The sequence below is a fragment of the Sphingomonas echinoides genome (assembly GCF_029623395.1).
In the GTDB taxonomy this organism is placed as follows: domain Bacteria; phylum Pseudomonadota; class Alphaproteobacteria; order Sphingomonadales; family Sphingomonadaceae; genus Sphingomonas; species Sphingomonas echinoides_A.
In genome coordinates, this window is sequence record NZ_JAPYKK010000012.1 from 57,508 (window position 1) to 109,547 (window position 52,040).

The following is a 52,040-nucleotide window of genomic DNA, read 5'->3' on the forward strand; positions in this document are numbered from 1 at the left end:
TGACGGGGGTGATGGGCAGCCTCGCCGCGCTCGAGACGCTGCGCAGCATCGTGGGCTTCGGGGAGGACAGCGCGGGCAAGCTGTTGCTGGTCGACGCGCTTGCGTTCCGCTTCCGGACGCTCACACTCCCCAAGGACCCGGGATGTTCGTGCTGCGGTTAGCCTGACTTTAAGCGATGGAGGATTAGGGGCGGAGCATGATCGAACCCGCTCCCCTCCGCCGCCCGCGCAAAGTCCTCGTCATTTTCGGCACCCGCCCCGAAGCGATCAAGTTGTTCCCCGTCGTTGCCGCGCTGTCGGCGACGCCGGGGTTAGTGGTGCGGACCTGCGTGACGGCGCAACATCGCGAGTTGCTCGACCAGGTCCTGTCGATCGCAGGCCTTGTGCCCGATGTGGATCTCGACCTGATGGAACCCGGCCAGTCGCTCGACCGGCTGACCGCACGGCTGCTGACGGCGCTTGGCGACGTGATGGATGCCGAGCAGCCCGATCGCGTGATCGTCCAGGGCGATACCGCGACCGCGATGGTCGGGGCGCTCGCGGCCTATTATCGCAAGGTGCCGGTCGCGCATGTCGAGGCGGGGCTGCGCTCGGGCGACATCTACCATCCGTGGCCGGAGGAAGTGAACCGCCGGATCGTCGCCCCGATTGCGGACCAGCATTACGCCCCGACCGAAACCGCCGCCGCCGCGCTCCGCCGCGAGAACATCGACCCGGCGACGATTCACGTGACCGGCAACACCGTGATCGACGCGCTGCACGCGACCTGCGCCAAGCTCGCCGCCGATCCGTCGCTTGCTGCCGGCCTCGACGCGATCGCCACGCGCTTTGCTGGCAAGCGGATCATCCTCGTCACCACGCATCGCCGCGAAAATTTCGGCGGCGGGATGGAGAATATCGCGCGCGCGCTCGCCCGGATCGCGCAGCGGGACGACACCGCGATCCTCTTCCCGGTCCACCCCAACCCCAATGTCGTCGCGGTGATGGACGCTATGCTCGGCGACCGGCCCAATATCGCGCGGATCGATCCGCTCGATTACCCGCACTTCATCCGCGCGCTCGATCTCGCGCATATCGTGCTGACCGATTCGGGCGGCGTGCAGGAGGAAGCGCCCGCGCTCGCCAAGCCGGTGCTGGTCATGCGCGAGACCACCGAGCGCCCCGAAGGCGTCGAAGCGGGCACCGCGCGGCTGATCGGGACTGATTCCGACCGCATCGTTTCCGAAATATCAACGCTCCTCGACGACAAGCAGGCGTATCAGGCCATGGCCCGCGCCCACAATCCGTTCGGCGACGGCCATGCGTCCGCAAGGATCGCAAAGGGTGTCGCCAATGGTTTCGGATTCTGAACTCAAGGTCGTCGTCGTTGGCCTCGGGTATATCGGCCTCCCCACCGCCGCGGTGATCGCCCGGACCGGCGCCAAGGTGCTGGGGCTCGACGTTTCCGCGCATGTCGTCGAGACGGTCAATTCGGGGAAGGTCCATATCGAGGAAGTCGACCTCGATGGGCTGGTCTCGGGCGTCGTCGCGCGCGGATACCTGCGCGCCTCGACCGAGATCGAACCGGCGGACGTGTTCGTCATCGCGGTGCCGACGCCGTTCGCGGACGATCATGCCCCCAACATCGGCTATGTCCTGCGCGCGGCGACGACGATCGCGACGGTGCTCAAGGCGGGCGACGTGGTGATCCTAGAATCGACCTCGCCCGTCGGCACGACCGAGAAGGTCCGCGACCTGCTCGCGCAGCTGCGCCCCGATCTCAAGGTGCCCGGCCGGACCGGCGAAAGCGCCGACGTCGCGATCGCTTATTGCCCCGAGCGCGTCCTGCCGGGGCGGATTCTGGTCGAGCTGATCGACAACGACCGCGTCATCGGCGGCATCACCCCGCGCTGTGCACGCAAGGCGCTGCAATTCTACCGCCGCTTCGTCCGTGGCGCGTGCGTCACCACGACCAGCCGCGCGGCCGAGATGACCAAGCTGACCGAAAACGCGTTCCGCGACGTCAACATCGCCTTCGCCAACGAACTCAGCCGCGTGGCGGACACGATGGACGTCGACGTGTGGGAAGTGATCCGCCTCGCCAACCGCCATCCACGCGTCAACATCCTGTCGCCGGGCCCGGGCGTCGGCGGGCATTGCATCGCGGTCGACCCGTGGTTCCTGGTCCATGCCGACCCCGCCAACACGCCGCTGATCCGCACCGCGCGCGAAGTAAACGACGCGAAGATCGACTATGTGGTCGATCGTGCCGAGGCGATGGTCGCAGCCAATCCAGGCTTGCGGGTCGCGTGCCTCGGGCTCGCGTTCAAGGCGAACATCGACGATTTTCGCGAAAGCCCCGCGCTCAAGGTGGCGACCGCGCTGGCGCAGCGCTTCGGAGATCGGCTGTGCGTGGTCGAGCCCTATACCAACGCCCTCCCCGCCGCCTTTGACGGGACGGGCGCGCGGCTGGCCGATATCGATACCGCGATCGAGACGTGCGGGATCATGATCGTGCTGGTCGACCACGACGTGTTCAAGTCGGTGCCGGTCGATGAGCGCGGCGACAAGATCGTCTACGACACGCGCGGAATCTGGCCGGACCAGCCGCGGAGCATCCCCCGCGAACCGATGCGCCTGGCAGGGTAACCGTGACACGTCCCTCCGGTTGAGGGAGTGTCAAACCCTAGTCGGTCAGCCTGAAACCGCGAACGTCTCCGCGGCAACGTAGGCGCTTTCGGTTTCCTCGATCCAGCCGCCGCCGATCACCCGGTCACCGCCATACAGCACGGTCGCCTGTCCCGGCGCGACGCCATATTCGGGCGCGTCGAACACCACCCAATCGCCGTCGCGGCGTGCGGGGACCGGCTTGGCGAGCGAGCGGACTTTGGCGGTCAGTGGACCGTCATAGTCCCCGCCCAGCCAGTTGATCCCGCTCAGGCGCGCCGCGCGTACCGCGAGCGCTGCACGCGGGCCGACGACGACGCGGCGAGCCTCAGCCTCCAGCCGGATAACGTAGAGCGGCTCGGGCGTACCGCCGATCTCGAGCCCGCGGCGCTGGCCGACGGTGAAGTGGATCAACCCCTTGTGCCGCCCAAGCACCCGGCCCGCGGCATCGACGATCTCGCCCGCGGTATCCGCCTCAGGGCGAAGCTTCTTGACCAGTCCGGCATAATTCCCGTCAGGCACGAAGCAGATGTCCTGGCTGTCGGGCTTGCCAGCAACGCCGAGGCCGAGTTCGGCCGCGATCTCGCGCACGCGCGGCTTGGGCAATCCGCCGAGCGGGAAGCGGAGATAATCCAGCTGTGTCTGCGTCGTCGCGAACAGGAAGTAGCTCTGGTCGCGCGCCGGATCGAACGCCCGGTGCAACTCGGCGCCCGCCTTTCCCTCGACGCGGCGGACGTAATGCCCCGTCGCAAGGCAATCCGCGCCGAGATCACGCGCGGCGGTGAGCAGATCGGTGAACTTCGGCCCCATGTTGCACTGGATGCACGGGATCGGGGTGCGACCGGCAAGATAATCGTCGGCGAACCGGTCGATCACCTGGTCGCGGAAGCGCGTTTCGTGATCGAACACGTAATGCGCGATCCCCAAACGGTCGCACACCGCGCGCGCGTCGCGGATATCGCGCCCCGCACAGCACGATCCGGCCCGCCCGACTGCTTCGCCGTGATCGTAGAGTTGCAGTGTGATCCCGATCACTTCCGCCCCCGTCCGCACCGCCAGCGCGGCGACGACCGAGCTGTCCACGCCGCCCGACATTGCGACAACGATGCGCTTGCCCGCGCCATCGGGGCCCAACTGAAAATCTGCGTCTGTCATGATGCGGGGGAGATAGGCCTTTCCCGCGCAACTTGCAAAACCGGTCCGAATTCTAACGGCAGCTTTACGCGCCCTTTAGAACCTGTGGCGTAAACACCCGCATCGCCCCTCGTGGAAGTATGTGTGGACCTCAGCTTTTCCAGATTTGAATCGGACGTGCATGTCGTGGCCTTGTCGCCCGAGCTTGCCGTTCTGATGGTCGGGGTGGCGGCACGACAAGCCGCGAGCCCGACCGCGCTGGCACAGGCCCGGTTGCCCCGCATTCACCGCAGCGATCCGTTCACACCGACGCACGGCGCGTTCAACCTCGCGGCCTGGGATATGGTCGCCGCGCGAGACGAGCGGAGGAAAGCGTGAACCCGCTGTTTACCGAGACGCTTTAGCCAGCGTTCAAGTCCAGTGCCTTATGACCGTAACAACTTCGCTGATAGGGGCCACCGCCCCGAGACAAGGTCTTGTAAGAATGATCGAGAACCAAAAGATCCGCCCCGCAAGAGTGATCGGTCCGCTCGGTGAACCCCTGACGCTCGAATCCCTGCCCCCGCCCGAGACGACCCGCTGGGTCGTGCGGCGCAAGGCGGAGGTCGTGGCGGCGGTGAACGGCGGGCTGCTGTCGGTCGACGAGGTTTGCGAACGCTACGGTCTGACGGTCGAGGAGTTCGCCGGATGGCAGCGCGCGATCGACCGTTCGGGGATGCCGGGCCTCCGCGTGACGCGGATCCAGCACTATAAATCATTGTACGAACGTCAGCAAAAATACTGATTTACGTTTCAGCGCGGCTTTGCTCGATCCGGGGCCGGAACAAAAATCAGGGTTTGTGAGTCTTGTCTCCGTCATCCCGGACATAACCGGGCAACGGAGGGTAAAATGGTTGGACTTATTGTTTGGCTCGTCGTCGGTGGCGTGTGCGGTTGGCTTGCCAGCATGATCATGCGTACCGATGGCCAGCAGGGGATTATCCTCAACGTCATCGTCGGCATCATCGGTTCGGTGATTGCATCGTTCCTGTTCGGCGCTGGGATCAACCAGGCGATCACGATCAACACGTTCATCTATTCGCTGATCGGTGCAGTCATTCTGCTCGCGATCGTGAACCTGGTGCGTCGCGGTACGGTTCGTTAAGACGACAGTCCAACCGGATGATCGGGCCGCTGGGGAAACCCAGCGGCCCTTTTCATGTCCGGCGTTCGCGGGCGCCGGTTACTTCAGCAGAAAGCGCACCGAGACGGTAACGCTGACTTGCGTTTCACCCGCGGCGATTGGCGTCGAATCGCTTGCCTTCATCGCGCGCGCCATGGCGAAGACCGGCGGCTGTGGGTTCGACCCGTCGTTCGTTCCATTTTCGCTGATCGTGACGATCCGCACCACGCTCATGCCGGCGGCCTTGGCGTAGAGCTCGGCGCGCGTCCGCGCGATTTTCACCGCATCGGCGCGTGCTTCGTCCAATGCGGCTTCGGGCTTGTCGAGCGACAGCGTGGGGCCGTCGATCTGGTTGGAGCCCTGCGCCACGAGTGCATCGAGGATCGCACCCGACTTGGCGACGTCGCGGAAGCGGATCGAGACGCTGTTGCTTGCTTGATAGCCGGTCACCGCGGGGGGCTGGCCCTCGGTGTAGCGATATTGCGGATTGAGCGCGACGCTTGCGGTTCGGATGTCGCGCTGTGCGACGCCCGCCTGCTTGAGCGCGGCGAGAACGCGCGTCATGCGCGTCGCATTCTCGGACAGCGCGGCGGCGGCGGTCTGGCCCTGCGTCACGACGCCCGCGCGGATCGTCGCCACGTCGGGAACGCGCTCGGTACGCCCTTCGGCGGACACGTCGAGCAGCGCACCGTCGGGCAGGATCGTCGGTGCGACCTGCGCCATCGCAGGGGTGGCCATGGCCAGAACCGCCGGAACCAGCAGCATCATCTTCGAACGCATCGTCTTCTCCCAGAATAACGGGCGCAGGCGCCCGGTCGGGACCCTGTTGCCAGCTTTGGATGAAACGAGCGATGAACAATCGTTACGCACGGCGCGCGAAACGGTCAGCGATCCCCGAGGATTGCGGTGATCGCCTCGGCCACCCCGTCGTCATCGTTGCTGGCGACGACATGGGTCGCCTTGGCGCGAACCGCTTCCGGCCCCTGCCCCATCGCGAAGGACACCGCAGCACGCGCGAACATCGGCAAATCGTTCGCCTGATCCCCGAACACCGCGATCTGGTCGAGCGGAACCGCAATGGCATCGGACAGCGCGGACAGCCCGTCGCCCTTGTTGCCGGTGCGCGGCGTCACATCCAGATAATAGGTCTGCGACTGCACGATCGTGGCGCTATCCGCGAAACCGTCCATCCGCTTGCGCAGGTCGATCAGCAGCTCGGGATCGTCGCTGACGAAGGTGACCTTGTCCGCGCGGTCGAACAGGTCGGAGAAGTCGGACGTCACGATCGGGTCCTGGTTGGACGCGCGCTTTTCGCTGTCGACATGACCGCCGACAGCGGTGCTGGCGTACCACAGGTCGTCCGCGAACACCCAGGTGTCGACCGCGGCATCCTTCGCTGCGGCAAAGATCCCCTCGACCACGGCGCGGTTGATCCGGTCGGCCTGCAGCACGGTGCCATCGCGGCGGAAGACGGTGCCACCGTTAAACGCCCCCATCGGCCAGTCGATTTCCAGCGCCTCGGCGATCGGCATCATCCCCGATCGTGGTCGTGCGCTGATGATGCTGAAGCCGATCCCGGCGGCGCGCAGGCGCGCGACCGCGTCGCGCACCCCCGCCGTGACCGCCTTGCTGCTGTCGACCAGCGTGCCGTCGACGTCGGACACGACCAGCTTGATCGCGGGGGCCGTGCTCATTGCGGCATCTCGACATGCCCGCCGAAGCCGAAGCGCATCGCGGACAGCAGCTTGTCCCCGAACGTGTGGTCGACCCGGCTGCGATACCGCGCGAACAGCGCCGCGGACAGGACGTTGACCGGAACCGCTTCCTCCATCGCCGCCTGGACGGTCCAATGGCCCTCGCCGGAATCCGCGACAGAACCCGAGAAATGCTCGAGCATCTGGTCCTTGGCGAGCGCCGAGGCCGACAGATCGAGCAACCACGACGAGATCACCGACCCGCGCCGCCACACTTCGGCGATATCGGTCAGGTTGAGGTCGAACCGCTCATCCTCGGGAAGCTTGTCCGACGACTTGCCCTTGAGCACGTCAAAGCCCTCGGCATAGGCCTGCATCAGCCCGTATTCGATGCCGTTGTGGACCATCTTGACGAAGTGCCCGGACCCGGCTGGTCCGGCATGGATATAGCCCTGCTCGGCGCGCGGGTCGGCCGTCGCCACGTCGCGTTCGGGGGTGCGGGGAATCGTTCCCATACCGGGCGCGAGCGCGGAGAGGATCGGGTCGATATGGTCGACCGCTTCCTTGTCGCCGCCGATCATCATGCAATAGCCGCGCTCCAGCCCCCACACGCCGCCGGACGTGCCCACGTCCACATAGCGGATGCCCTTTTCGGCGAGCATCTTCGCGCGGCGGATGTCGTCCTTGTAGAAACTGTTGCCACCGTCGATCACGATATCGCCCGACTCGGCAAAACCGCCGATCGTGGCGACGGTCTGTTCGGTCGGCTCGCCGGCGGGGAGCATGACCCAGTAGATTGCCGGGCTGTCGAGCTTACTCCGCATGTCGTCGAGCGACGTCGCCCCGGCGGCGCCATCGCCGACGAGCTTCTGGACCGCGGCCTCATCCCGGTCGAACACGACGGCCTGATGCCCCGCGCGCATGATCCGGCGCGCGATGTTGCCGCCCATACGGCCAAGGCCGATGATACCGATTTTCATGATGCGCGCACTCCAGGATGGGATCAGATATGAGAACGTCCGCCCCGGGGGCTCCCCGGGACGGACGCGTAAACGCCTAAGGACGTGTTAGGCTGCAACCGGATGCTTGGCAGCGATCGCGCCGAGCAGATCGTCGAACGCTTTGGAGAAGGAGGCCACTCCCTCGTCCACCAGTTCGTCGGTCACGCCGTCGAGATCGAGCCCGAGCCGTTCGGCTTCGGACAGGACATGACGCGCACCGGCGATATCCTGCGTCAGCGTTTCAGCCGCCGTACCGCGGAGGCGATAGGCGTCGAGCGTCTTGGGCGGGATCGTGTTGACCGTGTCCTTGCCGATCAGCGTGTCGAGATACAGCGTGTCGGGATAATCGGGATTCTTGGTCCCGGTCGATGCCCACAACAGCCGCTGAACCTGCGCACCCTTGGCGGCGAGCGCCTGCCAGCGCGACGAGGCGATGAACTCTTCATACCATGCGTACGCCAGCTTCGCGTTGGCGATCGCAACCTTGCCCTTGAGCGGCTTGGCTTCGTCGCCACCCACTCCCGCGTCGATCTTGTCGTCGATCTTCGCATCGATCCGGCTGACGAAGAAGCTCGCGACGCTGGCGATCTTGTCGATCGGCTCACCGCGGGCGGCGCGCTTCTCTAGACCCTCGACATAGGCTTCCGCCACCGCCTGATAGGCACTCTGCGAGAACAGCAGCGTGACGTTGACGTTGATCCCCGCATCGATCGTCGCTGCAATCGCGGGGACGCCAGCCGGCGTGCCCGGGATCTTGATCATCACGTTGGGCCGGTTGACCGCCTTCCACAGCTTCTGCGCCTCGGCGATCGTCGCGTCGGTGTCGTTCGCCAGATAGGGCGAGACCTCGAGGCTGACATAGCCGTCCTTGGCATCGAGCCGGTCATAGACCGGGCGGAGCGTGTCCGCCGCAGCCTGAATGTCGAGGATCGCGAGATGCTCGTACCGGTCGATCGTCGGCGCGTCGGGGTTGGACTTGTCGTACGCGGCGAGCTCGGCGTCATACGCGTCGCCATGCCCCATCGCCTTTTCGAAGATCGACGGATTGGAGGTCACGCCGGTCAGCGCGTCCTCGTCGACCATCTTCTGAAGGCTGCCCTCGGCGAGGAACTTCTTTTCGACGAAATCGAGCCAGACTGCCTGGCCGAGTGCCGCCAGTTCGTTGAGCTTGCCCATCACTTGGTCTCCCGCAGTTCGTTGGCGATCTTCACGATATTGTCGACCGTGAAGCCGTATTTGTCCTGAAGCTTGGTGATCGGCGCGGACGCGCCGAACGTCGACATGGTGACCGTCTTGCCATCGAGCCCGACATAGCGATCCCAACCGATCTCGCCCGCCATCTCGATCGCGATCCGCGCCTTCACGCTCTTTGGCAGGACCGATTCCTTATAGGCCGCATCCTGGAGCTCGTAGCGATACCAGCTCGGCATCGACACGACCCGCGAAGCGACACCGTTTTCCTTGAGCTTCTCGTGCGCGGCGACCGCGAGCGAGACTTCCGAACCGGTCGCGATCAGGATGACCTCGGGGTTTTCGTCGCCGTCGAGGACATAGGCGCCCTTCTTGAGGCCATCCGCGCTCGCATATTTGGTGCGGTCGAGCGTCGGCAAAGCCTGACGCGACAGGACCAGCGCGGTCGGGTGGCTGGCATCCTCGACGACAGCGCGCCACGCGGCGGCGACTTCGTTCGCGTCGCCCGGACGGATCGTGTCGAGCCCCGGGATCGCCCGCAGCGTCGCGAGATGCTCGATCGGTTGGTGAGTCGGGCCGTCTTCGCCGACGCCGATCGAGTCATGCGTGAACACCCAGACCGAGCCGACTTCCATGATCGCCGAGAGGCGGATCGGTGCGCGCATGTAATCGCAGAACACCAGGAAGGTGGAGCCGTAGCCACGCAGGTGCGATAGCGTCATGCCGTTGACGATCGAACCCATGCCGTGCTCGCGCACGCCAAAGTGGAAGTTGGTGCCGCCGTAATTGTCCGCCTCGAACGAGGGCGCACCCTTGATGTCGGTCTTGGTCGACGGCGCGAGATCGGCGGAACCTCCGAGCAGCCACGGCAGCTTTGGCGCGATCGCGTTGAGCACCTTGCCCGACGAATCCCGCGAGGCGACGCCCTTGGCGTCCGCCTCGAACACCGGGATGTCTGCGTCCCAACCGTCGGGCAAGCTGTCCGACAGCATCGAGTCGAGCTGGTTGGCGAGTTCCGGGTGCGCCTTGCGGTACTCGACGACCTTCGCTTCCCATTCGGCGCGCAGCGGTGCCGCGCGGTCGAGCATCGACGCCTTGAAGCGCTCCGCGACGCCGTCGGGGACGAGGAACTGTGCGTCCTCGGGCCAGCCGTACGCCTGCTTGGTCAGGCGGATGTTGTCCGCGCCGAGCGGCTCGCCATGGGCCTTTTCGCTGCCCGCCTTGGGGCTGCCATAGCCGATCACCGAATGGACGACGATGAAGGTCGGCTTGTCGGTCGTCGCCTTGAACGCGTCGAACGCGGCGGTGAGCGCACCGACGTCATTCGCATCGTCGACGTGGATCACGTTCCAGCCATAGGCCACGAAGCGCGCGCCGACGTCCTCGTCGAACGCGAGCGCGGTGTTGCCCTCGATCGAGATATGGTTGCTATCGTAGATCCAGCAAAGGTTGGACAGCTTGAGATGCCCCGCGACCGAAGCCGCTTCGGCGGTAACGCCCTCCATCATGTCGCCATCGCCGCACAGCGAATAGACGTCGTGATCGAACAGCGTGAAGCCCGGCTGGTTGAACCGCGCCGCGAGCCAGCGCTCAGCGATCGCCATGCCGACCGAATTGCCGCAACCCTGGCCGAGCGGACCGGTCGTCGTCTCGACGCCGGTGGTGTGGCGATACTCAGGATGGCCCGGCGTCTTCGAATCGAGCTGGCGGAACTGCTTGAGATCCTCGAGGCTCAGCGCCGGCTTGCCGGTCTTGTTGCCCTCGGCATCGATTTCTTCGATCCCGGCGAGGTGTATCAGCGAATAGAGCAGCATCGACGCATGGCCGACCGACAGGACGAACCGGTCGCGGTTGGGCCAGTCGGGCGTGGTCGGGTCGTAGCGGAGGAATTTGGTCCACAGCGTCTGGCCGACCGGCGCGAGCGCCATCGGAGTGCCGGGGTGCCCGGAATTGGCCGCCTGGACGCCATCCATCGAGAGCGTACGGATCGTATCGATCGCGAGCCGATCGGCACTGCCGTCTTCGTGGACACCGGCATCGGCGGTTTGGATCGGGGTATCAGCCATGGAGCAGGTTCACCTTGTTGTTGCGCCCTGAACGCTTCCGCGTCGGTCGGGTTGCCGGAATGGGTGGGGTTTAATCCGGAGCGCGTCTGCGTTCCAGTCGCGTAACGATGCCATGGTCAGCGATATAGGCAGCGGAAACTTCAGAGAGAAACAGGCCGTGGCCGAGCCCGCCCGGGATCTGCGCAATGTCGGCGGCGAGGCGGACATGGTCCGTGTCGAGCGGAAAGTGACAGTCCAAAACGGGGTTTCCCTGATCGGAGACGAACCCCGCGCGCGGGACGACCGTGCCGCCGAGCGCGACGAGCCGGGCGGCGACAAAGGCTTGCGCGAAGGGGAGGACTTCAACGGGAATCGCGGCGGCGCCAATGGCCGCCACCCGCTTGGACGAATCGGCGATCACGATCATCCGCGCGCTGGCGCTGGCGACGACCTTCTCGCGCAGCATTGCCCCGCCGGCGCCCTTGATCGCCCGGAACTGCGAATCGATCTCGTCGGTACCGTCGATCGTCAGGTCGATCCGCGCGGGCAGATCGATCAGCGCGATCCCAGCCGCACGCGCCAGCGCTTCGCTCGCCAGGCTGGTCGCGACCGCACGAATATCGAGCCGACGCTCGCCGAGCGCGGCAATCGCAAACGCGGCGGTCGACCCCGTACCCAGCCCGACCACCATGCCCGGCTGGACCTCTCCTATGGCAGCGAGCGCAGCGGCGCGTTTGTCCGACTCGTTCATGCCGCACGCCTTAGCATCATGGTCGCGCGCGGGAACCCCGCTCACCCGCTCAGGTCATATTTCCGCTGGCCCCCCGCCGCGCCACAGGGCAAAGCCCGACCCCATGTTCGAAAAGATCCTGGCCACGCTCGCCACCTTCACCATCTGGGTCATTTCCAGCGGGGGCTATGTCGGCATCGCCCTGCTGATGGCGATCGAGTCCGCCTGCATCCCGCTGCCGTCCGAGATCATCATGCCGTTCGCGGGGTATCTCGTCTCGGTCGGGCGGTTCAACCTGTATTGGGCGGCGACCGCGGGCGCGATCGGGTGCAACCTCGGGTCGATCGTCGCTTATGAAATCGGCAAGCGCGGTGGACGCCCGATGGCGGAACGCTGGGGCCGCTACGTGCTGATCGGGCCGGGCGAGCTCGACACCGCCGACCGTTTCTTCGCACGGTTCGGCGGAATCGCGGTGCTGATCGGCCGGCTGCTCCCGGTGATCCGCTCGTTCATCGCCTTTCCGGCGGGCGTCGCGCGGATGCCGCTGATCCCGTTCCACCTCTACACCTTCCTCGGATCATGGCCGTGGTGCTTCGGGCTTGCCTGGGTCGGCATGAAGCTCGGCAACAAGTGGAACAGCGACCCGCGCGTCAAGGCGGCGTTCCACAGCGCCGATCTCATCATCGGGATCGTGCTGATCGCCGCGATCGCTTTCTATATCTGGCACCGTGTCCGCGGCTTGAAGCGGCACTGAGGCATACCGACATCCTTTCGCAGGGGCGCGCGTAGCTTCTCCGGTCACGCCGGGGAACGCGCGCCCAGTCGAAAGGTCCGCCACGATGCTCAAGCCCGTCCTCTTCACTGCCGCCTGCGTCGGCGCGGTCGCCTTCGTCTTTGCCGGTGGCGCCGCGCAGGCCGAGCGCGCGGTTCCGATCCCTGCCGCCGTTGCCGACGTGACCGGCGCGACCGGCCCGCAAACCGCGGTGTTCGCGGGGGGCTGCTTCTGGGGGATGGAAGCGGTGTTCGAACATGTGAAGGGCGTCCGCCAGGTCACTGCGGGCTATGCGGGCGGCACGCGCGACACCGCGACCTACGACCAGGTCTCGACCGAGACGACGCGCCACGCCGAGGCGATCCGCGTGGTCTATGATCCGGCGAAGGTCAGCTATGCCACGCTGCTGCGCGTCTATTTCTCGATCGCGCACAATCCGACCGAGCTCAATCGGCAGGGGCCGGACAGCGGGATCAGCTATCGCTCGGCGATTTTTCCGCAGAACGCGGCACAGCGCGGGGTAGCGACGGCTTACATCGCGCAACTGGCCAAGGCGCGCGCCTTTCCGAAGCCGATCGTGACGAAGATCGAGACCGGTGCGTTCTATCCGGCAGAGGCGTATCACCAGAATTTCTACGACCGGAACCCGAACCACCCATATATCGTGACGTTCGACAAGCCCAAGGTCGCGGCATTCCGTGCGGGGTTCCCGCAACTGGCGAGCTGATCGAGGCGGCCGTCCCGACGACAGTCGGGGCGGCTCCTTCAGATTGGTTTTAGGCCGCTACGCCGCCAGTCGGAACCGCAACAGCCTATCCTGGATCGGAATGAGCGCCTCGGCCCCCTTCCCCACCGCGCGGACGATCTCGGGGTGCTGTGCGTCCAGCCCGCCGGTCAGCGCACCGAATGCGGGCAGGATCAGCTTGGTCGGCGTCGTGACGAAACACCGCCGTGAGACATTCTGCCCGCGCACGCGCAACCGCAGTTTGGGGTGGAAATGCCCGGAGAGTTCGGGCCGCGTCTCGGCAGGGTCCGCCTCGTGCCGCAGGACCAACCCATCGACGACGGCTTCGTCGACCACCGTGCCGCCGCAGCGATCGACCATCCCGCTGTCGTGATTGCCGGTGATCCACGTCCAGCGCGTTGCGCCGGTCAGCGTCCGCAACTGATCCTGCGCCATCGTCGGCAGCCGATCGCACCCGCCATCGTCGTGGAAACTGTCGCCCAGGCACCAGACCTCGCGCGCGCCGGTGGCGGCAAGATCGTCTGCGAGTCCGCTCAAGGTGACGAGCGAATCGTACGGCGGCAGCATCTGCCCGCGCTGCGCGAACCAGCTCGCCTTTTCGAAGTGCAGATCGGCGACCAGCAGCGCCGTGCGGTCCGGCCAGAACAAGGCGCCGCTACGGAGTGCTAGGAAATCGTGACCGGCGAACGAAAAGGGAACCATGTCCTTGCCCATGCCGCAAAGCCTTGCTTCATGCAACGTTCACGAAAGCGCTTGCGCTCCGTGTCCACAAGCGTAAAGCGCGCCGTCCTTTCCGGCAGGTCGCCCAACCCATTATGTCCGCTGCCACCGCCACTTCCACAGCTTCCCCGTCGCATGGCGCGACCCCGCATCCTGCGCTGTTTGCGCTGACGATCGGCGCGATCGGCGTCGTTTTCGGCGATATCGGGACAAGCCCGCTCTACGCGTTCCGCGAAGCGCTGGAGCTGACGGGCAAGGACGGCCTGGAAACCGGCGAGATCCTTGGCGTGCTGAGCCTCGCAATCTGGTCGCTGATCCTCGTCGTCACGGTCAAATACGTCGTCTTCCTGATGCGCATGGACAACCAGGGCGAAGGCGGCGTGCTCGCCCTCACCGCGCTGGCGCGGCGTGCGCTCGGCAAACGATCGCTGATCGCGCTCGTGCTCGGTTCAGCGGGGGCATCGCTGTTCTATGGCGATGCGATCATCACGCCCGCGCTGTCGGTGCTGTCCGCGGTCGAGGGACTGAAGACGATCCCGGGGCTCGAAACCGCCATCAACGAGCAAGTGATCCTGTCGATGACGATCGTCATCCTGATCGCGCTGTTCGCGATCCAGAGCCGTGGCACCGCGAGCGTTTCGAAGCTGTTCGGGCCGGTGTGCTTCGTGTGGTTCCTCGTTCTCGGCGGTCTGGGCCTCTGGCATATTGCGGACGAACCCTCGATCCTGCGGGTCGTCTCGCCGCACTATGGGGCGCTGTTCCTGCTCGACCACGGCGTCACCGGGCTGTTCGTGCTCGGTGCCGTTTTCCTGACCGTCACGGGTGCGGAAGCGCTCACCGCCGACATGGGGCATTTCGGTCGCCTGCCGATCCGCATCGGCTGGTTCGCACTCGTCTTCCCGTGCCTGATCTGTAATTACCTCGGCCAGGGGGCATTCGCGCTCAATGCGCTGGAAGCCGCCAAGGCCGCGGGCCAGCCGTTCCACAATCAGGACTGGTTCTTCCTGATGGCGCCCGCGTCGATTCGCCCGGGCCTGATCGTGCTCGCGATGGCGGCGACCGTGATCGCCAGCCAGGCGGTCATCACCGGCGCCTATTCGCTGACGCAACAGGCGATCCAGCTCGGGCTGCTACCCCGGCTCCGCATTCGCCAGACCTCCGCGACTCAAGCGGGACAGATCTATTTGCCTTCGATCAACTGGCTGCTGCTGTTCGGCGTGCTGGTGCTGGTCGTGCAGTTCCGCACCTCGTCCGCGATGGCGGCGGCGTATGGCATCGCGGTGACGGGCACCATGGTGGTGACCACGCTGCTCGCGTATATCGTCGTGCGGCATCGCTGGAACTGGGGCCGTCCGCTGGCGCTTGCGGTGATCCTGCCGTTCCTGACGCTCGACCTGATCTTCTTCGGCGCAAACATCCTGCGCGTGATCGAGGGGGGCTGGGTCCCGCTGGTCGTCGCGAGCGGTATCGGGCTGGTGATCTACACCTGGAACCGCGGACGCGGGATCGTTCGAGCGTTCGAGGCGCGGCAGAGCGTCCCGCTCGCCGATCTGGCGGCTGCGCTGGGGAAGCGTCCGCCCGAGCGGGTCGAGGGGACCGCAGTGTTTCTGACCGCCAACCCCGACAGCGCGCCCGGCGCGTTGCTCCACAATCTGAAGCACAACAAAGTCCTCCACGAGAAGAACCTGGTCGTCAGCATCCGCACCGCCGACCGCCCGTCGATCGCTCCCGAGGAACGCGCCGAAATCCGCCCGGTGGATGCGAACTTCACGATCGTCGTGCTGACCTATGGATTCATGGAATCGCCCGACGTGCCGCGTGACCTCGGGCTTGAGGCGACGTCGCACAAGAAGACGCTCAACCCTGCGAAAACGAGCTATTTCATCGGTCGCAACACGATCAAGCCAGCCGCCAACCAGGGCATGCCGCTGTGGCAGGACCGGATCTTCATGTTCCTTCAGCGGAACGCCAGCGACCCGACCGAATTCCTGCGGATTCCGCCGGGCAAGGTGCTGGAATTGGGCGAACAGGTTACGGTCTGAGGGGAGGCCCACCGCCGCCCTCTTCGCGATGCGATCAGGCGATCGTCGCGCGGTCTCCATCCAGCACGAGCCGGAACGGAACTGCCGGCGTGCCACCGAAATGACGCCGCGCCTCGTCGATATCGACCGGGTTTTGCGCAAGTCCGGGACGGTCTACGAAGCTTAACACCCGTAAATCGTCGAGGACCAGCCAGCTATACGCCTGGAGCGGGGCTTCGGTCGGATTGCCGCAAACCAGCCCGCTGCCGTTGAGCGGTACCCACGGCCCAGCAAAGCGATCCGCGACCATCCCGTACAGCCCGGTCGGACCCGAGGGACCGTCGCTCGCGAACACCTTCCGCTGTGTGACCCAGAAACAATAATAGTGCCCGTGGTGATGGACGATGTGCGGGCGTTCGAGTTCGTTGTTGAGGCCGTCGGCGGTGATCAGCGGGGGCTGGAGCCGCCACTCCCCCTGCTCGCGCCGCGCGACGCCGACCGCGCCGTTCCACGGGGATGTGGACTGCTGGAGCGACGCCGCGAACAGGAGATATTCCGCGCCGTCGGCCGGATCGCGAAACCACGCGGGATCGCGGAACGCCTTGATCGTCCCGATCCCGCCGCCGCCGGTCATGTCGCGCGTATAGGTCACGCCGTCCGCCACGACCGACTCGATCGGCGTCGTCCAGCCCGACAGCTGCGGCACGCCATCCTCAATCGTGAGTGCGGCGCTGGTCTCGAACAGGCGCTGGTCGAAACTGGGTTCGGCCTCGCCGCGATGACCAGCGGCGGTGAAGTACAGCGTCACGCGGTCGTGCGCGGGCGAGACGATCGCCGACCCCGACCATTCGCGACTCCCCGGCGCGAGGCCGTCTGGCAACAGATCGCCAAGATCGCGCCACCCGTCCGCCGTCTCGTGCATCGCGCGGATCCGCGCGAGCGCATGGCGCGATTCAGGATCGGGCAGCACCGGCGCGGACAGCAGCATCTGCAAGGCGCCGCCAGCGATGTCGGCGACGCTCCCGTCACGTTCCTGTACGGGCCAGTAATCCCACAGGTCGAAACCCGGCAGGATCGGGGGAAGTTCGTTCGCCGCGATCGCGGGCACTTGCACAAACGGCTGGTGCGCGATCGAGGCGACCGCATCGCGGGACCAGATAGTCGTCATAAACTGCTACTCACTGGGGAGGAAAAGCGCAGTCGGCCCGGGCGCGCTACAGCACGCCCGGGCCGTCCGGTTCAGAAGTCGAGCTTGACCGCGGCGGACACGGTGCGACCATTGATCGACCGTGCCCGAACGATCCCGTTGGTCGGGATCGACGCTTCCTCGGCTTCGGTAAAGCCCTTTGTGTCGAACAGGTTGTTCGCGTTGATCGACACTTGAACGCGCTCGACCGGACGCACGCTGAGGAAGGCGTTGACCTGGGTGAAGCCCGGCAGCTTCAACTGGTTGGTGTCCTGCGCATAGCTCGACGTCGTGCCGATCGCGCTCGCGCCGAGCGTGAACAGCCCGGTCGTATATTGCGGGGTCACCTTGTAGACGAACTCGGCCTGCCGCCGCGGACGGTTGCCGATCACCGCGGGGGTGACGTTGTCGCTGATGATCTTCGCTTTGGTGAACGTGCCATTGGCCGCGAGGCTGAACCCGCCGATGCGATAATTGCCCTCGAGCTCGACACCGTACGCGCGGTACGTGCGATCGAAGAACGCCCGACTGGTCGCCTCGAAATTCTGCTCGGCGGTCTTCGCCCAGAACGCGGTACCATACAGGTTGAACCCGGCGTGGCTGTACTTCACCCCGCCTTCCGCCTGCCGGACGAAATCAACCGGCCGCGCGCCGGGCTGAAGCCGGCCCGAAACCGAGCTGACGTTGTTCGGGTTGAACAGGAACCGGTCAGCGTTCGCACGACCCCCGCGGCTGTAGCGCGCGAAGATCGAGAGGTCACTCGCCAGGCGATAGTTCGCGCCGAACGAATAGGACGCATAGTGGAAGTTGTAATTGACCGGCTGCGGGTTGTTGATCGGCAGGATCGTCGTCTGCGTCTCGGGGTAGGAAATCGTGCCGTTGCCGTCGACGTCGAAGCTTGTCACCGGGCCATCGCCGACCACGAAGCCGCGCGCGCTGCCGGTGTCGTAGCGAACGCTGGCGTCGACGTTGAAGCCGCCGCCAGTATAGCCGATCGACGCGAACGGCGCATTGGTGTCGTAATCGACATTGTAGCTGCGGCGGCAGCAATTGCCGAAATAGGACGCGCCGTAAGCAACCAGGCCGTTATCGGTCCGCGACAGCCCGGTTGCGGTCTGCACGTTGAGCAGCGCGGCGTTGTTGCCTTGCGCATCAAGCAGATAGGACGACCAGGTCCAGTCGATGTCGATCGTCTGGCGCGACTTGTAGAAACCCGCCGAGAAGTCGACCGTCCCCGCCCCCGCGGCGAACCGGCGGTTGACCCGCAGGTCGTTGGTGATGTTGTTCAGGCTGTTGAGCTTGGAATTGAACAGCACGACCCCGATCGCGTTCGAGGTCGTCGGGTTGGCGTAAAGCTGCCCCGCATTGGGTCCGTTGGCATAGCTCAGGATCGCGCCCGGGCCACCGATCGCATTGGCTAGGTTCTGCGCGGTGTCGACGCTAGCCGGGAACGGCGAGATGAACCGACCGGAAATGTCCGAATAGCGGAACTTGTCGCTGACCTTCCATCCGTCGGCGACCTCGAATTCGGTTTCGAAGCCAACCGCCTTGACGACCGGGTGCATCCCGTCGCGAATATCGTCGACCTCGCGGTTGTTGGCGCCGTCGAGCGTGACCGCACGCGTGAAATAGATGCTGTGGATCGTGTCGCTATTCGCGCTGAGACCCGGCAGCGAGGTGTATTTCGGGTCGCTGTTGCTCCCCGTCACACGAACCGGGCTCGGCAGATAGGCGATGGCGCGATCGTCCAAGTATTTAACGTTCAGCCGGAAAAAGCCGCGATCGAAGGTCTTGGTGATGTTGCCGCGGATCTGGCCACCCTTGTTGCCGTCATAGCCCGCGCGCCGTGGCCCTTCCCCGACGCGGTAGAAACCGCCGACGTTGAAGCGCAGCGTATCGCTCAGCTTGCCACCGTAATCGGCGTCGATGCGGTATTCGCCATAATCGAGCCCGACCGTTCCCTGGATCGAGCCGCCCTCCTGCTCGCCGGTCTTGGAGATAAGGTTGATCACGCCGCCGGGCGAATTGGAAGCGAAGGTCGAGGCCGACCCGCCACGCACCGCTTCCACGCGCGCAACGTTGAAGTCCGCGCGCAGGAAGATGTCGGTGTTGGCGAAGGCGATGTCGCCATATTCGAGGATCGGCAGGCCGTCTTCCTGCAGCTGCAGGAACTTGGCGCCGCCCGACGCGACCGGCAGGCCACGCACCGCGATGTTGGCGTTGCCCTCGCCGCCCGACGATTCGGAGCGGATACCGGGCAGGCTGCGGAACAGTTCGGCGGCGGAGCGGGGCGCGGCCTGCGCGATCGCGTCGCTGCTGATCGAACTGACCGAGACCGAACTGTCGAGCCGGTTCTGGCCGCGCGCGACCGCGGTGACGATGATGTCGTCGCCGCTCGCTGCTGCGGTATCGGTTGGCGTATCGATCTGGGGTTCGGCGGGCGGGCTGGCCGCTGGCGCTTGCTGGGCATAAGCCGGGGCGGCGACCATCAACGCGGTCGTCGCAAGGAAAAGGGTGCGCCCTTTCAACATGTCACTCTCCTGGAACGGAACGGCCGGTTATTCGGCTCGATCCGGACCTAATCCCGTCTCGCAAACGATTGCAAGCACAATTTGCAATCGTTTGCGCAAACAGCTACAGCGCGTTGCAGGACGGCAACAGTTCGTCGACGGGGAGAGTGAGACGTGACCAGCGTATCGGCCGGCAAAGTGCATCTGTCGTTCGCCCGTATCCTGCAGATGAACCTCGGTTTTCTCGGGCTGCAATTCAGCTTCGGGCTGCAGCAGAGCAACATGGGGCCGATCTACAGCTATCTCGGCGCGGACGAGGGCAGCATGCCACTCCTCTGGCTCGCGGGGCCGATGACCGGGCTGATCATCCAGCCGCTGATCGGCGCGATGAGCGACCGCACCCGTACCCGACTCGGGCGGCGCACCCCCTATTTTCTCGTCGGCGCGATTCTGTGCAGCCTGTGCCTGCTGGCGATGCCCTACAGCCGCACGCTGTGGATGGCGGCGAGCTTGCTGTGGGTGCTCGACGCCGCGAACAACGTCACGATGGAGCCGTATCGCGCTTATGTCAGCGACCGGCTCGACGAGACGCAACGCCCGCTCGGCTTCCTGACGCAAAGCGCGTTCACCGGACTGGCGCAGACGCTGTCTTACCTCGCGCCGTCGCTGCTGGTGTGGTGGGGCATCAACAAGGACACGCTCGACAGCAACGGGATCCCGGAAATCACGCGGATCAGCTTCCTGATCGGCGCGGTGCTGTCGATCACCACCATCCTGTGGTCGGTATGGCGCGTCCCCGAACTGCCGCTGACCCCCGAGGAAGACGCTGCGATCACCGCCGACCCGTTGTCGTTGCGCTCGACCCTGAGCGGGCTTGCCGCAGCGATCCGCGACATGCCGCCGACGATGCGCCAGCTTGCGGTGGCGATGCTGTTCCAGTGGTTCGGGATGTTCTGTTACTGGCAATATGTCGTGCTCGCGCTGGCGCGCGGCGTGTTCAACACCAGCGACCCGACCAGCGTCGGCTTCCGCGACGCCGGACTGCTCAACGGACAGCTTGGCGCCTTCTACAATTTCATCGCCTGCGTCGCGGCCTTTGCGATGGTGCCGTTCGCGCGGCGCTTCGGCGCGCGACCGATCCACGCGGTCGCGATGGTCGCCTCGGGGTTGGCGATGATGACGATCGCGTCGACCGGGTCGATCCCGCTGCTGATAGTCGCGATGATCGGAATCGGGATCGGCTGGGGCAGCCTGATGGGTAATCCCTATCTGATGCTCGCCAACGCCATCCCGCCCGAGCGGACGGGAGTGTACATGGGCATTTTCAACATGTTCATCGTCATCCCGATGATGATCGAGATCCTGTTCGTGTGGCTCGCCTATCGCCCGTTGCTGGGCGGCGATCCACGGAACGTGCTGCTGCTGGGCGGCGGGATGATGCTGGCGGCGGCGGTGGCGACGTGGTTCGTCCGCACGCCGGATACGCGCGCCCGCCCCTGATCAGGCGGAGGCGCGCAGGATCAGTTCGGGCGGCATCGCCACCGACTGCACGTCCTCGCCGGCAATCCGGCGGAACAGCAGGTCGACCATCGTCACCGCGCCGCGCGCGACGTCCTGTCGCACCGTCGTCAGCGGCGGATTGGTGTGCATCGCGATCACCACATCGTCATAGCCGACGACGCCGACGTCCTGCGGCACCCGCTTCCCGCGCCCGGTCAGCGCCCGCAAGGCGCTCATCGCAATGACGTCGGACGCGGCGACGATGCCGTCCGGGGAAGCGTGGCTCGCCAGATACGCCTCGATCGCGCTGTACGACGCTTCGCTGGTCAAATGGACCGGCAGCAGCGCCGCCGGTTCGATTCCCGCCGCCGCCAGTGCCTGCTGGAACCCGGCGTAGCGCGCGGCGAATTCGGGCACGTCGGTATTCCCAAAGAACGCCAGCCGCCGCCGCCCCTGCGCGAGCAGATGGTCCGCGGCGAGCCGCCCGCCCGTGACATTGTCGGTGCCGACGGTGGTCTGCATCCGGCCGGGCATCGTCGCGCCCCACACGACCACCGGGCGATAGCGTTGCGCGACACGCTCGATCGCGTCGATCTGGTTCGACTGGCCGACCACGATGACGCCGTCGACGCGCCCGGCATCGACGATCGCATCGAGCCAGCGATCGTCGTTCGGAATGACGCGCGACAGCAGCAGGTCATGCCCGCGATCCGCGATCGCATCGGCGAGCGGCCCCAACAGGCTCATGAAGAACGGATCGGAGAGATGCTGTTCGGCCTCATGCCCGAGCGGCAGGACCACGCCGATCGCACCGGTCCGCCCGAGGCGGAAGTTGCGCGCGGCCTGGTTGACCTGGAAGCCATGTTCACTCGCCAGCGCGACGATGCGTTCGCGCGTGGCCTTGGCGATCACGGTGTTACCGGAGAGCGACCGGGATACGGTGGCGACCGAAACGCCCGCAAGTTCGGCAAGTTCGGCAAGAGTAGAGACTGTTGACGTTACGCCCATAAGTGAGTTGTGCCGTGATCCGCGCGAAACGCCAACGGTTGTTGTTGTGAGCCTTGGGTGCGTTCCCGAACCGGGACGCGCAGTTGCCTCCACGATCCTTTCGCCGAACGGGCGGTGGGGAAGCCTTTAGCCTCCCCACCGTCCGGTCAGAAGGTCACGCGCCCCCCGAGCGACAGCACGACGGCATGCGCATTCCGCAACAGGCCGTTGGTGACGACGGGCGTCTGCGCCGGGGTTCCGGCATAGGCCGCGGTCACGCGGTCGATCGTCGTGTCGCTGAAGTCGACATAGCTTGCCGCCGCGTCGAGCGCGATGCGCGGGGTCAGCTGGTAGCTGCCGCCCGCTGCATAGGTCCAGCGGTTGGCATCGGGCACGCGCGCGTCGCGCAAGCCGTCCTGCGTCGGGGTGATCGTCCGTTGGAGACCCGCACGCACCGTCGCCTTGGGGCTGAGCGCATAATCGACGCCGCCCGCGAGGCTCCAGCTGTCGCGGTAATTTTCGGGCAGCGCGACGTTGAGCGGCGCGCCGAGCCGAATCGCGTCGAACTTGCTCCAGTTATACGCGACGACCTGCGCGTTGAGCGTCAGCGCGTTGGTCGCCTTGAGACGCCCCGCGACCATCACCTGCCCCGGGGTGCGGAACTTCGCCTGCACGTCCGACAGCGACGTGTTCGACGCGGCGAGCGGACCGACCAGATTGTAGATGTTGAGCTGGCCGGTCAGCGTATGCTCGATGCTCGACTTGTAGCTGATCCCGACGGTGGCGATGTCGTTGTGGAGTTGGACGCCCGCGGTCCAGCCGAAGTCCCAGCCGTGGCCCTTGAGTGTCTGCGTGCCGTCCGGAAGGGATGCAAGGACGTTGGGGAGCTGGTTGCTGAGGAAGGCGTCGGTATATTCGACGTTGAGCGCGCCGCCGACCCGCAGCCAGTCGGTCAGCACGATGCCGACCGAGGGCTGGATGTCGATCGTCCGCAGCCGCGTCTTGTCCGCGCTGTAGCGCGCCCAGCTGTTGGCGTCGTAATCGGTGGTGAAGCTGAACGGCGAGGTGACCGCGAGGCCGACCGCGATCCGGTCGTTGATCGGATAGGCGATCGCGCCGCTCGGCAGGACGCCATTGTTGATCGGGTCGCGCGACACGCCATTGCCACCGACCGGCGCGAACGCCTGCCCCGGGCGGCGGATCAGCGTACCATTGTCGATCACCTCGCCCTTGGGCAGGATCGCGGTCGCGCTGACCGCGGCTTCGGCATTGGTGATCCCGGCGATCGCGGCCGGATTCCACCATAGCGATGCAGGCCCGGTATCGGCGGCCTCCCCCGAAAACGCACGGCCCGCACCGCGCGCGGACTGCGCCTCTAGGTAGAAGGCGTCGGCATGCGCGACGCCGGTGAACCCGATCGACGAGACAAGCGCGGTCGCGCCCAGCAACGGGGCTTTGAAACGAATTGGCATTGAGGTTTCCTGTACTGGTAAGCGGAGGAGGAAAGCGTCAGCGCACGCGCGTCCAGGTCTGTGTCTTGCACAGCGGGAAGAAGACGCAGCCGCGCAATTTCAACTGGTTGGCACCGACAGGCGTGATCTTGCCATTGTAGGTCTTGCCGTCGTCGGCGTTGTAGACCTGACCGTTGCTCCACACGCCATCGGTGTCGGGCTTGAAGCCGGTCAGGAACAGCATCCCTTCGATCGGGCGGCTGCGCAGGGCGGCGTTGGAATTTCTGCTGTCCTTCATGCCGGGATTCGCGCGGAGCGCATCCGACGTCACGATCCGCCCACAGATCGACGCGCCGCAGCGCGCGATTTCGACGATGGCATTGTGGGTTTCGGTCTTCCAGCGACCGATCACGGTATCGGTGGCAACCGGTGCACCGGCAAGCAGTGCGCTGATGATCAGCAGAGACATCCTCGATCCTCTCCAACCTGCCCGTCGACCCGCTGGGGCACGGACGTTTCGGTATGGACGCCACATCTGTGCGGTCGTCCGTCGTCGTTCGGCCCCCGTCTTATGCGCGAGCCCGATGCCGTATACGGCATGTCCGACGTCGCCTATAAGGATGAGCAGCAGCGTCAAGCATTCTTGCATCGAGAAAGCGCGATGCTGCGTGAAACGTGACACTTGGGCAACGCCTTAGGTGACGTTCCGGACGGTTCCGCGATCCGACCGAAACATGGCGTTTCCCTTATCGTCGCAAATCCGCGACACTCACGCCCAAGACGCGCGGCACGCCGCCTTGCCCTTCCGGGGCGGGTGCGCGCCCTCATCCCTCGACGCGTCATTGGAGGAGCGGATTGGAAGACCGGCAAGAGCTGACGGGAATCAACGCGGTCGCGCGGATGCTCGACATCACGCCACGGACGTTGCGCTTCTACGAAGACCGCGGGCTCATCACGCCCGGACGAGTCGGTGCGATCCGCGTCTATACCAAGCGCGAGATCGCGCGGATGCAATTGATCCTGCGCGGCAAGCGTCTCGGCTTCACGCTGGCGGACATCACCGAGTTCCTCGACCTGTATGATGCCGACCCGCAGCATGTGGAACAGATGCGCGCGCTGGCGGAACGCTGTCGGGAACGGATCGACCGGCTCGATGCGCAACGCGACGCCATTGCGGAAACGCTCGGCGAGCTGGAGAAGATCGAAGCGCAAGCGCTCGACCGGATCGCCAAGGCGTCGCGCGGTGTGCCCCCCGGTCTGCGGGCTGTTACCGGGTGACCGCATGCGACGTCGGCTTGTGTCCAACGCCACCGTCGCGGTTTGTAAAATAGGTCGCAATCGCCGCAACATCGGCAGGGGGTAGTTTGGCAAGGCTGCGTGCCACCGCCGCCATCGGCCCAGCGGGCGCGCGGTGACGCGGGCTGGTCCCACCCGACAGATACGTCACCAAATCCTCGTGCGACCACGCCGCCGCACCCCGAGCCGGGGGGAGCGCAGGTGCGGTCCAGCCGTCGCTCCGCCCGCCCGTATAAGCCAGCGCCGTCTTCTCCGCGCCAAGGATGTCGCGCGGGGTATGGCATCCACCGCAATGCGCCACCGCTTCGGACAGATAGGCACCGCGGTTCCATTCTGCGCTGCGTTCGGGGTCGGGAACGAAGCGACCGGGCCGGAAGGACACCCCTTTCCACCCCGCCTGCAGCGCGCGGACGTTGAGCGGGAACGGGATCGTCGAACTTTCCTCCCGCGCAAAGACCGGGGTCCGCGTCATGAAATAGGCGTAAAGCGCGGCGACGTCGCCGTCCGCGAGCTTGCTGAAATGGCCATAGGGGAAAACCGGAAACAAATGCGCGCCGTCCCGCCGGACACCCTGGCGCATCGCGCGATCGAACGCCTGTTCGGACCAGTTGCCGATCCCGGTCTTCGGGTCCGGCGTGATGTTGGTGGCGTAGACCGTTCCCACAGCAGTTTTCATCGCATAACCGCCCGCATAGGGCTGACGACCGCGGACGGTATGACAGCGCGCGCAATTCCCGGCACTGGCAAGAACCGCGCCTTTGGCAACCAGCGCCGGAGCGAAGCGGGTGGCATCCGGCCGGGGAATCCTGGCGATCGACGGGCGCCATGCGAACACCCCAAAACCCACCGTACCGAGCGCCGCGATTCCGATCACAAAAATCATGACACGTCTCAGCATATTAGCCACGGTCCCATCGATACGCCCTTCGTGGTGGCATGCGGTGCGCCTTGCATCTACCTGCGACGGAGGAACGTCCAGCGTTAGATGCTCCCCGCGTTCGAAGCGCAGCGGGAAGATCGCGGATAGTGCGGCAGAAGGGTTTCGACGGTTGACGACAATGGACTGGAATATCGAGCAAAACCGTGACGCTACCGAAAGCGGTTCGCGTGAGAGCGCTACGCCGTCCGTGTGGGCGGCGCACCAGCAGGACCTTGGCGCAATCGAACGGCAAGCCCGCCTTCGCCGGCTCCAGCCGCGCAGCGGAACCGATTTCTCCTCGAACGACTATCTCGCGCTGTCGGGATCCGCTCGGTTGCGCGACTCGGTCGCCGCCGCCTTGGCGCGTGGCGTTCCAATCGGTTCGGGCGGATCGCGGCTGCTGCGCGGCAACGACCCCGAGCATGAAGCGCTGGAGACCGAGGCGGCGGCGTTCTTCGGCAGCGAAACCGCATTGTTCTTCGCGAGCGGCTACGCCGCCAATACGGCGCTGCTCGCGACTTTGCCGCAACGGGGCGATCTGGTCGTCCACGACGCTTTGGTCCACGCGAGCGCGCACGAAGGCATGCGGCTGGGTCGCGCCGAAACCCGTGCGGCGACACATAACGATGCGGACGCGGTCGACACGGTGATCACGCAGTGGCGCGCGACCGGCGCGACGGGGCGCGCATGGATTGCGGTCGAGAGCCTGTACAGCATGGACGGTGATCGTGCGCCGCTCGACGATCTGCTCGCGGTCGCGACGCGGCATGACGCGATGCTGCTGATCGACGAAGCGCATGCGACCGGTGTGTTCGGGCCGGACGGACGCGGTCTGGCGGCGGCGCTGGAGGGACGCGAGACGGTCATCACGTTGCGGACGTGCGGCAAGGCGCTCGGCAGCGAAGGCGCGTTGCTGTGCGGCCCGGCGGTGGCGCGCGATTTCCTCGTCAACCGCGCGCGCGGCTTCATCTTCTCGACCGCGCCCTCACCGCTGATGGCGAGCGCGGTGCGAGAGGGGCTACGGATCCTGGCCGACGAACCCGCGCGGCGGTCGCGGCTGGCGGCGTTGATCGCGCATGCCGAACGCGTGCTTGCGCCGTGCGGCGTGACGCCGACCGGATCGCAGATCCTGCCGCTGCTGATCGGCGACGACGCCGCGACGATGCGCGTGGCGGCGGCGGTCCAGGCGGCGGGGTTCGACATTCGCGGGATTCGCCCGCCGACCGTCCCGGCGGGCACCGCGCGGCTGCGGATTTCGCTGACGCTCAACGTGGACGAGGCCGCGATCGACCGCCTCGCCGAAACCTTGCGGGAGATCCTGCCATGACCACCACCACCCTCGCCCCCACCGTCATCGTCACCGGGACCGACACCGACGTCGGCAAGACCGTCTTCGCCGCCGCGCTCGCGGGGGCCATGCGCGCGCACTATTGGAAGCCGGTGCAGGCCGGGCTCGATCCCCGGAGCGACGCCGACAGCGTCGCGGCCTTGTCCGGCTTGCCCGTGTCGCACATCCTGCCCGAAGCGTATCGCCTCGCCACCCCATGCTCGCCACACCGCGCGGCGGCGATCGACGGGGTGACGATCGAGCTCGACCGGCTCGCGCTCCCCGCAGTGACCGGGCCACTGGTCGTCGAGGGCGCGGGCGGGGTGCTGGTACCGATCACCCCCGATCTGCTGTTCGCGGACCTGTTCGCGCACTGGGCCCGCCCCGTGGTGCTGGTCGCACGCACCGGGCTGGGGACGATCAACCACAGCCTGTTGTCGATCGAGGCGCTGCGTGCGCGAGGCGTGCCGATCCTGGGCGTTGCGTTCATCGGCGATTCCGAACCCGACAGCGAAGCGACGATCGCCCGAATCGGCAAAGTCACCCGGCTGGGCCGCTTGCCCCGGCTCCAAACGCTCGACACGACGACGCTCGCCGCCGCGTTCGCCGACCATTTCGACCTGGCGGCATTCCGATGAGCGTCTCGCCGATCTGGCACCCGTTCACGCAGCACGGGCTGGGCGAGCCGATCCCGCGCGTCACCCATGCCGAAGGCGCGATCCTGCACACCGCGGATGGGCGGCGGATCGTCGACGCGATCTCATCCTGGTGGGTGACGACGCACGGGCATTGCCACCCGCGCATCATGGCCGCGATCGCCGAGCAGGCGCAGCGGCTCGACCAGATCATCTTCGCCGGCTGGACGCATGACCCCGCGGAAACGCTCGCGCGCGGACTGATGGCGTTGCTGCCGCCAGCGCTGACGCGCGTGTTCTTCTCGGACTCGGGCTCGACCAGCGTCGAGGTCGCGCTCAAGATGGCGCTGGGCTATTGGGCCAATCGCGGCGCGCCGCGCGACCGGATCCTCGTGCTCGAACACAGCTATCACGGCGATACGATCGGCGCGATGTCGGTCGGCGCGCGCGGGGTGTTCAACCAGGCCTATGGCGCGTTGCTGTTCGACGTGGGGACGATCCCCTTCCCCGCCGCGGGGCACGAACAGGCCACATTGGATGCGCTAGAGGCAGCCTGTCGGCAGCAGCCCGCCGCGTTCATCGTCGAGCCGCTGGTGCTCGGCGCGGGCGGGATGCTGTTCTATCCCGCATGGGTGCTCGCCGAAATGCGCGCGATCTGCGCGCGACACGACGTGCTGTTCATCGCGGACGAAGTGATGACCGGATGGGGCCGCACGGGCACGCTGCTGGCGTGCGAACAGGCGGGCGTCGTGCCGGACATCCTGTGCCTGTCGAAGGGCTTGACCGGCGGCGCGGTCCCGCTCGCCGTGACGCTCGCGACCGACGCGATCTACGACGCGCATTTCTCGACCGACCGATCGAAGATGTTCTTCCATTCGTCGAGCTACACCGCCAACCCGATCGCCTGTGCGGCAGCAAACGCGAACCTCGCGATATGGCGGGACGAGCCTGTCCGCGCGCGGATCGCCGATCTCGCGGCGCGACAGGCACGCCACCTCGCCGCGCTCTCCGGTCACCGCAACATTCGCGGCGCGCGGACGCTGGGGACGATCACCGCGGTCGATCTGGTCGATCCGGCGGGCGGCGGGTATCTGTCCTCGCTCGGTCCCGCGCTGCTCAAGCGGTTCCGCGACGCGGACCTGCTGCTGCGTCCGTTGGGGAACACGGTCTATGTCATGCCGCCCTACAGCATCACGGATGCGGACCTCGACCGGGTCCACGCCGCTATCGGCACTGCGGCGGACGCGCTCGGGTGATGCGCTAAAGCGTTCCCCTTCCGTTCGTTTTGTCCTAACAGGCGCGGATGGAGCCGCCGCCCCGCAAGATCATCCATGTCGACATGGACGCGTTCTTCGCCTCGGTCGAACAGCGCGACGACCCGTCGCTCCGCGGCAAGCCGATCGCGGTCGGCCATGCCGCGGCGCGCGGCGTCGTGGCGGCGGCGAGTTACGAGGCGCGGGTGTTCGGCGTGCGGTCGGCGCTCCCGTCGGTGACCGCGCTGCGGCGCTGCCCCGATCTGGTGTTCGTGCCGCCACGGTTCGACGTTTACAAACAGGTCTCGCGGCAAATCCAGGCAATTTTCCGGGAGTATACGCCGCTCGTCCAGCCGCTGTCGCTCGACGAGGCGTATCTCGATGTCACCGCCAACGTGCAGGGCCTGCCGACCGCCTGGGCGACCGCAAAGGCGATCCGCGCGCGAATCTTCGAGGAGACCGGGCTGACCGCGTCGGCGGGCATCTCGTACAACAAGTTCCTGGCGAAGCTGGCCTCCGACCAGCGCAAGCCCAATGGCCAGTTTGCCGTCACGCCCGACATGGGCGCGGCGTGGGTCGAGACGTTACCAGTCGCGCGCTTCCACGGAGTCGGCCCCGTCACCGCGAAGAAGATGCAGGCCCTGGGCATCACCACCGGGGCCGATTTGCGCGCGAAGCCGATCGCCTTCCTGCGCGCGCATTTCGGTAATGCCGCCGACTGGTACCACGCGATCGCACGCGGCGAGGATCATCGCCCGGTCGATCCGGACCGGATCCGCAAATCGTCGGGCTCGGAGACGACGTTCAACCGCGACCTGCTCGACCCGGTCGAGATCGAAGCCGGGGTGCGGCAGATGGCGGAAGACGTGTGGGGCTGGTGCGACAAGGCGCAGGCGTTCGGCCGGACGGTGACGGTGAAGGTCAAATACACCGATTTCCAGCAGATCACGCGCAGCCGCACTTATCCCGGCCCGATCGACACCGCCGAGAAACTGCACACGGCCAGCACCGACCTGATCCGGTCGGTCCTCCCACCGGCCAAGGGCATCCGGCTGGTCGGCGTGACCGTGTCGACTTTCGATTCGCTTGCCGACGGCCCCGTCGCGCTGCCGTTGTTCGGCGACGACGCGACTTGAGCGCGGCTTAGAACAGCCAGTTGCTCCATTGCCCGACCGCGACCCAATCCCGATCGCGGCGCTTGAACGCGTAGGTCGTTCCCCAATGCTCGATATTGATCGTCACGAACCCTAGGTCGTCCATCCACACCGGATCCGAAACGGCGTATTTCAGATAGCATTTGCGCGACAGCCGGACGAACGGCCACCAGCGCGCATCGACGCGCGGGTTGTCGAAGCCACCGGGAAAATCGACCGTCCTGGTGTGCCCCCTGCGTGACTGCACCATGGCGGCATTGTTGAGCTGCTGCTGCTCGAGGAAACCGAGCGCGGGGGTGGTGTTGGTGGGGTCGGGGATGTGCGAGGGCTTATCGACGATCGTGTCCTGATAGATCTGCCGCGTCGTCAGCGCCTCACTCGACCGCAGCGGCACGACGTGATGCCACGCCAGCGGGCGTCGCGACGGCGCCGGGGCGACCGCCATGGTCGCGAAGATCGCCAGCGGCTTTCCGTTCGTGCGATTGTCGACGCAAATCACGTTGCCATCGTTGGTCAGGATCTTGAGCGTTGCTCGCACGAGCTTTTGCGAATCATCATACGGTGGTTTGGGCGCGCCCCCGCATCCCCCCAAACTCAATACGGTAGCGGCAGCGACGCTGAGGAGGATCGGGCCGCGAACGGTCCCATGCGGTCGAATCACGAGCAAGCCACCGAAAGGTTCATTTCCCACCCCGTTTTGTCTGTCTACCCAACGGCATGCTTGGGCACCGAGCGTGCCTTACCCTAAATGAAACCCGTCCCACAGCGGGAATCACCATGATGAAACAGGTCGCAATTTTGCTAGACGATGCTATAGATCCGTGATGGCTGAGCAAGTATCCGAATTGAACCGCGGCGAAAACACGGCCCGCACCGTTACGGTCGGCGCGCTGAGCGTAGTATTCCTGATTGCTGCCGCAGCACCGCAGAATACACGTGCAGTCTTCATCACCGATGGCGGCCTGCCCAAGGCCTTCACCGCGACCGTTGATTCGGATGGTCCCGCACGCCGTGCCAGTTATCTGTCGGGTCTGGCTGGACCGCGCGGTCCCGCGGCCACGCGGAGCGGCAATCCGCCGGCCGATCGCGGCACGCGCCGCGCCGAATATCCAGGTGTAGCGTTCGCGCGCGGCCTTCCCCCCGTATCGCCCGCTGGAGGCACGGTCGCCGACCCCAACGCCATCCCGTTTGTACAGGATGTCGTTGCGGATGTCGCAACCGGAAGCCCCGCGCCCGAAGGAGCAGGACAACCGTTCTCCCCCGTGATTGCGCAGGCCGTCACCGGCGCGCCCGGATTCGTTGCAAGCCCTGGCGGCGGCACACCCGGAACCGGCGGCACCGGCGGTACACCAGGAACGGGCGGTACGCCCGGCACGGGCGGAACGGGCAATCCAAACACGGGAACGAACAATCCCACCCCCGTATCCGCAGTTCCAGAGCCGTCGACGTGGCTGTATCTGCTCGGCGGGTTCCTGATGATCGGCGGCGCTCTGCGGCGTCGGCGTAGTGGCCCCTTGTCCGTCGCAAGATCGCGCTAAAGCCGGAACCGGCCCGCGCCGCGCGATCGCCCGTTCGGAACTTCAGTTCAGTTCTAGCGCGTTGCCGGATATGGTGACCGGCCCCAGCTGCGACAGAAGGTCCTGACCGAGCAGCGAGACCTTCAACCCGCGCCGCACGACCGCTGCATCGACATCCGTAATGCGATGTCCGGCAATCGCGACGTGATCGAGTGTGATACGATCGATCGCCGAAGGCCCAGCGGCGGTTTCCATCATCGTATGTCGCGCCGGTCCGCCAAACGCCGCGCCGACGCGGGTCGCGTCTGCCGGCGTCAGGACGACCATGGTCGCGCCGGTATCCAGCAGGAAGCGTACCGCAACTCCGTTGACCCGCGCGGTGACGTAGAACAATCCATCGCGCGATCGGCGGAAGCGCCGTTGCAGTGGCGGGGCCGCATCATCGTCTTGCGCACTCGCGGCGGGGACCGCGGCACGCGCGACATCGCTCAGCGGGACCACCGCTCGCGCCTGCACGACGGGCGCGTGCGCGGTAAACGACAGGCCAGCAAACGCCAGCAAGCCGAAGACGCCGGGGAGCGCAAGGATGGGCTTGAGCAAGAACACACGGTCTCAATGCCCGAATGAGCCTAAACAGCCGGTGCGCGGACGTGGTTAGTGTTTCGTTAAGCTTCCGCGACCTCCACCGTCGCGGTCCGTTCCCGTCGGATCAGGCGGCGGCGCCGGAACCACTGGGCAAGCGCGGCAATACCGATCAGTAGCCCCGCCACGCCGAATTCGGCAATCCACACGATATACGGCCAGCGCATCGTCGCCGCCGAGCGGAACAGCACATAGTGCGTCGGGACGACGTGATAGCCTGCATAACGGTACAGCCGGTACAACTCCCCCGGCAGACCATCGGCGACCAGGATCCCCTGACGCGCGCTCACTGCCGCGGCCTGTGCGGATCCGTCGGTCGGCGACAATTCGATGAAATACCGGATGTCCGACGGATCGGCGCCCGGATCGGTCATCGGCGCGAAACGGACATTACGACGTGCCAGCCACAGATCCTCGTCGAACGCCGATGTCCGGGTGTAGACGATCGTGCCGTGCAGCTCGGTCAGGCCCTGCGTGGGAACCATCGGGATCGTGGTACTCGCGGTAATCCGCTGCATCGGCCCTTGCGCGCTGGGGAGCATCACCATCATGATGAGCGCGATCACCGCTGCGATAAGGCACCCGGCGGCCGTGAGCAGCAGGATGTTCAGAAAGATCGTCGAATCATGGATCGCCCGCGCGAGATGGTTCTGCGCGGCAACGGCTTCGGCGTTCAGGTTTGTCGCGCGAACCGCCTTCCGCCGCCGACGAGTGAACAGGAACGGCAACGGGGCCAGGAGCAGGATGAAGATCAGGAACGTCAGCAGCGGATGATACACGCCGAATTCGTTGAACTGCCATTCGGCGAGCAACGCAACCACGCCGCGATACGTCCCCGACTGCCAGGTAAAGAACCCGACCACGAGGACGATCCACAGCGCCAGCAGCACGTGCGACGGATTTTCCCGCACCGATTTCAGCCGTACGCGCATCCTAGATCCTTCTCATATCGCGAACGCTTCACGATCAGTCCATAATGCGGCGGACGACTGTGTCAAAACGGGATTGTCGCAATATGCGGCATCCGTCGAGAGACGATCACGTCCCCGGAAAGGACAGACGGAGAGTGTCACGGTTCGAAGGGTTTCCGACAAAAGGCGCGTAATCTTCCCGCCCTCCTAAATCATGGCATTGCTCATTCTAGATCCTTCTCGACGCAATACCACCTTTAGAGCATTAGAAATTGCGGCCGCTCGCACCTCCTTCTCCAGAACAGCCAACACCGTCTTAATATTTCATCAACTTTTCGTCGGCCCGCTGGCCTGGGCGGCGGATCGATTTGGGGCTGTCCACCCCTTGAGTCGGCAGCCTGCTGACGAAATCCGCTTGATTTCACGAACTGCGCCGTGCCGTCGACCGGCACGGCGCGGCACGATCACGCCTTGGCCGCATCGACATCCGCGACGATTCGGACGGGCACGGACTTGCTCGCGGGTGTCTTGGACAATTCGTCGTGGTGGCTCATCGGCACCAGCACGTTGCATTCGGGATAATAGCCCGCCAGCGTCCCACGCGGGATCTTGTACGCGGTCAGCGTGAGACCGCCGAGCTGCCGATCCTGCCCATCGTCCACGTCGGTGATCAGCCGGATCTTCTGACCGTCGCTCAATCCGGCTTCGGCGATATCCTCCGGGTTCATCAGCAGGACGTCGCGTGTCCCCTCGATTCCGCGGAAGCGGTCGGAATAGCCGTAGATCGTCGTGTTGAACTGATCGTTCGAGCGCAGGGTGATCAGGCGGAAACGCCCGGGCGCATCCTGGAAGCCGATCGCGTTGAGTTCGCCCGGCGTGGTGAACACCGCCTTGCCCGATTCGGTCTTCCACACTCGCTCATGCGCCGCATTGCCGCGATAGAACCCGCCCGCTTCATACATCCGCTGGTTGTACGCGCGGAAATCGTCCGGGTAGGTCTGCTCGATCAAATCCCGCACCAGCCCGTAATCCGCGGTCCACGCGTCCCATTTCAGATGCTCGCTCGGCGCCAGTGTCGCCTTGGCGATGCCGGTGACGATCGCCAGTTCGCTCATCACCTTGTCCGAGACAGGCGTACGATGCCCGATCGACCCGCTGATCATCGAGAAGCTGTCCTCGGTCGTGATGGTCTGCGGACCGCTCGCCTGCTCATCTTCCTCGAACCGACCGAGGCACGGCAGGATGTACGCGAGCTTGCCCGGAAACAGATGGCTGCGGTTGAGCTTGGTCGACACCATCACCGTCAGGTCCTGCGACGCCCAGGCTTGCTCCATCCGCTTCTGATCGGGCACCGCGCGGACCAGATTGCCACCGAGCGAGATGAACGCGCGGACCTTGCCCTCGAACAGCGCCTCGCTCGCCTCGACGATGTTCATGCCATCCTCGGCTGGCGGGTCGAAGTGGAACAGCGCCTTGAGCTTGTCGACCGGGACCAGGTGAACCTTCTCGGCGATCCCGACGGTGCGTTGCCCCTGGACGTTGCTGTGCCCGCGCACCGGGCAGCACCCTGCCCCCGGCCGCCCGATATTCCCCCGCAACAGCAGCAAATTGACGAGCATCGCCACGTTGGTCGCACCGTGCGCGTGCTGGGTCAGCCCCATGCCATAGACGCCGATGACGTTCTTGGCGGCAATATAGACCTGCGCAGCATCGCGGAGCGCCGCTTCGCTCAGCCCGCTTTCCTGCTCGATCTCGGACCAGGCGACCGCACGGCAGCGGTCGAGGAACGTATCGAAGCCGGTGGTGTGCTGCGCGATGAACGCGTGATCGATGACGTGCGCGGCACCGGCGGCCTTGGCGGCATCGTCCGCCTCGACCACGACCTTGCACATGCCGAGCATCGCCGCGATGTCGCCGCCCGCCTTCAACTGATGGTATTGATCGGAGATTTGGGTCTCCTTGCCGGTCAGCATGGCAGCAGGACTCTGTGGATCGACGAACGACACCAGCCCCTGCTCGACGATCGGATTGAACGTCACGATCTTCGCGCCGCGGTCCTTCGCGTCCTTGAGCGGATGGAGAAAGCGCGGGCTGTTGGTCCCCGGATTCTGCCCGAAGAAGAAGAACGCGTCGGCCTGCTCCAGATCGTCCCACACGATCGTCCCGACCGGCGAACCGATCACCTTGGTGAGCCCGACCGACGTCGTTTCGTGGCACATGTTCGAGCTTTGCGGCAGGTTGTTGGTGCCATAGGCTCGCGCCAGCAATGCGTAGAGATACGATGCCTCCAGCCCGGCATGGCCCGAGGCGTAGAACACCGCGCTGTCCGGATCGAGCGGCTTGAGCACCCCAGCGATCCCGGCAAACGCCTCCTCCCACGTCGTCTCGACATAGCGGTCGGTTTCGGCATCGTAGCGAAGCGGATGCGTCAACCGCCCGGTCATCTCCAGATCATGGTCGCGCCACGACCGCAACTCGGTGACGCTATGACCCGGCTTGGTCCAGAACGCCGGACCACACCGCGCGCTGGTCGATTCCCACAAAGTCGCCTTCGCGCCGTTTTCGCAGAATTCGAACGCGGAATAATTGGCGGGCTTGGGCCAGGCGCACGACGCGCACATGACGCCTTTCGGCTTGTTGAGCTTGCCCAGCGACGCGAGCGATGCGGGGTTCGACCATGTTTCCCCGAACACGCTGGCGATCCCGCGCAGCGACCCCCAACCGCCGGCCGGACCCGGCGAATGCGGCAGATCGTCGGGAAGATCGGCAATCTGCGAAGGTGTGTGGGACATCTTGTGGTCGGACATGGTCATTCCCATCGCTCGCGGCCCGATCGCGCGACGGGCCAAGTGTAGCATGATGCCAGCGAAGCGAGTGGCGAACGACTTCGGTTCCGAACGAAGCCGACGCTTTTTCCGGGCGTTGCAAATTTCCGCGATGCTTCCACCGACGCGGGCCGTGCGTTACGTCGGGCGATGCCCGAGACTATCGCAACCCGCGCCGCCGCACCCCTCCTCGAGACGCTATCCCCGGACGGCGAGCGCACCCGCTCCCGACGCGGAATTGCCGAGGAAGTCGCGGTGGCGATCGAGCTGGATGGCGTTGGGTTCGCGGTGATGATGGCGACGCCGCATGATCTGGAGGATTTCGTCGTCGGGCTGCTGCTTGCGGAGGGCGAGATTGCCGCAGCGGACGACCTGTCGAGCATCGATGTCGCAGCGCTAGATATCGGCGTGATCGTGCGGGTCGACCGCGTGCGGCCGGACCCGGTGTCGGTGATGGAACGGATGCGCCCGCGCACCACCGATTCCGCCTGCGGGCTGTGTGGGCGCGACAGCCTCGACCGTGCGCTCGCGCCATTGCCGCACGTCACCGCGCGAAGCCTGGCGGACGCGGCGGCGCTCTTCGCGGCGGCTTCGGCGTTGCGCGATCACCAGCCGCTCAATCGGGAGACGGGCGCAGTCCACGCCGCCGCGCTCGCGGGAGCCGACGGGGCGATCCTGCTGGTGCGGGAGGATGTCGGCCGGCACAATGCGTTCGACAAATTGATCGGTGCGATGGCGCGGGACGGGATCGGCTGGGACGGCGGGTTCGCGCTGCTCAGTTCGCGCTGTTCGTTCGAACTGGTGGACAAGGCAGTGCGCGCGGATTGTCCGCTGCTCGCGACGATCTCGGCGCCCACCGCGCTGGCGCTCGACCGTGCGGCGGCGGCGGGGCTGACGCTCGCCACGCTGGTGCGATCCGATACGCTGACGCTGCAACTCTGCCCCGCCTCCGCGCCCGGACTGGTCGCATGACGGTGCTGGGCGCGGTGCTGGCAGGCGGGGAATCCCGCCGCTTCGGCAGCGACAAGCTCGCCGCGCGCCTGGGCGACCGCACGCTGCTCGATCATGCGATCGCGTGGCTGACGGCGCGGACGGACGCGGTCGTCGTTTGCGGACGCAGCGTCTCGGATGTCCCGAGCCTGGCCGATCGCCCCGCCCCCGGGCTTGGCCCGCTCGGTGGCCTTGCGGCGGCGTTGCATCATGCCCAGCGGCATGGCCATTCGGCAGTGCTGTCGATTCCGGGCGACACGCCTGCACTGCCGGCGGACCTGTTCGAACGGCTCACGGCGATCGGCGCGCCGGTGTTCGTCCGTGGATGTCCGGTGATCGGGCTATGGCCCTCGTCCTGCGCCGATGCCCTCATCGCGCGACTGTCGGGCGCGGACGATCGATCGATGCGTGGCTGGGCGCGGACGATGGCCGCGCAGGCGCTGGCGCTGGAAGACCCGATCCCGAACGTCAATTTCCAGGGCGATCTCACCGCCTTGCGCGGCGCCACCAGCGGATAGGATCCGCGCTCAGAACCGCAGGCACGGCACCGATGCGCCGACCGGCAGCGCGCGTCCATGCGCCGGGCGCGCGACGAGTCGATCGGCGGACGCCAGCATCATCTGCCCCAGTGCGTCTGAGCCCCGATCCAGCACACGGACGCCCCCCGCTTCTGCCGTGGCGCACAGAAACGCCTCGCGCGCCCCGGTCGACACAACCGGCGCAAGCAGCGGCATCGGCTCCCACGCGAGGGCTGCCGCCGGGTCCTCGCCCGCCAGCCGAAGGAGCAACGGCGCAAGCAGCAACCGCGCAACCGTCATCGCGGCGGTCGGGTTGCCGGGCAGCGCGAGCAGGTGCGTTTCGCCGATCCGCCCGTACCACGTCGGTCGGCCCGGACGAATCGCCAGGCCATCGAACCCGAGCTTGAGCCCGAGCGGCCCAAGCGCGTCCTTGGTCGCATCGCGCGCGCCGTGCGCCGCGCCGCCGACCAGCACGATCACGTCGGCGCGATCGCGCATTGCCGATACCGCCGTGAGAAACACCTCCGAATCGTCACCGATTCGCACGGAATCGCCCGGACGCCCGCCCCAAACCGCAGCAAATGACAGCAGCGCCTGACCCAAAACGTCGGGAGTTGTGTCGCGCGACGCCGCGGCATCGCCCGGTGCGACCAGCCCCGCCCCGCGGACCAGCACGCCGACGCGGGGCCTGCGTCGGACCACCACCGTCGCAACGTCCGCCGCCGCAGCGGCGACCAGCGCGCGTGGACCAATCCTGCACCCCGCCGCCAGCGCAATCGCCCCAGACCGCAGATCCGACCCCCGCGCCCGTATGCCCGACCGTTCGAGCGCTGCACTATCCGATTCGACCCAACCGTCCGTGACGATGGCGCGTTCGATCGGAAGAACGCACATGGCCCCTCCGGGCAACGGTGCACCAGTAGCCACGCGCATCGCCTCGCCGCCGGACAGCACAGTGGTGGACGTATCGACGATCTCCCACCGCAGTGGCGCGCCAAGGACGGGATCGGCGCCCAGGGCATAGCCATCCATCGCTGCCGCATCGCGGCGCGGGATATCGATTCGTGCCCGAATCGGCTCGGCAAGACTGCATCCGTCGGCATGCGCAAGCGGGCGGACTTCGACGCCCAACGCAACCGCCGCAGTCACCATACCATTGGATGTCTCGGCCAAGGTGGCACGGACGTGGGGAGCGCGAAGCAGTGCTGAAAAAACGGGGGGCGGCATAGCGTTATCTTACCCCGAAACCCATCCTTCCGCGAGCGGAGTGACGGGCACCGACCTTTTCTTGGCGGACGGTTCACCTGCTATTAACAGGATTTGGTCATGATTACCGGACATTACAGGGGATGCCGATCATTCATGATCGATCGCCCCCAGATGAAGGATTTCGCGCATGCAATATCTGTACGGGTAAGATACATGGTTTGACGTACGGGGCATGTTGCTCTCCGTTCGCGTGAGAGCGTTAACCGATCGCCCCTAGCGACAGACCCCCGGACTGCAGTCTCTGCATTCCTTCAACAACGCTGTTGATGTTACGCAACCGACCGATTAATCGATGCGTCCGCCTGTCCTGAGGGTTTGTGCGTGGCGCGAAAGAAGTCCCGCGGGAACAAGCAGTTCGCGGGTTTTCCCTGTTCCACGCCTTGCTTGCACCGGAGTCTGCCAGAGACATGCTGCAGAAAGCAGACGGCGAAACTGAATTCCAACGCCTACATGCCGGGGCGACACCCATATCCAAACAGACGCGTCGGTTCCAACTGTACGTGTTGCTGGCGGTGTTCGACGTCGTCGCGATCCTGCTCGGCTTCCTGATCGCGGGATTGCTGCGGTCGGAGCCGACGTTCGGCGAGAACGGCCTGCGGCTGGCGATCCTCGTCACGCCGATCTACGGTCTCGTCGCGCTCAACGGCAACGCCTATGGCTATCACGTCCTGCTCAACTGGAAGCGCGGGATGGCGAAGGCCGTCGGCGCGTTGATCTTCGCGATGGCGGCGGTGTTGTTCGTCGCCTTCTTCTCGCGGGCGTCGCTCGAATTTTCGCGGCTGGTGTTCGCGACCGGCGCGTTCCTGGCGATCGTCCTGCTCGGGATCGGACGCTACAGCTTCAACAGCGTCGTCAAGCACACGCTCGGTTCGGTGATGCGCACCGAACTCATCATCGTGGACAATTGCGATCTACCGCCGCTGGGCGACGCGTGGGTGATCGACGCGGCCGCTTACGGCCTGCGCCCCAATTTGCGCGACCCCAACATGCTCGATCGTCTCGGCACCGCCGTGCGCGGCGCGGATTTCGTGCTGGTGTGCTGCGCCATCGAGGATCGCGCGGCATGGTCGCTGTTGCTCAAGGGGACAGACGTCCAGGGATTCGTGCTTGCGCCCGAGTTCGACGAGGCGGGCGCCAACCGGATCATGCGGTACGAGGGCCAGAGCGTCATGCAGGTCGCCTCCGGCCCGCTCGACGTCCGCAATCGCGCGATCAAGCGTATCATGGATCTTGCCGTCACGGTCCCCGCGATCATTGCGCTGTCGCCGCTGCTGCTGACCGTCGCCTTGGCGATCAAGCTCGACAGCAAGGGACCGATCCTGTTCCGACAGCAGCGGCTCGGCCGGTCCAACCGGTTGTTCTCGGTGTTCAAGTTCCGCTCGATGCACGTCGCGGATTGCGACGCCGACGGCAACCGCTCGATCACGCGGAACGACCGCCGGGTGACCCGCGTCGGCGCGCTGATCCGCGCGGTCAGCATCGACGAACTGCCGCAGTTGTTCAACGTGCTGCGTGGCGAGATGAGCCTCGTCGGTCCACGCCCGCACGCGCTTGGGTCGCTTGCCGGTGAGCAGCGTTTCTGGGAAGTCGACCAACGCTACTGGCACCGGCATGCGCTCAAGCCCGGGATCACCGGGCTCGCGCAGGTCCGCGGCCTGCGCGGCGAGACACGCGAACGCGACGATCTCGTCAAACGGTTGCAGGCGGACCTTGAATATCTCAACGACTGGACGCTCGGACGCGACATTGCGATCATGCTCGCGACGTTCCGGGTGATCGTCCACGACAAGGCCTATTGACGCCGGATTCCCGGCGTCGGCCGCTACCGCGATCGACTGTAAAATTGCCGATGTCTTCATCACGGTTATGAGGCTATTTACCTGTAGCGCCGTAACTAGACGAATTGGCAGATATCCGCCCTGTGCCGGCGACGACATGGGGATTGGGAGGGAAACACTTGGAAACGCCTTACGACTGGATGACGCTGGCCATTTTTGCCGGACTTATCATTCTTTTCTTGCAACGTTCTACCGCGGAGACGCCGAGCGACAAGATGATCCACTACGCCCCCCCGGCGATCGGCTGCGCGGTGGCAAATTACCTCGGCAATCATGAGCAGCATGCGCTGGCGGTCATCGCGATCGTCGCGATCCTTGCCTATATCTGGTATGTTCTCAAACCCTTGCAGCGCACGTGAGCGTTGCTCGGTAATGTGCCGGAGGGTCCTCCGTCGCATGTCCGGGCATCATAACGATTGCTTGTCCTATCTGCCCCCATTCGGTGTTCCCGATTCGGGTCGATCCTTCCCAAATTGCTCTCGCCGAGGCACCGCGTGATGTTGACCACAACCGCTCCCCCCGACATCACGACGCGGCTCCGTTCCTGGACGCCGGCGATGGTGTTCCTGATCCTCGCTGCGCTCGCGTTCACCATTCCGACGATGCTGACGGTGGCACAGGAAAGCTGGAGTACCGAACAGGGCGCGCATGGTCCGCTGGTGATGGCCACCGGGATCTGGCTGGTGCTACGCGAACGGCACCGCATCACGGCGGTGGCGCGACCCGGCAACCTCCTGCTGGCGATAGCGATCCTCGTGCCGCTCCTCGCCCTGTTCATCCTGGCGAGGATCACGTCGATCATCGAGATCGAATCGATCGTCATGTACCTCAGCCTGGTCGCGGTGTTCTACGCGCTGTTCGGCGGCGCGGCGGTCGGTGCGGTCTGGTTTCCGCTGGTCTATCTGCTCTTCGTGTTTCCGCCGCCCGATACGCTGTTCGCGGCGATGACGCAGCCGCTCAAGATCGCCATTTCGGAATGGTCCGTCGATATCCTTTACCTGCTCGGCTATCCCGTCGCAGGGTCGGGGGTGACGATCCAGATCGGGCAATATGAGATGCTGGTCGCGGCGGCCTGTGCCGGCCTCAATTCGCTGATCAGCCTGACCGCGCTGGGCCTGTTCTACACCTATCTTCGTCATAGTTCGAACTGGCGCTACATGCTGTTGTTGGTGGCGTGCATTGTGCCGATCGCGGTGCTTGCCAACCTCGTGCGCGTGCTGATGCTGCTGCTCATCACCTATCACTTCGGCGAGGCCGCCGGTCAGGGCTTCTTCCACGAACTGGCGGGGATGACGATGTTCGTCACCGCGTTGCTGAGCATCTTCGTGATCGATTGGCTCTTCACACCGCTGCGCCAACGTTGGGCACCCGCAGGACACCTCGCATGACCGAATCGATCATCGACGCACCCGGGGCGACGGCTTCGTCCGAGGTCGCCAACTTGCCCCGCCGCCAGATCCTGGCGGGGGCCGCGCTGCTCGCCGCCGCGGGTGCCGCCTTTGCCCTGAAACCCAGAACAGTGCTGCGCACGCTCGGCACCGCCAAACTGGACAAGCTGGTGCCCCACGATTTCGACGGCTGGCATTTCGAAGCGTCGAGCGGGCTGGTGCTGCCCCCGGCCGACCAGTTGCGTGACAAGCTTTACAGCGAGTTGGTGACGCGGGTCTACAAACGCGCCGATGGCAGCACGATGATGATGCTGATCGCCTATGCCGGATCGCAAGATGGCACGATCCAGGTCCACCGCCCCGAGGTCTGCTATCCGGCAAGCGGGTTCCATCTGACCGACATCGAAGATCGCGACGTCACGCTTGCGCCCGGGGTCGACATTCCGACTCGTTTCATCGTTGCGGAAACCGAGTTGCGGACCGAGCAGATGATCTACTGGACTCGCCTGGGCCATCTGTTCCCGCGCAAATGGTCGGAACAGAAGCTCGCCGTGGTCGAGGAAAACCTGCGCGGCATCATTCCGGACGGTGTTCTGGTGCGGATCTCGACGATCGGCGAAGGCAATGCCCGGACGAGCCTCGACCAATTTGCGGCCTCGCTCTACCGCGCCGTCGGCCCGCGGATGAAGTCCGTGCTCGTCGGCCCGGCCTGACGTGGACTACCAGTACAACCGCCTTTTAACGAACCACAAAAGGGTAACAGAATGATGCGCAACAAGACCATGCTGATCACCGGGGCCGGTGCGCTGCTCCTGCTCGTCGGCGGCTGCGACAAGAAGGTCGGCGGCCAGGTGGTCGCCGTCGTCAACGGCGAAGAAGTCACGCAGCAGGAAGTCAACGCCGAGTTGCAGGGCGCCAACATTCCCGCCACCGCCGACCGCAAGGCGATCATGGCGCAGGTCGTTCAGCAGATCGTCGATCGCAAACTGCTGGTCCAGAAGGCCAAGGCGGAAGGTCTCGACAAATCGCCGAGCTATCTCGAACAGCTTCGCCGCGGCGAAGACGCTTTGATCATCAACCTGCTGACGACCAAGGCCGCCAAGGGCGTTTCGCTCCCCGATGCCACTGCCGTCGACAAGTTCATCGCGGATAACCCGACGCTGTTCAGCCAGCGCAAGCGCTACACGCTCGACCAGATCTCGTTCCCGCAGCCGAGCGATCAGGCGGTGCTCCGCCAGCTCGAACCCGCGCATTCGCTCGAAGCGGTCGCGGCCACGCTGTCGGCAGCCGGGATCCGCTTCACGCGCGGCACCAACACGCTCGACACCGCGATGCTGGCTCCGGCCGTCGCGGCCAAGATCGCCGCCCTTCCCGCGGGCGAACCGTTCGTGACTCCGGACAAGGGACAAATCGTGGCAAGCGTGATCACCGCGACCACGCCCGCACCGACCGCAGACGCCCAGGCGCGTCCCGCGGCGCTCGAGTTGTTGCGCCGCCAGTCGCTCGGCAATGCGATGCAGAAGCAGTTGGAAGCCGCGCGTGCGTCCGCGAAGATCACCTATCAGCCCGGTTTCGCGCCGCCCAAGACGCCCGCAGCCGGTGCCACCACCACGGCCCCCGCTACCGCGCCCTGACCCGACCATAATCCGGGCCTTCGCAACGGAGGCTCGGGTTCCTGTGCCGTCTACCCCCGTGACGCAGGCGTCGTTACTCCGCCGTCACCGCGACAGCGGATCGTCGGACAGGTGGAAACTGGCGACGACTGCATCTGCCCGCGGGCTGATCCGCGCGGCGCGCGCCATATCTCGCAGGACGGTCGACGCTGCTTCGCGCTGCCCATTCCGCTCGATTAGCATTTTCGCGAGCCGAGCTGCCGCCCGCGTCGAGTACGGGACCACGCCCAAGGCCTCGCGCAAATTACTCTCGGCAAGATCGGGCTGGTTCTGCTCCAGCAGAATATCGGTCAGCGCCAACCGTGCGGTGATATTGCCGATGTCGTCGGTAACCAACTGCCGGGCATCCGACAACGCGCCCCTGTAGTTCTTCGTTGCCGCACGGAACCGGGCGCGCGCGAGCAAGGCACGCGGCTGCGTGGCGTCTACGTCCAGAATGTCTTCCAACCGCCCCAATGCGTCCTGAACCGCACCGTTCAGTCCGATCGCGAACGCCATGGCGGCCTTGGCGTTGGAGTTGCCAGCGTCCGGGGCGCCCTTCGGGACGGCTGTCCCCAACACGCGCAGTGCCAGGTCGGGTTGCCCGGTCTCGTTGGCGAATTGCGCGAACGTCGCGCGAATCTCGAGCGAATCCTCCTGCCCGCCGAGCAGAATCTGCTTGGTCGACAACGCGTCGCGCCCCTCGTCCAGCCACATCTCGAGGATCTGGGAAGCGAGGGCGATATCCGTCGGATGCTGGCGCAGGAGCGGCATGACGAAGTCGAACGCGCTGTCGGGGCGTTGCGTCTGATACAGCCAATCGGCGTAATCGAGCTGCATCCGGGTATCGGACGGATTGGCGTTGGCCAACCGGGCGAGAGTCCGTTGATACCCGTCGCGATTGCCGTTCGAAAGATACAGATCCCGCAAGAAGACCAGGCGCGAGGTGGGATCACCCATCGTCGCAAGCGATTCCTCGATCAGCTTGGCGGACGCAGCATTATCCCCCTTGTAAGCGAGCGCCTGCCCCTTGAGGATCAACGCGCCGACATCGGTTGGGCTGATGGCGAGCACGCGGTCCGCGAACGCCATCGCCTTTTTCCAGTCTCCGCGTTGCAGCGCGGCGCCCCCTTTCATCGTCAACGGCAAGGAATCGTTGGGATTGATGACGAGCAACTGATCCGCATAGCGATCGACCTTGTCAGGCAAACGAACGGTCAGCCCCAGCTGGCACAATTGCCGAAGCGCTTCGAGATTGCCCTTGTCGAGTTGATAGACGTTTTCGAACGCATTGAACGCGTTACCGAAGTTCTGCGTGGCGAGTGCAATGCGCGCCGACGTCAGCCAATAATCGCTGACATCGTCGCGATTCCTGATCGCCGTATCGATATTGCGTCGCGCCGCAGCGAAGTCTCCTTGCTGCAGTGCGGTATCAGCCAAGGCCGCTGCTTCCGCAGCGCGCGAGTCCTTCGTCGAACACCCGCTCACCCCCCCGACGAGGAGAAGCGACGCGGCAAGCGCCGCTGCGAACCGTGCAGGCAAAGGCTTCATTGCAGGAAATCATCCGATGATGCGTAAGGTTAGGCCACGTCGACCGTGCCGGGGCCGGACGCGCGTTGTCAATGTCTTCATCTGGGATGGCCGATACAGCAATCACCAGTCGCCCTATAAACGCGGCGTTAAGGCTGCTTTCACTAGCGTAGTCTAGTGCAGTTGCGCTAGGAACGACAAAACCGGTGAACAGGGAAATTGCTATGATCTTTTCGGGACGAACCGCACGTCATTGTGCGGCGGTGGGACTTCTGGCGCTTGCGGTTCCAACCGTTGCGCAATCCGCACCGAACGCGCCGACACAGTTGCGTGCATACCGGATCAATCCGGGCGACGAGATCGAGATCTACGTTTGGGGCGAAGAGCGCCTGCAGCGCGTCGTCAAGGTGCTGCCGGACGGCACCTTCTCCTTCCCGCTGGTCGGGCAGATCGACGCGCTGAACAAGCTGCCGGCCGATATCGAGACGCTGGTGTCCAAGGGTCTGCGGTCGCAATATCGCGATACGGTTCCGCAGGTCACGGTTTCGGTCAAGGCGCCGACGGGCTTGCAGTTCAGCGTCGCCGGCAAGGTGAAGGCAGCCGGTGCCTTCACTGCGGGCCGGTACGTCAACGTGCTCGAGGCGTTGGTCATGGCGGGCGGTCCCGCCGACTTCGCCGATGTCGGCAACGTCGCGATCCTGCGCAAGTCGGGAACCGGGCTGAACGTGATCAAGGTCCGGCTGACCGACATCCTCAAGGGCAACCCCAGCGGCCGCGACCTCGCCGGTCTTCCGCAGCTGGAAAGCGGTGACACGGTGATCGTACCGTGAGGGCGCGTACCTGTCTTGCGCTGTGTGCGATTACCGCGGCGACCCCTGCGTTCGCGCAAACCACCGAAACCCGGTTGAGCGCGGACGTATCGAGTTCGCTCGGCTATTCGAACAATCCCTTCGCGACGACAGGCTCCAATACGGGTGCAGGATTCGTGCAGGTCGACATTCGACCGCAACTGCGATTCCTGCGCGAACGCAGCGTGCTCACGCTCAACGTCGATGCAAACGTGCAGCAGTATTTCAGCCGCTACACGCGATCGGACAATTACTCGGCCGGGGTGGACTATGCGTTCGTTCCGTCGGAGCACATCCGTGCGCATCTGAACGCAAGCGCGGCAAGTTCGCTGGTCGGATCGACCAATGATCTCTCGAATCGCTTCGTGACGGTGAATCCGATCGGCAGCACCCCAGGAACCGGCAGCATTGCCGATCCGGTAAACCCGCTTCCGATCGACACGCTCCCCGTCAACAACGGCACCGACATCGGGCTGTTCGGAATCGGTGCGCGGCGCCGCTCGCTCAACGCCGGCGGCGACGTGACCGCGACGCTCTCGGCGCGCGACGTCGCCACCGCGAGCGCGTTCATCATCGATTCCCGCTACTCCAACACACAGGCGACCGGCGGCGGGTTCAACGCGCTCGGCGACTATACCGGCTACGGTGGCTCAGTCGGATACAGCCGACAGCTCAATGCCTATGTCCAGGCGGGTCTTCAGGGAACGGCGTCGCGTTACGATTATTCGACCGTCGGCGGAGACACCACCGTCTATTCGGTGCAGGCGACGACCACCGCACGGATCAACGAATATTGGACGCTGGACGGTGCTCTTGGCATCTCCTTCATCAATCGCGAGATCGGCGGCGCGCAGACCGCACTGTCGGGCAGGCTCGCCTTCTGCCGTCGCGGCATCCGCTCGGTCTATTGCCTGACCGCCAACCGCGCCGTTCTGCCCACCGGCACGCTCGGCACGCAAATCTCGACCTCGGCCGGGGGCAGCTATTCGTATCGCCTGACCGAGCGCAGCAACATTCACGCATCGGCAGACTACAGCAAGAACAGCACGCCCGGGAACGGGATCGGCACCGGGATCGGCGTGATCCCCGGAAACGGCTTGCTCTTCGGCAACGAGTATCTGCGTGCGTCGGTCGGCTATGATCGCCAGCTTCGCCAGCGCCTGCGTCTGATCACCTCTGCCAACTACCGCAAGATTTTCGGCGGCAACTCGAAGCGTCCCAGCGATTTTGGCGGGATGGTTGGCGTTGCAGTGCGCCTCGGGGACATTCGATGAACGACGAACTCGATCTGGCACAGGGCCAGGAGTCGGACACATCCTCCAACTTCATCGGCAGCCTGCCGGTCATCCTGTGGGAGCGGCGCTGGTTCGTCATCGTCCCCTTCGTGATCCTGAGCATCGCTGGGATCGCGGCGGCCTTCCTGCTCCCGCGCTCCTATCGGTCGAGCGCGACGTTGCTGGTGGAATCGCAGAACCTGCCGAGCGACACGACCGCGGCAGCGGGCCCGGGCGACACGGTCATTGACCGCCGCATGGCCAAGATTCGCCAGCAGATCCTCAGTCGCCCCGATCTCGTCGGCCTGATCCAGGCGAACAACCTCTACAACGCGTCGGCGCGTGCAGAGCCATTGTCGGCGTTGGTCGCGCGGATGCGCGATGCGACCGGGCTGACCGCGGTCAATGCCGACGTCGGCGGCGGCGGCAAGGAGGGGTCGATCGCCTTCTCGCTGACGTTCGACTATCCGACCGCACCGCAAGCGCAATTGGTCGCACAGACCTTCGTCGACCGGCTGCTCAAGCTCGACGCATCCCAGACGCAGGAAGAAGCGCAAACCAATGCGCGGTTCCTGGAAGACCAGGAGGCCAACCTGCAGGCGCAGGTCAGTGCGATCGAGACCCAGATCAACCGCATCACCGGCCAGAACGGCGCCGCACTTGCGGCTTCGAACATGGGCGTGAGCGTGATGACCAGTGGCGGCGACTATGACGGTCAGATCGCGTCGTTGCAGCGCCAGAACGCCGAATTGCAGGCGCAGGTCGGTAAGCCCGCCGTTGGACGGGATCCCAACGTGATCGCCGCCCAGGCGCAGTTGGCAGCCGCCCGCGCGCAATATTCGGACGACCACCCCGACGTAAAGCTTGCCGAGAGCCGTCTCGCAGCCGCAAAATCGACCGCGTCGGCGTTCCAGACCAACAGCGTTTCGTCTGTGGTCCAGCGCCAGTTGCAAGCAAACAACTCGGCGATCGCGCAGTTGCGCAGTGCGAAGTCCATGACGGAAAGTCGCGCGTCGACGATGGCGGCGGCGCAAGCCCGTGGGCCGATCATCGCGCAGCAGGTCGCGCAGTTGCAGGCGCGTGCCGACGTGCTTCGCGTCAACCTTGGTCGTGTCCAGACCAACCTGCTCAACGCCCGGTCGGTCGTGAAGATTTCGGACGAACAGCGCGGCGAGCGGCTCACCCTGATCGACCCGCCGGTCACGCCTGATACCCCGACGCAGCCGAACCGCCCCATGCTGATCCTGGGTGGCATTTTCGGCGGCCTCGCGCTCGGTGTCGGTCTGGCGCTGTTGTTCGAGCTGATCGCACGACCGATCCGGAGCGTCGGGACGCTTACGCGCCTGACCGGCGCTCCCCCGCTCGCGGTTATTCCGGTGATCTCGAAGAAGGCCGCGCGCCGTCGTTCGAACGCCCCCAAAGCCGCTGCTTAATCTGCGCCTTACCTCTTCGACATAAGGTACCCTATGCCGCGTTCCTGGAACTCCTCGACCACCGACGGTGCCGCGCCGGATCTGGTGTTGTCGCCCGAAAGCATTGCCGAGCCGATCGAACAGTTTGATTCTCCGCGGCGTGGCGTGTTCGGCTTCAACAGCCGTGATCGCCGGTCGCGTCCGTTCAACCTGCTCCGCTCGCAAGTCGTCAAGATCATGCGCGCGAACCAGTGGAAGGTGATCGGCGTCACCTCGGCCACGCCGCGCGTCGGCAAGTCGTTTATGGCGGCCAACCTCGCGGCATCCTTGTCGCGTATCCCGGGCACGCACACCTTGCTGTTCGACCTCGATTTGCGGCGCGGGTCGATCGCCGAGATCTTCGAGATCCCTGAAGGCGTCGGCATCAACACCTTCCTGGCGGGTGAAGTCGATTCGCTCGACGCCGCTTCGCGCGAAATCACCGGTACGGGGCTGACGGTGTTCCCCTCCTTCCCGACCGAGCACAGCTCGGCCGAGCTGCTCGCAGGGGAACGGTTGCGCACCCTCGTCTCGGCGATGCGCAAATTGCCGGACGACGTGATCTGCATTTGCGATCTGCCGCCCGCCTTCGCCAACGACGACGCCTCGATCGTCCTGCGCGAAATCGACGCGTATCTGATGATCGTCGAAGAGGGCAAGACGACCGCCCGCCAGGTCAAGGACACGCTGGAAATCCTTCGTCCGGCGCCTTGCATGGGCACCGTGCTCAACCGCTACAAGGGCGGAGTCGGCGGCGACGATTATGGCTTCGGCTACGGCACGCAGCGCTATTACGACGCCTATTACTCCTGATCGGATCGGCCGCGGCCGGAACCGGACAGGACGTCGGCAACAGGGGACGGTCGTGCGAAGTGGAAATCGAATCGGGGGCGATCGCGCGTCCGGTCCCAATCGGAGGATCGGGTGATGGGTCCGTTCGACGTGCTCGCTACGGTTGCGCTGGCGCCGGTCGCCTTGATCGACGCCGCATTCCTGCTGGAAACCGGGCTCGGGTTGCGTTCCGACTATAGCCCCCCGCCCCCTGCGCGCGACAAGCGCGTGGTGGTGCTGGTGCCGGCGCATAACGAGGAACGCACGCTCGCGGCTTCGGGCGCCGGGCTGGTCCGGTTGCAGAACGCCTCCACGCGGGTGGTGCTGATCGCGGACAATTGCAGCGACGAGACCGCCGCCGTCGCCCGCGGCATGGGGCTTGAGGTGATCGAGCGACAGGACGCCGTCCGCCGCGGCAAGGGCTATGCGCTGGCGTTCGGGCGCGATCATATCGCCGCGTCGCCGCCCGACGTGGTGGTGGTGGTGGATGCCGATTGCGAGATCGACCCCGCCGGGCTCGCGCGACTCACCGACAGCGTGATGGCGACGGGTCGCGCCGCGCAAGCAGCGTATCTGTTCCGCCCCGCACCGACCGCACCCCCCGTGGTGCAGATTTCGAACTTCGCCTTCTTCGTCAAGAATCGCATCCGCCAGCGCGGGATACGGCGGATCGGCGGCGCGGCGATCCTCACCGGATCGGGCATGGCGTTCCCCTGGGCGCCTTACGCCGCGCTCGACCTGGCGACCGGAAACGTCGTCGAGGATCTCGCGATCGGGATCGGCCTGATCGAACTCGGGCAGCCCGCTACCTATTTCGACGGGGCGACCGTCCGCTCGGATTGCAGCAGCGACGACGGATCGAGCACGCAGCGAGCGCGGTGGGAAGGCGGCTTCCTCGCGATGGCGCGACGCCACGGGCTTGGGCTGCTCGGATCCGGGATCGCGCGGCGGAACTGGTCGCGGTTCTGGATGGGGGTGCATCTGTGCGTCCCGCCTTTGTCGATGCTGCTTGCGGCGAACGTGGCGATCACGCTGGTGCTTGCGGTTGCTGCGGTGCTGGGCGTTTCGCCCGTTCCGTTGATCGTCGCGGTGCTGCTGCTGGGGCTGCTGGGTGCGGTCGTCGTGTTGGCATGGGCGGGCGAAGGTCGCATGCATCTGCACCGCGACGCCGCGGTTCGGTTGCCCCGCTATCTGGTGTGGAAACTGGCGATGTACGCCCGGCTGCTCACCGGGCGCCAGCGCGTCGCCTGGACGCGAACCGAACGGATCGATCCCTAAGGCGGGTCCGGGGCGCTGACGCCGTTCGGGTCAGCGACCTTTCTGTCCCAGCCCAAACGGCGGGATCACCCCCGCCGTGCCGCCATCCAGGCCGGCGGCTGATCGATCGGGTCGTTCCACCGGGCAACGTGCGGTTGCAGGTCGGCTTTGCTGGGCAGCATTCCGTGCCGCAACAGATCGCGTCCTTCGTTGGCGACGGGCAAGTGCTGGCCACCAAGACCGATCGCGCGCCGCAACAGATACACGCCGTGCCCCGCGATCCAGAAACCGTTCGCCAGCGTCGCTCCGGTCCGCCCGTGGGTGCGCGCGTACATCCGGCGACGCGCTTCGTACCAATAGCGCGGCAGCGGCGGCAAGGTCTTGGCCGCCTTGCGTTCGTAATTGACCCCGGTCGACGCACCGCCGATGTGGCGGACGCGGCTGGCGGGCTCGTGCCGGATCGTCCAGCCCGCCTTACCCAGCCGGGACATCAGCTCGACTTCCTCGAAGTAGAGGAAGAAGCCGGTATCGAACAAGCCGGACTGCTTGAGCGCGGTCGCACGGAACATCGTGCTGGCCCCCGTCACCCAGGCCGCTTCGCCAGGTTCGGTAACCAGCATCGGCTTGATCCCGAGCACGCGCCCGAGCGTGTTGACCCGCGACCCGCGGACGAGTTCGCGCAGCGGCGACATGGTGCCGAACGCCGACCCCGATTCGCTGCCATCCGCATTGAGCAGCAGGCTGCCGACTGCGGCGCAGCGCGGATGGCTGTCGAGCACCTTGCGCAGCTTGGTCACCGCGCCCGGTTCAACTTCCGTATCGGGGTTGAGAACGTGGAGATAATCGGGCGCATCGGCGGATTGCAGCAGCCGCTGGATCGCCTGATTGTTCGCCCAGCCAAATCCGCCGTTGATCGGCAGTGCGAGCAGCTCGACCCACTCCGACAAGGCCGGATCGGCAACGCCTGCGCGGATCACGTCGGCGGAGGAATCCCCCGATCCGCCATCGACGATGACGACACGCAACCCGGGGTTGTCCGCCCGGTCGGACATCACCGCGCGCGCCGCCGATAGGGCGAGCTCCGGCGTCCGATAATTGACGATGATGACGGCGACCTTGGTCGCTGGAACGGCGTCGCTCATCGGACTTCCCTCATGCTGATACTCTTTGCCGGGATCCCGACCGCGACTGCGCCGGGCGCGACGTCCGCCAGCACCACCG

General features: G+C 65.6%; 49 protein-coding genes (1 of these 49 running past the window's edge). 28 read left to right on the forward strand and 21 right to left on the reverse strand.

The genetic code is table 11. The features are described 5' to 3' along the window. The 3 genes in view from QBJ92_RS09445 to wecC are tightly spaced (at most 35 nt apart) and all read left to right on the forward strand, a layout consistent with a single transcriptional unit that may run on beyond the window. A protein-coding gene (locus QBJ92_RS09445) for a HesA/MoeB/ThiF family protein (RefSeq protein ID WP_277969435.1) crosses the window boundary here: on the forward strand, positions 1-161 show its final stretch. 592 nt of this gene lie to the left of the window's left edge; the window shows 161 of its 753 coding nt (coding positions 593-753); its start codon lies off the left edge, out of view; the stop codon is at positions 159-161. Positions 162-196: 35 nt separating this feature from the next. Then, complete coding sequence (gene wecB / locus QBJ92_RS09450) at positions 197-1,348, forward strand: non-hydrolyzing UDP-N-acetylglucosamine 2-epimerase (RefSeq protein ID WP_277969436.1); 1,152 nt, start codon at positions 197-199, stop codon at positions 1,346-1,348. Then, a complete protein-coding gene (gene wecC, locus QBJ92_RS09455) occupies positions 1,332-2,627 on the forward strand; it encodes a UDP-N-acetyl-D-mannosamine dehydrogenase (protein WP_277969437.1) in 1,296 nt (431 codons plus the stop codon). The genes wecB and wecC overlap by 17 nt, the downstream gene beginning before the upstream one ends. A 45-nt stretch (positions 2,628-2,672) precedes the next feature. Here the strand turns inward: wecC and mnmA are convergent, their stop codons facing one another. After that, positions 2,673-3,800: a tRNA 2-thiouridine(34) synthase MnmA gene (mnmA, locus tag QBJ92_RS09460; RefSeq protein ID WP_277969438.1), complete on the reverse strand. Its 1,128-nt coding sequence runs from the start codon at positions 3,798-3,800 to the stop codon at positions 2,673-2,675. A 123-nt stretch (positions 3,801-3,923) separates the two neighbouring features. Here mnmA and QBJ92_RS09465 point away from each other — a divergent pair, with 123 nt between their 5' ends. The 3 genes from QBJ92_RS09465 (at position 3,924) to QBJ92_RS09475 (ending at position 4,923) form a co-directional block, all read left to right on the forward strand. Then, positions 3,924-4,157: a hypothetical protein gene (locus QBJ92_RS09465; protein ID WP_277969439.1), complete on the forward strand. Its 234-nt coding sequence runs from the start codon at positions 3,924-3,926 to the stop codon at positions 4,155-4,157. 106 nt (positions 4,158-4,263) lie between these two features. Next, positions 4,264-4,563, forward strand: coding sequence for a DUF1153 domain-containing protein (locus tag QBJ92_RS09470; RefSeq protein ID WP_277969440.1), 300 nt, complete (start codon positions 4,264-4,266; stop codon positions 4,561-4,563). Between the two features lie 105 nt (positions 4,564-4,668). After that, complete coding sequence (locus tag QBJ92_RS09475; RefSeq protein ID WP_277969441.1) at positions 4,669-4,923, forward strand: GlsB/YeaQ/YmgE family stress response membrane protein; 255 nt, start codon at positions 4,669-4,671, stop codon at positions 4,921-4,923. 78 nt (positions 4,924-5,001) lie between these two features. Here QBJ92_RS09475 and QBJ92_RS09480 read toward each other — a convergent pair whose 3' ends face one another. The 6 genes from QBJ92_RS09480 to rpiA all read right to left on the reverse strand — a co-directional run bounded on the left by QBJ92_RS09480 (position 5,002) and on the right by rpiA (position 11,623). Next, the gene (locus tag QBJ92_RS09480; RefSeq protein WP_277969442.1) at positions 5,002-5,721 is read right to left on the reverse strand and encodes an SIMPL domain-containing protein; all 720 of its coding nucleotides are present in this window, start codon (positions 5,719-5,721) and stop codon (positions 5,002-5,004) included. Positions 5,722-5,825: 104 nt separating this feature from the next. Then, positions 5,826-6,635, reverse strand: coding sequence for a Cof-type HAD-IIB family hydrolase (locus tag QBJ92_RS09485; RefSeq protein WP_277969443.1), 810 nt, complete (start codon positions 6,633-6,635; stop codon positions 5,826-5,828). Beyond that, the gene (gene gnd, locus QBJ92_RS09490; protein ID WP_277969444.1) at positions 6,632-7,615 is read right to left on the reverse strand and encodes a phosphogluconate dehydrogenase (NAD(+)-dependent, decarboxylating); all 984 of its coding nucleotides are present in this window, start codon (positions 7,613-7,615) and stop codon (positions 6,632-6,634) included. The genes QBJ92_RS09485 and gnd overlap by 4 nt, the downstream gene beginning before the upstream one ends. Before the next feature lie 87 nt (positions 7,616-7,702). After that, positions 7,703-8,812, reverse strand: a complete 1,110-nt coding sequence (gene tal, locus QBJ92_RS09495; protein ID WP_277969445.1) for a transaldolase — start codon at positions 8,810-8,812, stop codon at positions 7,703-7,705. Further along, on the reverse strand, positions 8,812-10,893 hold the full coding sequence (gene tkt / locus QBJ92_RS09500; RefSeq protein ID WP_277969446.1) for a transketolase: 2,082 nt from the start codon (positions 10,891-10,893) through the stop codon (positions 8,812-8,814). The genes tal and tkt overlap by 1 nt, the downstream gene beginning before the upstream one ends. Before the next feature lie 70 nt (positions 10,894-10,963). Continuing rightward, a complete protein-coding gene (gene rpiA / locus QBJ92_RS09505) occupies positions 10,964-11,623 on the reverse strand; it encodes a ribose-5-phosphate isomerase RpiA (RefSeq protein WP_277969447.1) in 660 nt (219 codons plus the stop codon). Positions 11,624-11,726: 103 nt separating this feature from the next. Here rpiA and QBJ92_RS09510 point away from each other — a divergent pair, with 103 nt between their 5' ends. Both QBJ92_RS09510 and msrA read left to right on the forward strand, forming a co-directional pair. Next, positions 11,727-12,356, forward strand: a complete 630-nt coding sequence (locus tag QBJ92_RS09510) for a DedA family protein (protein WP_277969448.1) — start codon at positions 11,727-11,729, stop codon at positions 12,354-12,356. Between the two features lie 85 nt (positions 12,357-12,441). Beyond that, on the forward strand, positions 12,442-13,101 hold the full coding sequence (gene msrA / locus QBJ92_RS09515) for a peptide-methionine (S)-S-oxide reductase MsrA (protein ID WP_277969449.1): 660 nt from the start codon (positions 12,442-12,444) through the stop codon (positions 13,099-13,101). Positions 13,102-13,158: 57 nt separating this feature from the next. Here msrA and pdeM read toward each other — a convergent pair whose 3' ends face one another. Next, entirely contained in the window at positions 13,159-13,821 is a 663-nt protein-coding gene (pdeM, locus tag QBJ92_RS09520; protein ID WP_277969485.1) for a ligase-associated DNA damage response endonuclease PdeM, read from the reverse strand. A 113-nt stretch (positions 13,822-13,934) separates the two neighbouring features. Between pdeM and QBJ92_RS09525 the strand changes: the two genes are divergently transcribed. Further along, positions 13,935-15,881, forward strand: coding sequence for a potassium transporter Kup (locus tag QBJ92_RS09525; RefSeq protein ID WP_277969450.1), 1,947 nt, complete (start codon positions 13,935-13,937; stop codon positions 15,879-15,881). A gap of 34 nt (positions 15,882-15,915) precedes the next feature. On the opposite strand, the gene QBJ92_RS09530 is transcribed toward QBJ92_RS09525, so the two are convergent. Then, positions 15,916-17,028, reverse strand: coding sequence for a glycoside hydrolase family 68 protein (locus QBJ92_RS09530; protein WP_277969451.1), 1,113 nt, complete (start codon positions 17,026-17,028; stop codon positions 15,916-15,918). A gap of 71 nt (positions 17,029-17,099) precedes the next feature. After that, a complete protein-coding gene (locus tag QBJ92_RS09535) occupies positions 17,100-19,577 on the reverse strand; it encodes a TonB-dependent receptor domain-containing protein (RefSeq protein ID WP_277969452.1) in 2,478 nt (825 codons plus the stop codon). Between the two features lie 153 nt (positions 19,578-19,730). On the opposite strand from QBJ92_RS09535, the gene QBJ92_RS09540 reads away from it, so the two are divergent. Continuing rightward, positions 19,731-21,056 carry an MFS transporter gene (locus tag QBJ92_RS09540; protein WP_277969453.1) on the forward strand — a complete coding sequence of 442 codons (1,326 nt, stop codon included), beginning with the start codon at positions 19,731-19,733 and terminating at the stop codon, positions 21,054-21,056. Here QBJ92_RS09540 and QBJ92_RS09545 read toward each other — a convergent pair whose 3' ends face one another. The 3 genes from QBJ92_RS09545 to QBJ92_RS09555 form a co-directional block, all read right to left on the reverse strand. Beyond that, complete coding sequence (locus QBJ92_RS09545) at positions 21,057-22,064, reverse strand: substrate-binding domain-containing protein (RefSeq protein ID WP_277969454.1); 1,008 nt, start codon at positions 22,062-22,064, stop codon at positions 21,057-21,059. Between the two features lie 146 nt (positions 22,065-22,210). Further along, positions 22,211-23,515, reverse strand: a complete 1,305-nt coding sequence (locus QBJ92_RS09550) for an OmpP1/FadL family transporter (protein WP_277969455.1) — start codon at positions 23,513-23,515, stop codon at positions 22,211-22,213. Between the two features lie 37 nt (positions 23,516-23,552). Then, the gene (locus QBJ92_RS09555) at positions 23,553-23,963 is read right to left on the reverse strand and encodes a DUF2147 domain-containing protein (RefSeq protein ID WP_277969456.1); all 411 of its coding nucleotides are present in this window, start codon (positions 23,961-23,963) and stop codon (positions 23,553-23,555) included. Between the two features lie 386 nt (positions 23,964-24,349). Between QBJ92_RS09555 and QBJ92_RS09560 the strand changes: the two genes are divergently transcribed. After that, entirely contained in the window at positions 24,350-24,772 is a 423-nt protein-coding gene (locus QBJ92_RS09560) for a MerR family transcriptional regulator (RefSeq protein WP_277969457.1), read from the forward strand. Here the strand turns inward: QBJ92_RS09560 and QBJ92_RS09565 are convergent. Further along, positions 24,762-25,673 (reverse strand): cytochrome c, encoded by a 912-nt coding sequence (locus tag QBJ92_RS09565; RefSeq protein WP_277969458.1) that lies wholly within the window; start codon positions 25,671-25,673, stop codon positions 24,762-24,764. The genes QBJ92_RS09560 and QBJ92_RS09565 overlap by 11 nt on opposite strands. Before the next feature lie 175 nt (positions 25,674-25,848). Between QBJ92_RS09565 and QBJ92_RS09570 the strand changes: the two genes are divergently transcribed. The 4 genes from QBJ92_RS09570 to dinB are packed head-to-tail and all read left to right on the forward strand — an operon-like array spanning position 25,849 to position 30,060. Beyond that, entirely contained in the window at positions 25,849-27,036 is a 1,188-nt protein-coding gene (locus QBJ92_RS09570; RefSeq protein WP_277969486.1) for an 8-amino-7-oxononanoate synthase, read from the forward strand. Beyond that, a complete protein-coding gene (gene bioD / locus QBJ92_RS09575) occupies positions 27,033-27,674 on the forward strand; it encodes a dethiobiotin synthase (protein WP_277969459.1) in 642 nt (213 codons plus the stop codon). The genes QBJ92_RS09570 and bioD overlap by 4 nt, the downstream gene beginning before the upstream one ends. Continuing rightward, positions 27,671-28,927 carry an adenosylmethionine--8-amino-7-oxononanoate transaminase gene (locus QBJ92_RS09580; RefSeq protein WP_277969460.1) on the forward strand — a complete coding sequence of 419 codons (1,257 nt, stop codon included), beginning with the start codon at positions 27,671-27,673 and terminating at the stop codon, positions 28,925-28,927. The genes bioD and QBJ92_RS09580 overlap by 4 nt, the downstream gene beginning before the upstream one ends. 47 nt (positions 28,928-28,974) lie before the next feature. Next, positions 28,975-30,060, forward strand: a complete 1,086-nt coding sequence (dinB, locus tag QBJ92_RS09585) for a DNA polymerase IV (protein WP_277969461.1) — start codon at positions 28,975-28,977, stop codon at positions 30,058-30,060. Between the two features lie 7 nt (positions 30,061-30,067). Here the strand turns inward: dinB and QBJ92_RS09590 are convergent, their stop codons facing one another. Continuing rightward, positions 30,068-30,616 (reverse strand): hypothetical protein, encoded by a 549-nt coding sequence (locus QBJ92_RS09590; RefSeq protein WP_277969462.1) that lies wholly within the window; start codon positions 30,614-30,616, stop codon positions 30,068-30,070. Between the two features lie 286 nt (positions 30,617-30,902). On the opposite strand from QBJ92_RS09590, the gene QBJ92_RS09595 reads away from it, so the two are divergent. Continuing rightward, complete coding sequence (locus tag QBJ92_RS09595; protein WP_277969463.1) at positions 30,903-31,616, forward strand: PEPxxWA-CTERM sorting domain-containing protein; 714 nt, start codon at positions 30,903-30,905, stop codon at positions 31,614-31,616. Between the two features lie 42 nt (positions 31,617-31,658). Here the strand turns inward: QBJ92_RS09595 and QBJ92_RS09600 are convergent, their stop codons facing one another. The 3 genes from QBJ92_RS09600 to QBJ92_RS09610 form a co-directional block, all read right to left on the reverse strand. Further along, a complete protein-coding gene (locus QBJ92_RS09600; RefSeq protein WP_277969464.1) occupies positions 31,659-32,201 on the reverse strand; it encodes a retropepsin-like aspartic protease family protein in 543 nt (180 codons plus the stop codon). Positions 32,202-32,260: 59 nt separating this feature from the next. After that, entirely contained in the window at positions 32,261-33,169 is a 909-nt protein-coding gene (locus QBJ92_RS09605; protein WP_277969465.1) for a hypothetical protein, read from the reverse strand. A gap of 443 nt (positions 33,170-33,612) precedes the next feature. Further along, positions 33,613-35,961, reverse strand: coding sequence for an FdhF/YdeP family oxidoreductase (locus QBJ92_RS09610; RefSeq protein ID WP_277969466.1), 2,349 nt, complete (start codon positions 35,959-35,961; stop codon positions 33,613-33,615). A gap of 162 nt (positions 35,962-36,123) precedes the next feature. Between QBJ92_RS09610 and fdhD the strand changes: the two genes are divergently transcribed. Beyond that, a complete protein-coding gene (gene fdhD / locus QBJ92_RS09615; protein ID WP_277969467.1) occupies positions 36,124-36,945 on the forward strand; it encodes a formate dehydrogenase accessory sulfurtransferase FdhD in 822 nt (273 codons plus the stop codon). After that, entirely contained in the window at positions 36,942-37,481 is a 540-nt protein-coding gene (mobA, locus tag QBJ92_RS09620) for a molybdenum cofactor guanylyltransferase (RefSeq protein WP_277969468.1), read from the forward strand. Before fdhD ends, mobA begins: the two co-directional genes overlap by 4 nt. 9 nt (positions 37,482-37,490) lie before the next feature. Here mobA and QBJ92_RS09625 read toward each other — a convergent pair whose 3' ends face one another. Beyond that, positions 37,491-38,708 carry a molybdopterin-binding protein gene (locus QBJ92_RS09625; RefSeq protein ID WP_277969469.1) on the reverse strand — a complete coding sequence of 406 codons (1,218 nt, stop codon included), beginning with the start codon at positions 38,706-38,708 and terminating at the stop codon, positions 37,491-37,493. A gap of 449 nt (positions 38,709-39,157) precedes the next feature. On the opposite strand from QBJ92_RS09625, the gene QBJ92_RS09630 reads away from it, so the two are divergent. The 5 genes from QBJ92_RS09630 (at position 39,158) to QBJ92_RS09650 (ending at position 43,610) form a co-directional block, all read left to right on the forward strand. Next, positions 39,158-40,549 (forward strand): sugar transferase, encoded by a 1,392-nt coding sequence (locus QBJ92_RS09630; protein ID WP_277969470.1) that lies wholly within the window; start codon positions 39,158-39,160, stop codon positions 40,547-40,549. A 158-nt stretch (positions 40,550-40,707) separates the two neighbouring features. Continuing rightward, positions 40,708-40,947, forward strand: coding sequence for an XrtV sorting system accessory protein (locus tag QBJ92_RS09635; RefSeq protein ID WP_277969487.1), 240 nt, complete (start codon positions 40,708-40,710; stop codon positions 40,945-40,947). A 138-nt stretch (positions 40,948-41,085) separates the two neighbouring features. Continuing rightward, on the forward strand, positions 41,086-41,976 hold the full coding sequence (gene xrtV / locus QBJ92_RS09640) for an exosortase V (protein ID WP_277969471.1): 891 nt from the start codon (positions 41,086-41,088) through the stop codon (positions 41,974-41,976). Beyond that, positions 41,973-42,689 (forward strand): exosortase-associated protein EpsI, V-type, encoded by a 717-nt coding sequence (epsI, locus tag QBJ92_RS09645; RefSeq protein ID WP_277969472.1) that lies wholly within the window; start codon positions 41,973-41,975, stop codon positions 42,687-42,689. The genes xrtV and epsI overlap by 4 nt, the downstream gene beginning before the upstream one ends. 54 nt (positions 42,690-42,743) lie before the next feature. Next, the gene (locus QBJ92_RS09650) at positions 42,744-43,610 is read left to right on the forward strand and encodes a SurA N-terminal domain-containing protein (protein ID WP_277969473.1); all 867 of its coding nucleotides are present in this window, start codon (positions 42,744-42,746) and stop codon (positions 43,608-43,610) included. Between the two features lie 84 nt (positions 43,611-43,694). Here the strand turns inward: QBJ92_RS09650 and QBJ92_RS09655 are convergent, their stop codons facing one another. Further along, positions 43,695-45,179 carry a tetratricopeptide repeat protein gene (locus QBJ92_RS09655; RefSeq protein ID WP_277969474.1) on the reverse strand — a complete coding sequence of 495 codons (1,485 nt, stop codon included), beginning with the start codon at positions 45,177-45,179 and terminating at the stop codon, positions 43,695-43,697. A gap of 203 nt (positions 45,180-45,382) precedes the next feature. Here QBJ92_RS09655 and QBJ92_RS09660 point away from each other — a divergent pair, with 203 nt between their 5' ends. From QBJ92_RS09660 to QBJ92_RS09680, 5 genes are all read left to right on the forward strand, one after another. Continuing rightward, positions 45,383-45,988 carry a polysaccharide biosynthesis/export family protein gene (locus tag QBJ92_RS09660; protein ID WP_277969475.1) on the forward strand — a complete coding sequence of 202 codons (606 nt, stop codon included), beginning with the start codon at positions 45,383-45,385 and terminating at the stop codon, positions 45,986-45,988. Beyond that, positions 45,985-47,280, forward strand: coding sequence for a hypothetical protein (locus QBJ92_RS09665; RefSeq protein ID WP_277969476.1), 1,296 nt, complete (start codon positions 45,985-45,987; stop codon positions 47,278-47,280). Before QBJ92_RS09660 ends, QBJ92_RS09665 begins: the two co-directional genes overlap by 4 nt. Continuing rightward, the gene (locus QBJ92_RS09670) at positions 47,277-48,713 is read left to right on the forward strand and encodes a GumC family protein (RefSeq protein WP_277969477.1); all 1,437 of its coding nucleotides are present in this window, start codon (positions 47,277-47,279) and stop codon (positions 48,711-48,713) included. Before QBJ92_RS09665 ends, QBJ92_RS09670 begins: the two co-directional genes overlap by 4 nt. Before the next feature lie 33 nt (positions 48,714-48,746). Then, on the forward strand, positions 48,747-49,544 hold the full coding sequence (locus QBJ92_RS09675; RefSeq protein WP_277969478.1) for a CpsD/CapB family tyrosine-protein kinase: 798 nt from the start codon (positions 48,747-48,749) through the stop codon (positions 49,542-49,544). 114 nt (positions 49,545-49,658) lie between these two features. Further along, positions 49,659-50,840 carry a glycosyltransferase family 2 protein gene (locus tag QBJ92_RS09680; protein ID WP_277969479.1) on the forward strand — a complete coding sequence of 394 codons (1,182 nt, stop codon included), beginning with the start codon at positions 49,659-49,661 and terminating at the stop codon, positions 50,838-50,840. Positions 50,841-50,905: 65 nt separating this feature from the next. On the opposite strand, the gene QBJ92_RS09685 is transcribed toward QBJ92_RS09680, so the two are convergent. Beyond that, entirely contained in the window at positions 50,906-51,961 is a 1,056-nt protein-coding gene (locus QBJ92_RS09685; protein ID WP_277969480.1) for a glycosyltransferase, read from the reverse strand. Between the last annotated feature and the right edge of the window lie 79 nt (positions 51,962-52,040).

What these genes read in the sequence shown, in the direction of transcription:
- wecB (WP_277969436.1), top strand. Translation starts at nt 197, where the DNA reads ATGATCGAACCCGCTCCCCTCCGCCGCCCGCGCAAAGTCCTCGTCATT.
- wecC (WP_277969437.1), top strand. Translation starts at nt 1,332, where the DNA reads ATGGTTTCGGATTCTGAACTCAAGGTCGTCGTCGTTGGCCTCGGGTAT.
- mnmA (WP_277969438.1), bottom strand. Translation starts at nt 3,800, where the DNA reads ATGACAGACGCAGATTTTCAGTTGGGCCCCGATGGCGCGGGCAAGCGC.
- QBJ92_RS09470 (WP_277969440.1), top strand. Translation starts at nt 4,264, where the DNA reads ATGATCGAGAACCAAAAGATCCGCCCCGCAAGAGTGATCGGTCCGCTC.
- QBJ92_RS09475 (WP_277969441.1), top strand. Translation starts at nt 4,669, where the DNA reads ATGGTTGGACTTATTGTTTGGCTCGTCGTCGGTGGCGTGTGCGGTTGG.
- QBJ92_RS09480 (WP_277969442.1), bottom strand. Translation starts at nt 5,721, where the DNA reads ATGCGTTCGAAGATGATGCTGCTGGTTCCGGCGGTTCTGGCCATGGCC.
- QBJ92_RS09485 (WP_277969443.1), bottom strand. Translation starts at nt 6,635, where the DNA reads ATGAGCACGGCCCCCGCGATCAAGCTGGTCGTGTCCGACGTCGACGGC.
- gnd (WP_277969444.1), bottom strand. Translation starts at nt 7,615, where the DNA reads ATGAAAATCGGTATCATCGGCCTTGGCCGTATGGGCGGCAACATCGCG.
- tal (WP_277969445.1), bottom strand. Translation starts at nt 8,812, where the DNA reads ATGGGCAAGCTCAACGAACTGGCGGCACTCGGCCAGGCAGTCTGGCTC.
- tkt (WP_277969446.1), bottom strand. Translation starts at nt 10,893, where the DNA reads ATGGCTGATACCCCGATCCAAACCGCCGATGCCGGTGTCCACGAAGAC.
- rpiA (WP_277969447.1), bottom strand. Translation starts at nt 11,623, where the DNA reads ATGAACGAGTCGGACAAACGCGCCGCTGCGCTCGCTGCCATAGGAGAG.
- QBJ92_RS09510 (WP_277969448.1), top strand. Translation starts at nt 11,727, where the DNA reads ATGTTCGAAAAGATCCTGGCCACGCTCGCCACCTTCACCATCTGGGTC.
- msrA (WP_277969449.1), top strand. Translation starts at nt 12,442, where the DNA reads ATGCTCAAGCCCGTCCTCTTCACTGCCGCCTGCGTCGGCGCGGTCGCC.
- pdeM (WP_277969485.1), bottom strand. Translation starts at nt 13,821, where the DNA reads ATGGTTCCCTTTTCGTTCGCCGGTCACGATTTCCTAGCACTCCGTAGC.
- QBJ92_RS09525 (WP_277969450.1), top strand. Translation starts at nt 13,935, where the DNA reads ATGTCCGCTGCCACCGCCACTTCCACAGCTTCCCCGTCGCATGGCGCG.
- QBJ92_RS09530 (WP_277969451.1), bottom strand. Translation starts at nt 17,028, where the DNA reads ATGACGACTATCTGGTCCCGCGATGCGGTCGCCTCGATCGCGCACCAG.
- QBJ92_RS09535 (WP_277969452.1), bottom strand. Translation starts at nt 19,577, where the DNA reads ATGTTGAAAGGGCGCACCCTTTTCCTTGCGACGACCGCGTTGATGGTC.
- QBJ92_RS09545 (WP_277969454.1), bottom strand. Translation starts at nt 22,064, where the DNA reads ATGGGCGTAACGTCAACAGTCTCTACTCTTGCCGAACTTGCCGAACTT.
- QBJ92_RS09550 (WP_277969455.1), bottom strand. Translation starts at nt 23,515, where the DNA reads ATGCCAATTCGTTTCAAAGCCCCGTTGCTGGGCGCGACCGCGCTTGTC.
- QBJ92_RS09555 (WP_277969456.1), bottom strand. Translation starts at nt 23,963, where the DNA reads ATGTCTCTGCTGATCATCAGCGCACTGCTTGCCGGTGCACCGGTTGCC.
- QBJ92_RS09565 (WP_277969458.1), bottom strand. Translation starts at nt 25,673, where the DNA reads ATGATTTTTGTGATCGGAATCGCGGCGCTCGGTACGGTGGGTTTTGGG.
- QBJ92_RS09570 (WP_277969486.1), top strand. Translation starts at nt 25,849, where the DNA reads ATGGACTGGAATATCGAGCAAAACCGTGACGCTACCGAAAGCGGTTCG.
- bioD (WP_277969459.1), top strand. Translation starts at nt 27,033, where the DNA reads ATGACCACCACCACCCTCGCCCCCACCGTCATCGTCACCGGGACCGAC.
- QBJ92_RS09580 (WP_277969460.1), top strand. Translation starts at nt 27,671, where the DNA reads ATGAGCGTCTCGCCGATCTGGCACCCGTTCACGCAGCACGGGCTGGGC.
- dinB (WP_277969461.1), top strand. Translation starts at nt 28,975, where the DNA reads ATGGAGCCGCCGCCCCGCAAGATCATCCATGTCGACATGGACGCGTTC.
- QBJ92_RS09595 (WP_277969463.1), top strand. Translation starts at nt 30,903, where the DNA reads ATGGCTGAGCAAGTATCCGAATTGAACCGCGGCGAAAACACGGCCCGC.
- QBJ92_RS09605 (WP_277969465.1), bottom strand. Translation starts at nt 33,169, where the DNA reads ATGCGCGTACGGCTGAAATCGGTGCGGGAAAATCCGTCGCACGTGCTG.
- QBJ92_RS09610 (WP_277969466.1), bottom strand. Translation starts at nt 35,961, where the DNA reads ATGACCATGTCCGACCACAAGATGTCCCACACACCTTCGCAGATTGCC.
- fdhD (WP_277969467.1), top strand. Translation starts at nt 36,124, where the DNA reads ATGCCCGAGACTATCGCAACCCGCGCCGCCGCACCCCTCCTCGAGACG.
- mobA (WP_277969468.1), top strand. Translation starts at nt 36,942, where the DNA reads ATGACGGTGCTGGGCGCGGTGCTGGCAGGCGGGGAATCCCGCCGCTTC.
- QBJ92_RS09625 (WP_277969469.1), bottom strand. Translation starts at nt 38,708, where the DNA reads ATGCCGCCCCCCGTTTTTTCAGCACTGCTTCGCGCTCCCCACGTCCGT.
- QBJ92_RS09630 (WP_277969470.1), top strand. Translation starts at nt 39,158, where the DNA reads ATGCTGCAGAAAGCAGACGGCGAAACTGAATTCCAACGCCTACATGCC.
- xrtV (WP_277969471.1), top strand. Translation starts at nt 41,086, where the DNA reads ATGTTGACCACAACCGCTCCCCCCGACATCACGACGCGGCTCCGTTCC.
- epsI (WP_277969472.1), top strand. Translation starts at nt 41,973, where the DNA reads ATGACCGAATCGATCATCGACGCACCCGGGGCGACGGCTTCGTCCGAG.
- QBJ92_RS09650 (WP_277969473.1), top strand. Translation starts at nt 42,744, where the DNA reads ATGCGCAACAAGACCATGCTGATCACCGGGGCCGGTGCGCTGCTCCTG.
- QBJ92_RS09655 (WP_277969474.1), bottom strand. Translation starts at nt 45,179, where the DNA reads ATGAAGCCTTTGCCTGCACGGTTCGCAGCGGCGCTTGCCGCGTCGCTT.
- QBJ92_RS09660 (WP_277969475.1), top strand. Translation starts at nt 45,383, where the DNA reads ATGATCTTTTCGGGACGAACCGCACGTCATTGTGCGGCGGTGGGACTT.
- QBJ92_RS09670 (WP_277969477.1), top strand. Translation starts at nt 47,277, where the DNA reads ATGAACGACGAACTCGATCTGGCACAGGGCCAGGAGTCGGACACATCC.
- QBJ92_RS09675 (WP_277969478.1), top strand. Translation starts at nt 48,747, where the DNA reads ATGCCGCGTTCCTGGAACTCCTCGACCACCGACGGTGCCGCGCCGGAT.
- QBJ92_RS09680 (WP_277969479.1), top strand. Translation starts at nt 49,659, where the DNA reads ATGGGTCCGTTCGACGTGCTCGCTACGGTTGCGCTGGCGCCGGTCGCC.
- QBJ92_RS09685 (WP_277969480.1), bottom strand. Translation starts at nt 51,961, where the DNA reads ATGAGCGACGCCGTTCCAGCGACCAAGGTCGCCGTCATCATCGTCAAT.